Source organism: Ruminococcus sp. AM42-11, assembly GCF_003480145.1.
Classification (GTDB): Bacteria; Bacillota; Clostridia; order Lachnospirales; family Lachnospiraceae; genus Blautia_A; species Blautia_A faecis.
In genome coordinates this window covers 57,672-106,467 of sequence record NZ_QUIO01000014.1, presented here as the reverse complement: position 1 = coordinate 106,467, position 48,796 = coordinate 57,672, and the positions used below count along the sequence as shown (strand labels likewise).

General features: G+C 43.7%; 34 protein-coding genes and 5 pseudogenes (1 of these 39 running past the window's edge). 9 read left to right on the top strand and 30 right to left on the bottom strand.

Annotated features, from left to right (window positions below; genetic code table 11):
- Positions 1-575 precede the first annotated feature (575 nt).
- The 3 genes and pseudogenes from DW904_RS10180 to DW904_RS25455 form a co-directional block, all read right to left on the bottom strand.
- On the bottom strand, positions 576-803 hold the full coding sequence (locus tag DW904_RS10180) for an HPr family phosphocarrier protein (protein ID WP_118580104.1): 228 nt from the start codon (positions 801-803) through the stop codon (positions 576-578).
- Between the two features lie 262 nt (positions 804-1,065).
- Positions 1,066-2,490 carry an amidophosphoribosyltransferase gene (gene purF, locus DW904_RS10175; protein ID WP_118580101.1) on the bottom strand — a complete coding sequence of 475 codons (1,425 nt, stop codon included), beginning with the start codon at positions 2,488-2,490 and terminating at the stop codon, positions 1,066-1,068.
- A 96-nt stretch (positions 2,491-2,586) separates the two neighbouring features.
- Positions 2,587-2,712: pseudogene (locus DW904_RS25455) on the bottom strand (DUF6783 domain-containing protein); the annotation flags it as partial.
- Here DW904_RS25455 and DW904_RS25450 point away from each other — a divergent pair.
- From DW904_RS25450 to DW904_RS24515, 3 pseudogenes are all read left to right on the top strand, one after another.
- A pseudogene (locus DW904_RS25450) lies at positions 2,662-2,805 on the top strand (DUF6783 domain-containing protein). The pseudogenes DW904_RS25455 and DW904_RS25450 sit on opposite strands and share 51 nt — an antisense overlap.
- Before the next feature lie 254 nt (positions 2,806-3,059).
- Positions 3,060-5,158 (top strand): annotated as a pseudogene (locus DW904_RS10165) (glutamine synthetase III).
- Between the two features lie 505 nt (positions 5,159-5,663).
- Positions 5,664-7,390 (top strand): annotated as a pseudogene (locus DW904_RS24515) (ammonium transporter).
- Positions 7,391-7,526: 136 nt separating this feature from the next.
- On the opposite strand, the gene DW904_RS10155 reads toward DW904_RS24515, so the two are convergent.
- The 6 genes from DW904_RS10155 to DW904_RS10130 form a co-directional block, all read right to left on the bottom strand.
- The gene (locus DW904_RS10155) at positions 7,527-9,359 is read right to left on the bottom strand and encodes an ABC-F family ATP-binding cassette domain-containing protein (protein WP_118580095.1); all 1,833 of its coding nucleotides are present in this window, start codon (positions 9,357-9,359) and stop codon (positions 7,527-7,529) included.
- Positions 9,360-9,383: 24 nt separating this feature from the next.
- A complete protein-coding gene (locus DW904_RS10150; RefSeq protein ID WP_118580092.1) occupies positions 9,384-10,022 on the bottom strand; it encodes a TRIC cation channel family protein in 639 nt (212 codons plus the stop codon).
- 317 nt (positions 10,023-10,339) lie between these two features.
- A complete protein-coding gene (locus DW904_RS10145; RefSeq protein ID WP_237963471.1) occupies positions 10,340-11,212 on the bottom strand; it encodes a carbohydrate ABC transporter permease in 873 nt (290 codons plus the stop codon).
- Positions 11,209-12,291, bottom strand: a complete 1,083-nt coding sequence (locus tag DW904_RS10140) for a sugar ABC transporter permease (RefSeq protein WP_243110368.1) — start codon at positions 12,289-12,291, stop codon at positions 11,209-11,211. Before DW904_RS10140 ends, DW904_RS10145 begins: the two co-directional genes overlap by 4 nt.
- Positions 12,292-12,422: 131 nt before the next feature.
- Positions 12,423-13,724 carry a hypothetical protein gene (locus DW904_RS10135; protein WP_147422310.1) on the bottom strand — a complete coding sequence of 434 codons (1,302 nt, stop codon included), beginning with the start codon at positions 13,722-13,724 and terminating at the stop codon, positions 12,423-12,425.
- Positions 13,725-13,816: 92 nt separating this feature from the next.
- Entirely contained in the window at positions 13,817-14,845 is a 1,029-nt protein-coding gene (locus tag DW904_RS10130) for a LacI family DNA-binding transcriptional regulator (protein ID WP_118580086.1), read from the bottom strand.
- 567 nt (positions 14,846-15,412) lie between these two features.
- On the opposite strand from DW904_RS10130, the gene DW904_RS10125 reads away from it, so the two are divergent.
- On the top strand, positions 15,413-17,848 hold the full coding sequence (locus DW904_RS10125; RefSeq protein ID WP_118580083.1) for a glycosyl transferase: 2,436 nt from the start codon (positions 15,413-15,415) through the stop codon (positions 17,846-17,848).
- A gap of 72 nt (positions 17,849-17,920) precedes the next feature.
- Here DW904_RS10125 and DW904_RS10120 read toward each other — a convergent pair whose 3' ends face one another.
- Both DW904_RS10120 and DW904_RS25445 read right to left on the bottom strand, forming a co-directional pair.
- Positions 17,921-19,258 (bottom strand): MATE family efflux transporter, encoded by a 1,338-nt coding sequence (locus DW904_RS10120; RefSeq protein WP_118580128.1) that lies wholly within the window; start codon positions 19,256-19,258, stop codon positions 17,921-17,923.
- Between the two features lie 56 nt (positions 19,259-19,314).
- Positions 19,315-19,476 carry a DUF6783 domain-containing protein gene (locus tag DW904_RS25445; RefSeq protein ID WP_334297714.1) on the bottom strand — a complete coding sequence of 54 codons (162 nt, stop codon included), beginning with the start codon at positions 19,474-19,476 and terminating at the stop codon, positions 19,315-19,317.
- On the opposite strand from DW904_RS25445, the gene DW904_RS25440 reads away from it, so the two are divergent.
- Both DW904_RS25440 and DW904_RS10110 read left to right on the top strand, forming a co-directional pair.
- Entirely contained in the window at positions 19,411-19,578 is a 168-nt protein-coding gene (locus DW904_RS25440; protein ID WP_334285109.1) for a DUF6783 domain-containing protein, read from the top strand. The genes DW904_RS25445 and DW904_RS25440 overlap by 66 nt on opposite strands.
- A 329-nt stretch (positions 19,579-19,907) precedes the next feature.
- On the top strand, positions 19,908-20,561 hold the full coding sequence (locus DW904_RS10110) for an L-rhamnose mutarotase (protein WP_118580077.1): 654 nt from the start codon (positions 19,908-19,910) through the stop codon (positions 20,559-20,561).
- 38 nt (positions 20,562-20,599) lie between these two features.
- Here DW904_RS10110 and selA read toward each other — a convergent pair.
- The 3 genes and pseudogenes from selA to DW904_RS10090 all read right to left on the bottom strand — a co-directional run bounded on the left by selA (position 20,600) and on the right by DW904_RS10090 (position 25,459).
- Positions 20,600-22,179: pseudogene (gene selA / locus DW904_RS23835) on the bottom strand (L-seryl-tRNA(Sec) selenium transferase).
- Positions 22,172-24,037, bottom strand: a complete 1,866-nt coding sequence (locus DW904_RS10095; RefSeq protein ID WP_118580125.1) for an ABC-F family ATP-binding cassette domain-containing protein — start codon at positions 24,035-24,037, stop codon at positions 22,172-22,174. The pseudogene selA and the gene DW904_RS10095 overlap by 8 nt, the downstream one beginning before the upstream one ends.
- Positions 24,038-24,097: 60 nt before the next feature.
- Positions 24,098-25,459, bottom strand: coding sequence for an MATE family efflux transporter (locus tag DW904_RS10090; RefSeq protein WP_118580068.1), 1,362 nt, complete (start codon positions 25,457-25,459; stop codon positions 24,098-24,100).
- 356 nt (positions 25,460-25,815) lie between these two features.
- Here DW904_RS10090 and DW904_RS10085 point away from each other — a divergent pair, with 356 nt between their 5' ends.
- Positions 25,816-27,774, top strand: coding sequence for a sugar-binding domain-containing protein (locus DW904_RS10085; RefSeq protein ID WP_243110367.1), 1,959 nt, complete (start codon positions 25,816-25,818; stop codon positions 27,772-27,774).
- Between the two features lie 197 nt (positions 27,775-27,971).
- Here the strand turns inward: DW904_RS10085 and DW904_RS10080 are convergent, their stop codons facing one another.
- The gene (locus DW904_RS10080) at positions 27,972-28,550 is read right to left on the bottom strand and encodes a hypothetical protein (RefSeq protein WP_118580065.1); all 579 of its coding nucleotides are present in this window, start codon (positions 28,548-28,550) and stop codon (positions 27,972-27,974) included.
- A 241-nt stretch (positions 28,551-28,791) separates the two neighbouring features.
- Here DW904_RS10080 and DW904_RS10075 point away from each other — a divergent pair, with 241 nt between their 5' ends.
- Positions 28,792-29,496: a LytTR family DNA-binding domain-containing protein gene (locus DW904_RS10075; protein WP_118580062.1), complete on the top strand. Its 705-nt coding sequence runs from the start codon at positions 28,792-28,794 to the stop codon at positions 29,494-29,496.
- A gap of 72 nt (positions 29,497-29,568) precedes the next feature.
- Here DW904_RS10075 and DW904_RS10070 read toward each other — a convergent pair whose 3' ends face one another.
- The 7 genes from DW904_RS10070 to pta all read right to left on the bottom strand — a co-directional run bounded on the left by DW904_RS10070 (position 29,569) and on the right by pta (position 38,101).
- Positions 29,569-31,518, bottom strand: coding sequence for a GHKL domain-containing protein (locus DW904_RS10070; protein WP_118580059.1), 1,950 nt, complete (start codon positions 31,516-31,518; stop codon positions 29,569-29,571).
- Entirely contained in the window at positions 31,496-33,577 is a 2,082-nt protein-coding gene (locus tag DW904_RS10065) for a hypothetical protein (protein ID WP_118580056.1), read from the bottom strand. Before DW904_RS10065 ends, DW904_RS10070 begins: the two co-directional genes overlap by 23 nt.
- A gap of 342 nt (positions 33,578-33,919) precedes the next feature.
- Positions 33,920-34,648, bottom strand: a complete 729-nt coding sequence (locus tag DW904_RS10060) for an alpha/beta hydrolase (RefSeq protein ID WP_243110366.1) — start codon at positions 34,646-34,648, stop codon at positions 33,920-33,922.
- A gap of 135 nt (positions 34,649-34,783) precedes the next feature.
- A complete protein-coding gene (gene rpmF, locus DW904_RS10055) occupies positions 34,784-34,966 on the bottom strand; it encodes a 50S ribosomal protein L32 (RefSeq protein WP_077610953.1) in 183 nt (60 codons plus the stop codon).
- Between the two features lie 5 nt (positions 34,967-34,971).
- A complete protein-coding gene (locus tag DW904_RS10050; RefSeq protein WP_118580053.1) occupies positions 34,972-35,499 on the bottom strand; it encodes a DUF177 domain-containing protein in 528 nt (175 codons plus the stop codon).
- Positions 35,500-35,781: 282 nt separating this feature from the next.
- Entirely contained in the window at positions 35,782-36,972 is a 1,191-nt protein-coding gene (locus tag DW904_RS10045) for an acetate kinase (protein ID WP_118580050.1), read from the bottom strand.
- Positions 36,973-37,096: 124 nt separating this feature from the next.
- On the bottom strand, positions 37,097-38,101 hold the full coding sequence (gene pta / locus DW904_RS10040) for a phosphate acetyltransferase (RefSeq protein WP_118580048.1): 1,005 nt from the start codon (positions 38,099-38,101) through the stop codon (positions 37,097-37,099).
- 165 nt (positions 38,102-38,266) lie between these two features.
- Here pta and DW904_RS10035 point away from each other — a divergent pair, with 165 nt between their 5' ends.
- On the top strand, positions 38,267-39,580 hold the full coding sequence (locus tag DW904_RS10035) for a nucleotidyltransferase family protein (RefSeq protein ID WP_118580045.1): 1,314 nt from the start codon (positions 38,267-38,269) through the stop codon (positions 39,578-39,580).
- Between the two features lie 76 nt (positions 39,581-39,656).
- On the opposite strand, the gene DW904_RS10030 is transcribed toward DW904_RS10035, so the two are convergent.
- The 8 genes from DW904_RS10030 to polA form a co-directional block, all read right to left on the bottom strand.
- Positions 39,657-40,448, bottom strand: coding sequence for an ATP-binding cassette domain-containing protein (locus DW904_RS10030; RefSeq protein ID WP_118580042.1), 792 nt, complete (start codon positions 40,446-40,448; stop codon positions 39,657-39,659).
- Between the two features lie 3 nt (positions 40,449-40,451).
- Positions 40,452-41,384 (bottom strand): ABC transporter permease, encoded by a 933-nt coding sequence (locus DW904_RS10025; protein ID WP_118580039.1) that lies wholly within the window; start codon positions 41,382-41,384, stop codon positions 40,452-40,454.
- Between the two features lie 16 nt (positions 41,385-41,400).
- Positions 41,401-42,426 (bottom strand): ABC transporter substrate-binding protein, encoded by a 1,026-nt coding sequence (locus tag DW904_RS10020; protein ID WP_118580036.1) that lies wholly within the window; start codon positions 42,424-42,426, stop codon positions 41,401-41,403.
- A 544-nt stretch (positions 42,427-42,970) separates the two neighbouring features.
- A complete protein-coding gene (locus tag DW904_RS10015; RefSeq protein ID WP_118580033.1) occupies positions 42,971-44,335 on the bottom strand; it encodes a PFL family protein in 1,365 nt (454 codons plus the stop codon).
- A gap of 83 nt (positions 44,336-44,418) precedes the next feature.
- Positions 44,419-44,691 carry an ACT domain-containing protein gene (locus tag DW904_RS10010; protein WP_021925040.1) on the bottom strand — a complete coding sequence of 91 codons (273 nt, stop codon included), beginning with the start codon at positions 44,689-44,691 and terminating at the stop codon, positions 44,419-44,421.
- Positions 44,692-44,832: 141 nt separating this feature from the next.
- Positions 44,833-45,630: an MBL fold metallo-hydrolase gene (locus DW904_RS10005; RefSeq protein ID WP_118580030.1), complete on the bottom strand. Its 798-nt coding sequence runs from the start codon at positions 45,628-45,630 to the stop codon at positions 44,833-44,835.
- Positions 45,617-46,216, bottom strand: a complete 600-nt coding sequence (gene coaE / locus DW904_RS10000) for a dephospho-CoA kinase (protein WP_118580027.1) — start codon at positions 46,214-46,216, stop codon at positions 45,617-45,619. The genes DW904_RS10005 and coaE overlap by 14 nt, the downstream gene beginning before the upstream one ends.
- A 92-nt stretch (positions 46,217-46,308) precedes the next feature.
- Positions 46,309-48,796, bottom strand: the 3' portion of a protein-coding gene (polA, locus tag DW904_RS09995) for a DNA polymerase I (protein WP_118580024.1). The gene runs 152 nt beyond the window's last position; the window shows 2,488 of its 2,640 coding nt (coding positions 153-2,640); its start codon lies off the right edge, out of view — the gene reads right to left on this strand; its stop codon occupies positions 46,309-46,311.

The following is a 48,796-nucleotide window of genomic DNA, read 5'->3' as shown; positions in this document are numbered from 1 at the left end:
AGCGGCTTTTATAATTTCTATGAAGTATTTGCACATTCTTAGGGCTGTTTTGCAAACAAAGAACTTGACATATTATTTTATGTGTCTTCGATACCCCATTTAGATGGTTGATACTTCGCAGCTTTATTGGTTTTACCTAATCTATCATTGGCAAGAAAGTATCGGGAAACCAATCACTCCCCCTCCCCTCGTTAAAAGTTCCTAAATAACCTCAGTTCTAGCCGACACACAGCATTTGGGCAATGTGTATTACTCCAGCGAGCCATTTTAGGCGCGTTCTTAGCGCAGATGAAATCCAGCGCTTACGAAGACTTATGCGTGAGGGCTCTCCCGAACGCATTAGTCGCAGTTAGCGATTAGTTCATCGGAGCGTTGCGCCGGCGAGTGAGTAATACACATTGTCCAAATGCGTCCGCATTGAAGAACTTTTAATCAACTAAATAGCAATTTGGGTTATAAAAAAAACAGATGCTGTCGGGATGCCATGCTGTCTCATATTTCAAGTCGTTCCCGGCAATATCTGTTTTTTACGATTTTATGGACACCTTAAAAGGTGCCAGTTTGCAACTACTTAATCAGGCAACTGCAAACTTCTGTAATGTACGGTTAAATTCCTTGCTCTCGCCATGGCACTGTACAGTAAGAACCCTTGTAAGATCCATGCTCAGAACTCCCAGAATGGATTTTGCATCAATGATGATTCTGTTATAGAAAACATCTATGTCAAAATCACATTTACCTGCTGCCCTTACGAATTCCTGAACATCTTCCTTCGCATTCAGCTTAATCTGCTTCTGACACATCGTTATCACCCTTTCTGTTTTACAGGAATTATAGTTTCCTTTTCTATCAAAATCAAAGGCTCTTGAAAACGTTTTCCCTTGATTGAGGCAAATTATGCACCAAGTCTCGATATTTGTCAAGTTTTTTCTTTCACACTTTTTTGTAACATTTCAGAAATAAATATACCGATTGCACAAATATGCAACCGGTATATTGGTAGTTATGCACTATTTTATTATTGTGGAAGTTCTGAGACAACCTGCACAGGCAAAATTATTTCTCTTATATCTTATGAATTTCAAAATCATTTTGTAAATTATTCTCATCTGGAATTACCATCGGATACTTTCCGTCAAAGCATGCCTTACAAATAGGAAGTCCACCTGCCATGCCCTCCAAATAATCAATCTCCATATAACCAAGTGAATCTGCCCCAATCATCTTACAGATCTCTTCTGTAGAGTGCTGCGCCGCGATCAGCTGGTCATTACTTGGCACATCGGTTCCGAAATAGCATGGATGTAAAAATGGCGGAGAACTGATCCTTACGTGTACTTCAAGAGCGCCTGCTTCTTTCAACATGCGAATCAGGTTTGCTATGGTGGTTCCACGGACAATAGAGTCGTCCACAAGCACAATACGTTTTCCTTTTACAACAGCATCCAACACACTCAGCTTCAGATGAACACTGGATTCTCTCTCTTTCTGAGTAGGTTTGATAAAAGTTCTTCCGATATAAGAGTTCTTATAAAATGCAAATCCGAATGGAATACCAGATTCTTCAGAAAATCCTTTGGCAGCAGGAAGACCGGATTCCGGAACGCCGGTGACAAGATCTGCCTCCACAGGATAAGATTTTGCAAGGGATTTACCGCCACGTATACGTGCGTCATAAACCTTTACACCGTCCATGGTACTGTCCAGTCTTGCAAAATAGATATATTCAAAAACACAGTGAGCACGTTTTTTCACAGTATCTGCAAGAGTCCTGTCTGACTTCACGCCCTTGCGGCTGATCGTAATCATCTCACCAGGTTCGATATCACGGATAAACTCGGCACCTACAGAAGTAAGTGCACAGCTCTCAGAAGCCAGCACGTAAGCATTGTCCCTTTTTCCAAGGCAGAGAGGCTTTAAGCCATAGGGGTCACGGACTCCGATCAGCTTACGGGGACTCATGATCACAAGACCGTATGCGCCTTGCAGCTTCCTGGCTGTATTCAGAACTGCCTCCTCTACACAGCTGGTATGTACCCGCTCTCTGGCTACATGAAATGCGATCACTTCTGAGTCAGTGGTGGTATGAAAAACTGCTCCGCTCTGGATCAGTTCCCATTTCAGTGTCCCAGTGTTAACAAGGTTTCCATTGTGTGCCAGTGCCAGACTTCCTTTTACATAAGATAAAACCAAAGGCTGTGCGTTCTCTGCAACGGATGCTCCTGTTGTGGAATAGCGTACATGTCCGATTCCGATATCACCACTCATCTTATGGAGTGTATCCTCGCGAAGCACCTCGCTTACCAGTCCAAGATCTTTGTGAAACTTAACATTTCCAATAGGTCCCTTAGTATCCGATACTGCCAGGCCACAGGCTTCCTGACCACGGTGCTGCAAAGAAGTCAGACCATAGTAAATTGAAGACGTCACATCATTTCCATCCAGGTCATAGATTCCGAAGACACCACACTCTTCTTTAATCTCTGCCATTTGTTTTCCTCCTCGGTACTGAGTTTTATTTTAATGATCAAATCCAATCTCAGAAATGCATCCCATTTCGTCGATTTGGCGTATTGCCAAATAAATTTACACCCAGGGACGTATCGTTATGCAGGCTCTAGAGCGTGTTTGAAAAAGGCTTTCTGCAAGATGTGCGTCACAATTTGTGGGAGATTTTGTCCGGATGAAGGCGCCGTAGCGGGCTACGGCAACTGAATTCGAGCAAAATATACCGCAAAGTGGGGCGTGCAGATTGCGGGAATGATTTTTCAAACAGGCTCTAGCTGTAAATTTGCTTGGCTCTGAACAAAAATTATAATGGAAGAAACCTATTTGTCAAGTATGCCTATCCTAATTTGAGCAAGAACTTTTTTCAGTCAACCGCAAAATCTTTTTGGAATTTTTTTCAAAAAAACTATTGACATCTGTTTTTTTTTGAGTATACTACAGAACATAAAGCAAAGGCGCTTTGGAATACAGAAATGTATCCAAGGCGCCTTTTTCTTTTATCAAAAATAAGGATGAAGAAAGACATGAAAAGTGAAAGGAGCGTATCCGTTATGACACAGAATATTCCCGAAATCTATGGAAGTCTTGTTTTCAACGACAGGATTATGCGCAGTAAATTACCTAAGGACATGTACAAAGCACTGAAAAAGACCATCGAAAATGGTACTCACCTGGAGCTTGATGTTGCAAACTCCGTTGCAGTAGCCATGAAAGAATGGGCAATCGAAAATGGTGCTACTCATTATACACACTGGTTCCAGCCTATGACAAATGTAACAGCCGAGAAACACGACAGCTTCATTTCCCCAACAGGCGATGGACAGGTGATCATGGATTTCTCCGGAAAAGAACTTGTAAAAGGTGAACCGGATGCTTCCAGTTTTCCATCCGGCGGTCTTCGTGCCACTTTTGAAGCAAGAGGATACACAGCATGGGATCCAACATCACCGGCCTTCATTAAAGACGGAACCCTTTACATTCCTACAGCATTCTGTTCCTACAGCGGTGAGGCACTTGACAAAAAGACTCCTCTCCTTCGCTCTATGGATACCTTAAATAAAGCAGCCGTAAACATGCTTCACGTTCTTGGAAACAAGGGAATTAAACATGTTTCCACAACAGTAGGACCTGAGCAGGAATACTTCCTGGTTCCAAAGGAACTTTATAAAGAAAGAAAAGACCTTGTATTCTGCGGACGTACCTTACTTAGCGCTCCTGCTCCTAAGGGACAGGAAATGGAAGATCACTACTTTGGAACTCTGAAGCCAAAGGTTGCAGCTTACATGCATGATCTTGATGTAGAACTCTGGAAGCTTGGCATTCCTGCAAAAACAAAACATAACGAGGTTGCTCCTGCACAGCATGAGCTGGCTCCTGTATTTGATACCACAAATGTAGCCGTTGACCACAACCAGCTGACAATGGAAATCATGAAAAAGGTTGCTGACAAACATGATCTGGTTTGCCTGCTTCACGAAAAACCATTTGAGGGAATCAATGGAAGTGGTAAGCACAACAACTGGTCCATGATCACAGATGATGGCGTAAATCTTCTGGATCCTGGAAAAACACCATCTGAAAACATTCAGTTTCTTGTCTTCTTAATGGCAGTTATTAAAGCAGTTGATGAATATGCTGATCTTCTTCGTATCTCCGTTGCAAGTGCAGGAAATGATCACAGACTTGGTGCCAACGAGCTCCGCCCGCAGTTGTATCTATTTTCCTTGGTGATGAACTTACAGAAGTTCTGAAGTCTATCGAAAATGATACTTACTTTACTTCTCACGGCGCTGTACAGATGGATATCGGAGCAACTGTTCTGCCACACTTTGTAAAAGACAATACTGACAGAAACCGTACTTCACCATTTGCATTTACCGGAAACAAATTCGAGTTCCGTATGCTTGGTTCTGCTGCTTCTGTTGCAAACCCGAATATTGTATTGAATACAGCTGTTGCGGAAGCTCTTGACCAGTTTGCCAAAGAGCTTGATGGTGTAGCTCCGGAAGATATGGAACATGCAGTTCATGAACTGATTAAGAGAGCCATTAAGAAACACAAACGTGTGATCTTCAACGGTAACGGTTATACAGATGAGTGGATTGAGGAGGCTGAAAAACGTGGTCTTTACAACCTGAAGTCTACCCCGGATGCTCTCCCAATGTGGATTGCCCAGAAGAATATCGACCTGTTCACAAAGCACAGCATTTTCACCAGCGAAGAGCTGCACTCTCGTTATGAAATCTGGCTTGAGAACTACTCCAAGACCATCAACATCGAATCTAACACAATGGTTGAAATGGTTCAGAAAGACCTTCTTCCATCGGTTATGTCTTATATTGAAGAAATTGCAAGCACAGCAAGTCTGAAAGCATCTGTTGTTCCTGGAATCACCTGTGAGAGTGAAACTGCTCTTATCACCAAGCTGTCCGGACTTCAGGATGCTATGACAAAAGGTCTTGAGAAGCTGAAAGCTGATACAGCAAAAGCAAAAGCAACTGATGATGTTCTGGAAAATGCAAAACTGTATCAGGCTGAAGTACTTGAGGACATGGCAGAACTGAGAAAATCTGCTGATGAAGCTGAAACTCTCATTCCGGATGATCTGCTTCCATATCCTACATATGGAAAACTTCTCTTCTATATCTGATCAGATTTACAGAGGAGAATTCTAAATGAAAGAAACTGTTCCTGTTTTTGGAATTTGTTTCTCACACAGGTAAATACAGGGGATATCTATTATGAAACTCTACTTCATAATTCATTATCGATTTCCTCATCCATTAATCACACGATACGGATATCCCCTGTTTTACATATTAATTTTACAACTGAATATTTCGTTACTGTTCACTGGTAACATTCCGTGAGGTGTTTTTTGTAAACAAAGTTCACAGAAAACCCGAGAATTAAGTTTGCGCAGCAAACGCTACTTCTTGTGCCTGTCACAAGAAGGTTCGTCTTTCTGTGCATCACGAAGCGTGTTACTGGTCACAGAGTGAACAGTAACAATATTTCTGCAGACGCAGATAATATACCAGGATCGTAAAGGCGCGAAAGAAAAAACAAATTTGTTTTCTCTTTCGCGCTTTTTGATATTAAAAACGTGTTTTTCGAAACATTTCGAAAAGTGCGAAAAGAGGGAGGAAATTATTATGGATTATTCAGCAGTAAACACGATCTGGGTACTTGTTGGTGCCGCGCTGGTCTTCTTTATGCAGGCCGGATTTGCTATGGTGGAGACAGGTTTCACCAGAGCCAAAAATGCAGGTAACATTATTATGAAAAACCTGATGGATTTCTGTATCGGTACTCCGGCTTTCTGGCTGGTTGGCTTTGGAATCATGTTCGGTGCAGGAAACGGCTTCTTCGGAAGATCGGTGGTATCGCTTCAGAAGCAAATTATGGCAGTGCAATGCTTCCTGACGGAGTTCCGTTCTGGGCATTTCTGATTTTCCAGACAGTCTTCTGTGCTACTTCCGCTACAATTGTTTCCGGTGCTATGGCTGAGAGAACCAAATTCTCATCGTATTGTGTATACAGTCTTATGATCAGCCTTGTAGTATATCCGATTTCCGGTCACTGGATCTGGGGCGGCGGTTTCATCAGTCAGATGGGCTTCCATGATTTCGCAGGTTCCTGTGCAGTACATATGGTAGGTGGTGTGGCCGCCTTTATCGGTGCCGTCATTCTTGGACCACGTATCGGAAAATATTCCAAAAGTGGAAAATCAAAAGCAATTCCAGGTCATAACCTGACAGTCGGTGCACTTGGTGTATTTATCCTCTGGTTCTGTTGGTTTGGTTTCAACGGTGCTTCCACTGTATCCATGGAAGGCGATGCAATTGTAAGTGCAGGAAAAATCTTCGTTACCACAAACCTTGCTGCTGCAGTTGCAACTGTAACGGTTATGATGATCACATGGATCCGCTATAAAAAACCAGATGTATCCATGTCACTGAACGGATCTCTTGCAGGTCTTGTTGCAATTACTGCAGGATGTGATACTGTATCTCCTGCATCTGCTGCTATTATCGGTATTGCAGCTGGTTTTGTCGTAGTATTTGGTATTGAATTTATTGATAAAGTATTAAAAGTGGATGATCCGGTTGGTGCTGTTGGTGTCCATGGCTTAAACGGTGCATTTGGTACTCTCGCCGTTGGTCTTTTCTCCGATGGAGCTGGTACAGGCTGGAAAGGTCTTCTTGTTGGCGGCGGTTTCCACGGATTTGGTGTACAGCTTGCCGGAATGCTTATCACAATTGCATGGGTTGCAGTTACAATGACAATTATTTTCCAGGTTATCAAACATACTATGGGTCTTCGAGTATCTGCTGAAGAGGAGATTCAGGGTCTTGATATAAAAGAACATGGTCTTGCAAGTGCTTATGATGGATTTGCTATTCGCGATGCTGTTGCTTCTGTTCCTGTTCCTATGGGGACTTCCAGAGAATTCACCGCAACTCCCAGACCTTCTGCTCCAGCTGAATTTATCCCGGAAATCCCGGCAGACGGCGTTCATAAGCTTACAAAGGTTGTTATCATTACCCGTCAGAACAAGCTGGAAGAGTTTATGCAGGCTATGAATGAAATCGGCGTAACCGGAATTACCATTACAAATGTTCTTGGCTGTGGTGTCCAGAAAGGGGCTCCGGCTTACTATCGTGGCGTTGAGATGGATATGAACCTGCTTCCGAAAGTCAAGATTGAAATTGTTGTCAGCCTTGTTCCTGTTCAGAAGGTTATTGAAACCGCTAAGAAAGTTCTTCATACTGGTCAGATCGGTGATGGAAAAGTTTTCGTATACGACATCGAAAACGTTGTCAAGATCAGAACCGGCGAGGAAGGTTACCTGGCATTGCAGGATACTCACGAAGAGTAATAAATTATTTTGACATCTTACTATATTTTTGTTTCCCTTATTTAAAAACAGCTCCTGGAATTTTTCCGGGGGCTGTTTTTCTTATACGTTTCCGGCACATATGTCCGTCACTGCTGCTTCCTATACAAATATTTTGTTATCCATTATATTTCCGCAAAAGTTTTTCCAGTTCTTGTGAAATTTTTTTCGCATCCTCATACTTGCCAGCCTGAAGTGCGAAAGCTATTCGATTCTCCAGTTCTTTTTTCTTCTGCTCATATTCCAGGTAATCCTTATCAAAGTGATCGGCGTAAATCATCTTTCGGAATTTTCGCATACTTACCTTGCGAAGGCCCTTATTCTCTGTGAGAAGCACATAATCCATGCAGTTGGCTACGGTATAAAAATCATGGGAAACCATGAGAACTGTCCCATTGTATTTCTCTACCGCCTGCTCCAGTGCCAGTTGGGAATATGTGTCCAGATGACTGGTTGGCTCATCCAGTAGCAGCAGACCTGCACCTGTTCTGGAAATCTTCGCAAGCTGGAGAAGATTCTTTTCTCCACCAGACAGATCACATACCGAACTGTAGATCAGTTCTTCCTCAAAACCATAGGTTTTCAGGTAAGCTATCACCTGATCATCGGTATCAAAGCCTGCATCCTCAAAATTTTTAAGAACAGTGGCCTTCTCATCAAATACCTCCCCATGCATCTGGGAAAGATATGCCATCTTAACATTTTCGCCAAGACGGATTGCCGGGTTTTCTCCTTTGATAACATCACGAAGAAGGGTCGTCTTTCCAGTACCGTTTGGTCCCACAATTGCAACCTTATCCCCTGCATGAAGAACAAAGGAAACATGTTCCATAATCTCACGGTCAAAGGTCACATTATAGTCTTCTACACTTAACACTATCTTCTCAGCTTCATTTTCTGCATTCGCATCTCCCAACTCGGATTTTCTTTCACTTTCCAAAGCTTCTTCCGGATTTTCACCAGAAACTTCCGCATCAAAAACCTCATCTGCATGAAATACGATCTCCGGCTGCTTAATATCCACAAATGGAGACTTTGTCTTTCTCGCTTCCAGACGTTCCAAAAGGGAAACTCGCGCATGCAGGCTTCTTCCCCTTGTTGCACTGTCAATGGCAGTAGCGCTGTTTCGAAGACGCTCTACAATCTTGCGGTTACGCTCGATTTCCTCCATATCTGCCGCAGCCAGCTCCTGCTGCTCAATTTTCATCTGCAAAAGTGCAAAATTATAATCCACATAATTGCCATCAAATTCCTGCATCTCCGTATTTTCCAGATGGAGGATCTTGTTGAAGCAATGATTCAGAAGATAGCGGTTGTGGGTGATCACAAGCAATGTTCCCTTATGGGAATTGATCAGATTCCGAAGTGCATTTAAGTGCTGAAAATCCAGGAACACATCTGGCTCATCCATAATAATAAATTTCGGGCTGATCATCATCTCCCGGATGGCCTGCACCAGTTTGAACTCTCCACCGCTTAAATTTGTAAGAAGCTGATCTTCATACCCAGCCAGACCCGCTGTTTTCAGCTGCTTGCGAATATTACTTTCGTAAAAGTCACCGTCAATGGCATTAAATTCATCTAAAGTCTGCTGATATTCCTCCATCAGCTCCTCCAGATGATCTGTAACTGCCATATCCTCGCAGATCTGGTTGATCTTATTCTGAAGCCTTACAAATTCTTCACTGATGTAATCAAATACCGTAACCTCTTTTTCTCTCTCAATGGTGTAAAACTGACTGACATATCCAATCCTTCCAGGTACATCCACGATCAGCTTTCCATCGTATAAATATTTATCCGGATGAAGGATCATGTTCACCAGTGTACTCTTACCGGTTCCATTGGTTCCGATAAAGGCACAATGCACATCATCCTCCAGGGTAAATGAAATTTTATTATATAACTCTTTATGTGGAAAAGAATAGGATAAATTCTCTGCTTTAATCATAAGTACTCCTCTAATAGTTGCCTTTTATTTTAATTTCGGCAGGTTCCACCTGTAATGTGCAGCCAGATACCGCATCAGGATCACCGCTGCAGATCCAAAGATCAAGGAGAACACCACTCCAAACCAGCGGTACGTATACACACAAACAATAGCTCCCACAATGGATGCACATGCATAAATATGCTTTACAAAAATATAAGGCGGCACCTCTGCCATCATATCACGGAGCAATCCTCCGCCAACACCGGTGATGGTTCCCACAAATACCAGCAGGAAAGTGTTGTCTGCAAACCCCTGACGGATTCCAGTATTTACGCCAACCACAGTAAATATCCCAAGTCCTACAGAGTCCATCACCAGCATTACTTTGTCATAAGTAACATTTCCTTTCAGCATCTCCCTTTTAAAATAAAGAAGAAAAAACACCAGCACTGAAGTAAGCACTGCTACAGCCGCATATACTGGCTTCTGAAAAACTCCCGGAGGGATAATTCCAAGCGTCACATCACGAATCATACCCCCGCCAACTGCAGTGATCACCCCAAGAACCGAAACTCCGAAAATATCCATCTTCTGCTCCGATCCCACCAGTGCACCTGACGCTGCAAATGCAATAGTTCCAATCATCTCCAAAATAAATGTGATTGTTTCCTGATACCCCATAAAACAATAACCTCGCCCAATTTTATCCTAAAGCATGTTTAAAAAGACTTTCTGCAAGATTACGAGAATGATTTTTCAAACAGGCTCTATGCCATTCTCAAAAAACATGCTGCTTTTTCCTATAAATGACACCAAATCAGTATAACATATAATTCTCTGTTTGCCACCTGAAAATACCAAAATTCTTAATAAATTTCAGTGATGCTAAATTATTTTTCAAAAAAAGTGCAAAAATACAGCCAGAAGATTTCTCCCCTGACTGTACATGTTATTCTCTTTTAATATTTTTCTTAATCAAATGCTTTTCATACACGCCATCAACCCTTAACACCGCCAAGTGCAACACCTGCGACGATGTACTTGGAAAGTACCAGGTATACAACAACCAGAGGGATAATGGTAACAAACAGTCCTACATAAACTACACCATAGTCCGTACGGAACTGGTTGGAGCTCAGCAGCTGTACAAACATAGGAAGTGTTTTCTTGGAATCTGTTGTCAGCAAAATGGTAGGTGTAAACAGGTTGTTCCACTGTGCAATAAACTGGAAGATTGCCTGTGTGGCAACTGCCGGTTTCATAATCGGCAGGATAATTTTGTTAAAGGTATTCCACTCTTTTGAACCGTCGATTCTGGCTGCCTCGATCATCTCCAGAGAAAGTGTACTTTCCATATACTGTTTCATAAAGAAAACAACAGTTGGAGCTGCAATGGCAGGAATGATCAGCGGAACGTATGTATCGATCAGCTTCAGATCCAGCATGAAACGGTAGAAACCGATGATGGAAATCTGACTTGGCACCATCATAACTGCCATAATAAATGCCCATGCAAATTTTTTGAATTTGAAATCATATACATGGATACCATAAGCTGTCAGAGATGAAAAGTAAACTGACAGGAAGGTTCCAGGGATTGTAATGGTTGCAGAGTTAATGATTGCTTTCTGCAAAGTGATCTGCATACCGTTCTGCTTGATCATCAGGTTTTTCCAGTTCTCTATCAGGTGTGTGGACGGAATCAGGGAAACACCAGCCTTGATAGACTCAGAATCTCTTGTTGCGTTCATAACCAGAAGAACAAATGGCAAAAGTGCAATGATACAGAATAAAATACAAATAATGGTACGGAAGACTTTCTGATGCAGCATATTCTTGCTGTAGCTGTCTGCTGTTGCGGCTTTACTCATGATCTTCCACCTGCCTTTCTACGCTGTTTCTGCTCTTTTTTCATACGTCTGTCTTCGCTGTCGCTCATAGTTGCGAACAGGATCAGACTGACAACCAACGTGATAATAAACAGTACTACGGAAACGGCTGCTGCCTTTCCAACATCGCTGTTATACAGACGCATAATATACATGGCCATTGTGGTAGTCTTATCATCTGGCAGACCAACAAGTCCGGTCTCCGGAACGTTGAACAATGCCGGGATATCATACATCTGAAGACCACCGATTGCGGAGGTAACCAGTGTGTACAACATAATTGGTTTCAAAAGCGGTAAAGTGATGTAGCGGAATTTTTTCCAGCCTGTTGCACCATCAATATCAGCAGCCTCGAAAAGTCCCGGGTCAATGCCAAGAACGCCTGAAATCAGAAGCAAGGTCGTATTACCAAACCACATCCACCACAGAATTGTGGAGATCAGCCCACGGCTTCCTGCTACGCTGGACATAAAATCGAAGTTCTTGCCAAGAACGCCCCAGTCCTTCAAAGTCTGGGTGATTGGTCCGTACTGGGAAAACAAAGATTTAAACAATACAGAAACAGAAGCTGCAGTGATAACACTTGGAAGATAAACGATAACCTTCATCGCACCGGTTCCTTTTACCTTAACCTTCTCATCCGTCAGCCATACAGCCAGAAGAAGGGAAACCAGAATCTGAGGAACAAAGTTGCAGCCCCACATTACAAGGGTATTTTTCAGATAGCTGAGTACATAACCTCTCTCTCCTGCAGCCATACCAAGGATATTTACAAAATTCTGAAGTCCTGCAAACTCCATGAATTCACGCCCGTTACGTTTGTAGTAGGATAAGGTACTATAATAGAAAGTATTGATCAGTGGCCACAGCTGGAACACCAGATAAGTGATAAAAAACGGTGCAATAAAGAAGTAGCCATACCTTCCATAATCGATCATTTTTTTCTTTTTCTTATTCATAACAGCCTCCTGTCTGAAGTTGCCTGCTTTTCCCAGGCAGAATGCCTGACACTGGCGGGAGTACCTGCCCCTCCGGGCTTCTGCGCCATCCTCCTCTGCCACTGGCAGTCATTCTGCTTTTTTATAGCAAAAGCAGCTGCTCGCTTATATAAGAATGTGCTGCTCCTTCTTTTGGGAAGAAGCAGCACATTCACTACTTACTTATAATTGACTCTGCAAACTCTTAAGCCACATTATTCTGCGCTCAGGTAAGAGAATGTATCATGGATAGATGCAGTCAGATCTGCAAGTGCAGTATCAAGGTCTTTTTCGCCTGTAGCATAAGCCTTGGTCTGAGTATCCATAAGGGAAAGGATCTGCTGATCTTCTGCTGTTACCATAGAAGCGTCAAGTCCGTCTGCTAATGGAAGGAAGAACTCCATGAAGTTCTGTCCAGCGTCTGGATACAGATAGCCGTTTCCATCTGCGGATGTACCAGCCTCGATGATCTTGCTGACAGCTGCTGTATTGTTTACATAGTCAGAGTTCAGAGCGTTGATTGCAACCATTCCATCTTCATCACATGTGAAGAATTTCATGATCTTAGCTGCAAGCTCGGTATCTGCACAATCTGTTGTAGCTGCAAGTCCTGTGCCGCCCCAATAGCATTTTGTCTGGGTAGGAACAAGGATTGTGTTGCCTTTCCAAGCATCACTTAAGCTCCAGTATACGAACCATGGGCATCCCATATAAGCAAGTGCTGCGTTAGAATCAACGCCATCACCACTCATGTTTGCACTCCAGTCAGCGCTCCACTGATCGGTATTGAAGGTAAGGTCTTCATCATAAAGAGTCTTAGCTGTTTCCATATATGTCTTGATGTTGTCATCAATTGTAATCTTATCGTTCTCATCATAGAAGCCCTGAGTTCTGGAACCGGTCAGGCTACGTTTGATCTCATCATAGCCAGAGAACAGTTTGCATTTTCCGCCGGAAGCATCGTTAACCTCTTTAGCTGTAGCAACGATGGTATCCAGATCTTTGAATTTCTCAGCTAATGCTGCAGGATCTGTTGTTCCAAGATATTTCTCAGCCAGATCTGCACGAACTGCGTAGCATCCAGGAGTTGCCTGCCAGAACAGTGCTCTTACGTTTCCATCAACATCGGATCCAAGATCCAGATTGTACTGATAGCTGTTTGCATAGTCATCAGCTGTGATTCCAAGATCTGCTACATTCTGTACCCAGTCGCTGTTTACATATTTCTGAACATAGTCAACTTCCAGGCCCATCATATCAGGATATAACTCATTTGAAGGATCATCAAGTACAGGATCCAGTTTGCTCTGATAATAATCAGATCCACCTGTGTTTACGAAAACGATTCTTTCGTAATCATCTGGATAAGCCTCTTTGAATGGTCCATCAAGGATCTTCTTGATATCATCGTTCCATCCCCATACTACAAAGGAATCATCTGCGGAAGCGTCACCGGTAACTTCGTTTTCCGGTGTTTCTGCATCTTCTGCCATAACCGGGACTGCACATAATGTCATTCCTGCCAGCATAGAGCTGTTAATAATACGCTCACCATTTTTTTCTTCATGTTACTTCCTCCTTTAATTATATCTTTTAATTTTTTTAATAGCTACTTGAAATTTTTTGATGGATACAAAGTTTTCACGGAAGCTCCTTTAAAAAGGGTTCCATCCACTGTGTATTTCTCAATAACTGTTGTCTTCGGGTGCTCAATCAGCTCAATCAGCCTTTCTGCCGCTATCCTTCCGATTGCCGCTGTGTCCTGGCAAAGGGTTGTCAGCTTGGGTTCAAGAACCTGGGCGATATTGATTCCATCGTACCCGGCTACTGAAATGTCTTCCGGTATCCGAAGTCCTCTTTCCCGTATCTCGTTTATCCCTCCCATCGCTGCATAATCGTCAGGATAGAGAATACAGGTTGGCGGATCTTTCAAATCCAAAAGTTCACCGGTTCTCTCACCTGCCAGATCAGCATCTCTGTAAAAAGACGGTTTTACATATTCATCCGGTTCTTCAATCCCCAGTCTTTGTAAGGTCCGGTAAAAGCTTCCAAGACGATTCTTGGTAACCGATGTGTCATCTCCATGAATGTAAGCGATCTTGCGGTGTCCCTTCTTATATATATAGGTAACAAGTTCTTCCATTCCCTGGATGTTGTTGGATACTACCGATATCCTTCCATCACAGATATGATCGATGGTCACCACCGGAATGTCTGAAAGGAGAAGCTCCTGAACCTCTTCTGCAGTGAAATCCACACAGGCCATTACCACTCCGTCCACGCCCCGGTATCTGCAGTGCTCCAGGTAGGTCATCCTTTTACCGGAAACATTTCCGCTTGTAAAAGTAATGTCATAACCTTTCGCTTCTGCGGTGCTTTTAAAGCTTTCCAGTACTCTGTTGAAGTAATCATGTGTGAGACCGCTTCGGGCCTCGTCCACAAATAAAACTCCCAGATTAAAGGTTCGCTTCGTCTTCAAAGCTCTTGCCGATGAGTTGGGAAGATATCCCATCTCTGAAGCCGTTCTTAATATGTAATTTTTTGTTTCTTCTCCGATATCGGAGTAACCATTTAATGCTTTACTGACAGTGGCGACTGAGACATTACATTGTTTTGCGATTTCTTTCATGGAAACCATATGCCTGCCTCACTCTTTCCTGTTTTTCTTTCCTGTCATCTCTAAATCGTTTTCGTGAGCTTATAGTACCCCCTAGTGCACAAAAAATCAAGTGGTTTCTTGCATTTTTTGTGCGTTTTCACGTCATTCTACCTATTGCACAATTTAGATATTTGTGTTTTTAGCAATTTAATTGTGAATAAGAGCTCTTTCCGAAATGTTTCGCGAAAAGTTTCGTGTTTTAAATCTCTGATTTGTAATATATAATAGATTTCATTATTACAGTAATTTTTATGTTGCTTTTAATCAGTCTTTCTATTATACTAAGAGCAAATATATACCATTATTCTTTACTTTTATTTCTAATTGCCTTTACTTATTCGTTTTCGTATGTTAATTATCTCACAATTCAATCCAATTGATTTTTTCGAAACTACTCATTGCATTTGCAAAACATTATTACTATATAAGCGTAGATCACTGTGCAGCTCGAAAAATAAATTAATGCACCCTGATGTAAATCACGAATAGCAATCAACCAATTAGAAAGAATTCAGCAAGAATAAAATTTATCAAAGGAGATCCACTATGAATTTCGGACATTTTGATGACGCCAATAAAGAATATGTCATTACAACACCAGATACCCCGTTGCCATGGATCAACTACCTTGGCTCCCAGGATTTCTTCACACTGATTTCCAACACCTGCGGCGGCTACAGCTTCTATAAAGATGCAAAGCTGCTCCGTATCACTCGTTACCGCTACAATAACATCCCGGTAGATTCCAACGGAAAATACTACTATATCAAAGATGGGGATACCGTATGGAATCCAGGTGCAATGCCAACCCGCACTCCTCTTGATGTTTATGAGTGCCGCCATGGACTTGGCTACAGCCGTTTCCACGGTGAGAAAAACGGCCTGGCAGCTGATCTTCTTGCATTCGTCCCTGTTGACACAGCCTGCGAGATCAACAAACTGACTCTGCGAAACAATTCAGATAAAGTGAAAGAGATTTCGTTATTTTCATATGTAGAATTCTGCCTCTGGAATGCTGTGGACGACATGACCAACTACCAGCGAAACTTAAGCACCGGTGAAGTTGAGATCATCGGCAGCACCATTTACCATAAGACCGAATACCGCGAACGACGCAATCACTACAGCTTTTTCACTGTAAATACTCCTGTGGACGGTTTTGACACCAGCCGTGATGAGTTCTTAGGACTTGGCCGCGGCAACAATGCTCCAATCGTTGTAGAGGAAGGCAAGAGCCACAATTCTGTTGCCAGCGGATGGTATCCCATTGCCAGCCAGCAGATCAATGTTTCTCTGGCACCTGGTGAAGAAAAAGAATATGTTTTCCTTCTCGGCTATTGTGAAAACCCAAAAGACGACAAATGGGAAGCTTTAAACGTGATCAAAAAAGAGCCTGCTAAGAAGATCATGGAGAAATTCGAAACTTCCGAACAGGTAAATGAAGCTTTCGCCATCCTGAATACTTACTGGGATGATCTTCTCTCCCGCTATCATGTAGAGAGTAAGGATCCTCACGTAAACCGTATGGCAAATATCTGGAACCAGTACCAGTGTATGGTAACCTTCAACATGTCCCGTTCCGCTTCTTACTATGAATCCGGAACCGGCCGTGGAATGGGCTTCCGTGATTCCTGCCAGGATCTTCTTGGATTTGTACATCTGATCCCGGAGCGTGCAAGAGAACGAATCCTTGACATTGCTGCAACCCAGTTCGAAGATGGAAGTGCTTATCATCAGTACCAGCCGCTTACCAAGCAGGGCAACCTGGATATCGGAAGCGGATTTAACGATGATCCGCTGTGGCTGATTGCCGCTGTGGCCGCTTACTTAAAGGAAACTGGAGATTATTCCATTCTGGATGAAATGGTTGCTTTTGACTGCCATATGGAAAAAGCAGCTCCTCTTTTTGAGCATCTCCGCCGTTCCTTCGAATACAGCCGCACCCATCTTGGACCACACAAGCTTCCTCTCATCGGACGTGCTGACTGGAACGACTGTCTGAACCTGAACTGCTTTTCCAATGAGCCTGGTGAATCCTTCCAGACCACAGGACCATCTGAGGGACCAGTTGCAGAATCTGTATTTATTGCAGGTATGTATGTAAAATATGGAAATGAGTTTGCAGAGATCTGCAGACGTGTTGGAAAAGAGGAGGACGCTGCTATCGCGCAGAAAGCTGTTGAAGAAATGTACCAGGCAGTCCTTGACGCTGGCTGGGATGGAGAATGGTTTCTTCGTGCTTATGACGCCACCTCTCAGAAGGTTGGTTCCCACGAATGCGAAGAGGGACAGATTTTCATTGAACCGCAGGGCTTCTGTATCATTGCCGGCATTGGCGTGAAAGAAGGTCTGGCAAAAAAAGCTCTTGATTCTGTAAAAGAGCGCCTGGATACCAAATATGGTATTATGCTTCACCAGCCGGCTTACACCAGATATTACCTGAACCTTGGTGAAATTTCTTCCTACCCGCCAGGATACAAAGAAAATGCCGGAATCTTCTGCCATAACAATCCATGGATTTCCATTGCCGAAACTGTTATCGGAAGAGGAAACCGTGCATTTGAAATTTATAAAAAGACCTGCCCATCTTATATTGAAAACATCAGCGAAATCCATCGTACAGAGCCTTATGTTTATTCCCAGATGATCGCAGGACGTGACGCAGCCCGCCACGGTGAGGCAAAGAACAGCTGGCTTACCGGAACAGCCGCATGGACTTTCGTGAACCTCTCCCAGGCAATCCTGGGTGTGCAGCCATCCTATGACGGACTTTCCATCGATCCGTGTATTCCGGAGGGCTTCGGTGACTTCACCCTCACCCGCCGCTTCCGCGGTGCCACCTATTCCTTCGACGTTAAGAATCCGAATAATGTGGAAAAGGGTGTAGCTTACCTGGAGGTTGATGGCAAGCATGTGAATGGAAATGTGGTACCTGTTGAGGACGGAAAGACAGAGTATCATGTAACGGTGCATATGGAATAAAAATAAATATTACGAATTTTAGCAAGAGCCCCCGGGACCGAAATTCCGAGAGCTCTTGTTTTCCTATCTATTTTATTTCTCGTAAAGCGGATGAATTTCTTTCTTATACGCATATCGTATAAACACAAAGCAGATCACTCCTGAGAACACCTCTGCAATGGGAAAGGACCACCAGCAGGCTCCAAGGCCACCTACTTTTGACAGGATAAATGCAGCCGGGAGCAGTACTACCAGCTGACGCAGCACAGACACTGCAAGGCTTAAAAAGCCATGTCCAAGCGCCTGAAACACAGAAGATGCAACTACAGAAAATCCTGCGATCAGAAAGCTGAGGCTAATGGTACGAAGTGCCGGGATACCGATTGCCATCATATCGTCAGAGGCACTGAAAATTCCCAGAAGACTTCCCGGAAACAGCTGGAATACAGCGAAACCAGCAAGCATAATACATACTCCGTAAATAATACTCAGCTTAATTGCTTTCGTAATACGTTTCGGTTTTCTGGCACCATAGTTGTAAGCAACAATGGGAACCATTCCATTATTCAGTCCAAACACTGGCATAAAAATAAAGCTCTGCAGCTTGAAATACACGCCAAATACCGCCGTTGCAGTAGAAGTAAAGCCCATCAGGATCTTATTCATTCCGAATGTCATAACAGAACCAACAGACGCCATAATAATAGATGGAAAGCCTACGCTGTAAATGCTGCGGATCACATCACCGGAAATCTTATATTTCACAAGAGAAATATGAAGCTCTTTATTCAGCTTCATATTCACGATCACACCTGCAATTGCTGCAATGATCTGTCCTGTAACAGTGGCAAGGGCTGCTCCTGTTACTTCCATTCTTGGAAAGCCGAATAAACCAAAAATCATGATTGGATCCAGAATAATATTGATAATAGCGCCAAGAAGCTGTGTTGCCATGGAATACACCGTCTTCCCTGTAGACTGCAGAAGCTTCTCGCAGGTCAGCTGGATAAACAGGCCGAAGGACATAATTCCGATCACTCTGACATAATCCACACCATATTCCATGATCTGTGGATCCGTAGTCTGCACCCTGAAAAAAGCAGGTGCAAAAAATCCACAAACAATTGCAAATCCAATAAAGCTGAAAATTGCAAGATAAATACCGTTATTTGCAGCACTGTTGGCATACTCCTGCTTTTTCTCCCCAAGAGAGCGCGACACCAGCGCATTGATACCAACACCAGTACCGGTTCCCACTGCGATCATCAGGTTCTGCACCGGAAACGCAAGTGAAACTGCAGTAAGTGCACTCTCACTTAATTTCGCCACAAACATACTGTCCACAATATTATAAAGTGCCTGGACAAGCATGGAAATCATCATCGGTACAGACATGGTGAGCAGAAGCTTTGCCACTGGCATCACACCCATTTTATTTTCCTGAACTTTTACTTCTTTTTCCAAAAACAATCCCCTCTCTTCTGTAATTAAACCTTTTCGTTTACGGTTCGCCCCGTGACCAGTAACCCTTTTTTTCTGTCGCCCTCTTTTTTAGAGCGTGTTTGAAAAAAACTTTCTGCAAGATGTGCATCACAATTTGCAGGAAATTTTGCCCGGATAGGGGCGTCGCAGCGGGCTACGCAGACCAAATTCAGGCAAAATATACTGCAAAGCAGGGCGTGCAGATTGCGGGAATGATTTTTCAAACATGCTCCAGGCCAGTCCTCTTATTGTATATAAGTACATGCTGAATGTCAATATAAGGGTGGATTTATCTGAGAAATTATGCTATCCTTATTACTGGTTACTGTTCACTCCGTTCACAGTAACGCGCTTCGCGATGCACAGAAATCATGCAAAGCATGATTTCGCGCCGCAATTCTCGGGTTTTCTGTGAACTTTGTTCACAAAAAACACCTCGCGGAACATTACCAGTGAACAGTAACTATTACTGTTCACTGGTAACATTCCGTGAGAAGTAAACTTGACTTTTTCTTAGATTAATATTTTTTACAAGGTTCAAAACAGAAAAACCAGATATACACAATATCTTATTTTTATAAAACGGAGGATTTTTCTTATGGAAAGACACAGCTTTGCTATGGAAATCAAAAAAGGGAAAAAAAATGAATACCGCCAGATATTAGGAGAGATCTGGCCAGATCTGACTGCATTTCTGGATCAGGAAAAGGTACATAATTTCAGCATCTGGAACTGTGATTCCCTGATTTTCGGATATTACGAAACAGACGAAAATAACGAATTTTCAGAAGAGAAAAAAGCCAGCATCCAGGCTCTCACTTCCAGAATTGACCACACCTTCACCTGGATCTCCACCCCCGGCGAAAACATGCGTCTGATGTACCACAATTTCGGTGTTGTCCGCGAAAACAAAGAGCTGATCCGCCACAGAATGTTCATGACCAGACTGAAACCTGATTGCGAGGAAGAATATAAGGCAAGACATGACGGACTGGTTGCCGCGAGAGAGGGCAGAATTGACCCGGGTCCTGACAGCAACTTCAGCATCTGGAGCGCAGGCGGATATATTTTCGGCTACGACGAGATTGACACCACTATGGAGACTGAAGAAACACCGGAAGCCCATGAAGCTACCGTTGCCTGGGAAACCCGCCAGCTTGGCATCATGGACTGGATCACCAATGACTGCGACTGGCTCACAGGAACAGTCCACTCTGCAAGTGTAAGACTAGCATGGCATATAGGGAAATAAAATCATAATATGCCAAAACCCTCAATGATTTTCAAAGGTCATTGAGGGTTTTTCTTGCACAGATCATATTTCAGTTCTTTTTTGAGAATCTCCAGTTCTTCGTCAGTCCTTATAGTCCTCATTTCCAAATAAACCCAGTCGTCTACAATATGACCAATAACCGGAGTATCCATTTTCCGTAAGCAGTCACTGATTTCCTGCGCGGAAAGGCCCTTTCCATTCAGGCTTCTTATCTGCAATGCAGCTCCAGGCAGTGTTTTTCCAGGTGTAGTACCACCGCCAACAGGATTTCGTGTAGAGGTTACTGCAAATTCATATTCAGAAGCATCGGCCAACAGTTCACCCATAAGCCATAATGCATTCCGCTTAAGTTCTTCTGCACTTCGACTCATCATATCATAAACCGGAATCTCTTTCTCCAGCTGACTCTCATCCAGATAAATACTTACTGTCTTATCCAGCGCGGCAGCTGTAAACTTATCGATTCGCAGTGCCCGCATGAGAGGATGCCTGGAAATCTTTTCGATCAAATCTTTACGTCCTGCCAGTATTCCTGCCTGTGGTCCGCCCAGAAGTTTATCTCCACTAAAAGATACAATATCTGCACCTTTCTTCAAAAGCTCCTGTACGGTCTTTTCAGGCTCGATTCCATAAAAGGCAATGTCCACAAGGCTCCCACTTCCAAAGTCCACCAAAAGGGGAATTCCGCGGTTATGTGCCGCTTCTGCAAGCTCTACAAACTCTGCTTCATGGGTAAAACCGGTAATCTGATAGTTGCTGGTGTGCACTTTCAGAAAGGCAGCGGTATTCTCTGTCACTGCATTTTCGTAATCCTCCAGATAAGTCCGGTTGGTAGTCCCCACTTCCACAAGCATCGTTCCACTCTGACTGCATACATCCGGAATCCGGAACTTCCCGCCAATCTCCACAAGCTCTCCTCGGGAAACTACGGTTTCCCCTCCGGAGGCCAGCGCTGTCAGCATGAGCAGCACTGCTGCCGCGTTGTTATCACTGCAATGGCAGCCTCAGCCCCTGTCAGCTTGCAGAGATTTTCAGCAAAATGATCATATCTGCTTCCCCTCTTCCCATCTTCCAGATTCAATTCCAGATTGGTATATCCGGTCATCAAAGGTACAAGCTCAGACACAAGTCTGTCCCCTAAAGGCGCTCTTCCCAGATTTGTGTGGAGGATCACACCGGTAGCATTGATCACCCGCTGCATCTGCCTCTGGCTTCTGTGCGCAAGCAGTCTCTTCATTTCCTGCAAAACATACTCTGTATAATCTAATGTTGTCTCAGGCAAAGCCTTCAGATCAGACAGCTTTACCGGTAAGCCATCCTTCTGTCCTGATAGTCCGGATGTATCCAGGAACACAGCTGGCTTTTCTTCCACCAAAATCTGCTGACGCATGGCATCCCGCAGCTGCTCTTCCACCTTTCTGGCAGCCTCCAGCACTGCACGATACCCATACTGTTCCGTCAGTTCTTTCGTCAGTTCCCTTCCCATAAGCCTGTCAATTTTTGGTAGTCTGCGAAATAATTCCTTTCTCCTGTTCAGAAAGCTTTCCTCTTCTTTATGGGCTTTCGAAGCATGCAGCTTCCTGTCACCTTTATCCATTATTTTTCTGTGCCTCAATCTGCTCCGCCAGATCATTCAGATACACCCAGCGATCCATTTTTTCTTCCAGCTGCTTCTCCGCCGCCTCTTTATCTGCCATGATCTCACGAAGCTTCACGGAATTGGTGGCATTTGCCATCATATCATTCTCCAGCCTGGCAATTTTCTCTTCAAGTCTGGCTATATCCTCATCAATAACAGCATATTCCCGTTCTTCTTTATAAGTAAATTTCAGTTTTTCAGACTTCTGTCCCTGCTTCCAGTCTTTTCTGGTAGGTTTTTTCCCTTCATCCTCTGTACTGTTATTTCCGGAAGCTGCTTTATCCGACAAACTGCTGCCGGTCCCGGCACCAATTTCACTGCTTCCAGCCCCATATTTCCGCGCTTTCGCCTCCGCATAATCTGTATAACCACCCTCATACTTGGTCAGTTTTCCATTCCCTTCAAAGGCAAAAATGCGGTCCACCACATCATCCAGGAAATAGCGGTCGTGAGATACCGTGATCACAATTCCCGAAAATGTAGAAAGATAATCTTCGAGAATTGTCAGTGTAGGAATGTCCAGATCATTACTTGGCTCATCCAGAAGAAGTACATTTGGCGCCTCCATCAGTACCTTCAGGAGATACAGACGTCTCTTCTCTCCTCCTGACAGCTTGGCTACCGGTGTATACTGCATTGCAGAATCAAAAAGAAAACGCTCCAGCATCATAGATGCACTGATCTTTCCATCACGGGTAGGAATAAACTCTGCCACATCACGGATATAATCAATCACACGCTGGTTTCCATCCATGTCCGGCACTTCCTGGGCAAAGTAACCGATCCTGATCGTTTCCCCGATCTCCACGGTACCGGAATCCGGTTCCACCATTCCATCAATAATACGGATCAAAGTAGATTTTCCGCATCCATTTGGTCCGATAATTCCAAGTCTCTGGTTTCTCAGCACAATATAGTCAAAATCATCCAGAATCACCTTATCGCCATAGCTTTTGGAAATGTGATGAAGCTCTACTGTCTTTTTCCCCATTCTGGTCTCCACAGAGTCCATCTGCACATCTGTCTCCTGAACAGGCGCCTTGCCATTTTTTAACGCTTCCAGACGCTCCAGACGGGCCCGCTGCTTGGTGCTTCTTGCACGGCAGCCACGCTTCGCCCATTCCAGCTCCATACGGAGAATGCTCTGTCTCTTCCTCTCAGAAGCCAGCTCCATCTCTTCTCTTTGGGCTTTTAATTCCAGAAATCCTGAATAATTGGCATCATAGGAATATACTTTTCCATGACTGATTTCCAGAATTTTATTGGTAACTTTGTCAAGAAAATAACGGTCATGCGTAACCATGATCACAACGCCTTTAAACCGGTTCAGGTAATCCTCCAGCCAGGTTACCATCTCATTATCCAGATGGTTGGTAGGCTCATCCAGAATCAGCACATCAGAAGGGTTTACCAGAGTTCTGGCCAGAGCTACACGCTTCTTCTGTCCACCAGAAAGCTGCTCCACAGGGACATCATGTTCTGTAATCCCCAGCTTATTCAAAATATTTCTGGCCTCACTTTCCGTGCTCCAGTCCTTCTGCCATTTCCCATCAGCCACATAGTCCTGTACAATGGCACCTTTTGGAAAATCTGGCATCTGAGGCAGATAGGTGATACGAAGGCCATTCTGGGAAATCACCTGTCCCTCATCTGTCTCCTCTTCCCCTGCAATGATTTTCAGCAGAGTACTTTTTCCAGTTCCATTGATTCCAATGATTCCGATTTTATCCCCATCATGGATTCCATAGGAAATATCATCAAAAATCTTTTTATCTCCAAAAATCTTGCTTACATGTTCAATGTTCAGTACATTCATAAAAACCATAACTCCTTTTTCACCATCCACTGGCATTTATTTCAGTATTTTCCGCCTCTGTCAGTTTCTTTTTTTCTCAAAACCATGGATCCAGTCTGATTTCAGATAAAAAATCAAAAACAGAATGGAGCTTAATGACCAGGTCAGCGGATACGCCCAGAATACAGTCTGGATCACCGGATGCAGCTTCACAGCGATGGTTATATAAGTCACACGGATCACGCACCAGCAGCCCAGCATAACAAACATGGGCACCGTAGCTCTTCCAGCTCCACGCATAAGTCCTGCAATGCAATGGGAAAAGGCAAGCAGAAAATAGAACAGAGTAATGATATGTGCTTCTTTCACTCCAAAAGCAATCACTTTCGGATCATTGTTAAAAGCGGCAATAAATACCGGACTTGCAAAATACACAATAATTCCCACGATCTCTGCCATCGAAATACTGCAGAGGATACCAATACGGGCTCCTTTTTTTGCCCTGTCATATTTCTTTGCGCCCAGATTCTGACTGATAAATGTGGTCAGTCCCATAGAAAAACAGGTAATAGGCAGAAAACCAAATCCCTCAACCTTGGAATATGCCCCGCATCCAGCAACAGCCAGCTTGCCGAAGCTGTTGATATTAGACTGCACTACCACGTTTGCAATGGCGATCACGGAATTCTGGATGCCAGCAGGAAGACCGTTGGATACGATCTGTTTCAGCATATAGGAGTCCAGGCGAACATCCCTAAGGGAAACCGTATACTCCTCCGGGCTTTTTTTCATCAGACGGTACAGACACAAAAATGCGCTCATAAACTGGGAAATGATAGTGGCAAGAGCTGCGCCCTCCACACCCATTCCAAATCCACCTACAAAAACCATGTCCAGAGCCACATTCAAAAGTGATGAAAAAATCAGGTAATACAATGGATGGCGGCTGTCTCCCACTGCCTGCATAATGCCTACAAAATTGTTATAAAGAACCAGCCCCAGGGATCCCATGGCATATACCTGGAAATACAGGGTGGATTTCGGCAAAATATCTGCTGGTGTTTTCATAAGGATCAGAATCTTTGGTGCAAGCATAACACCGCCAGCTGTAAGAAGTATACCGCACAGAATACCAAAAGCCACCGTGGTATGAATCGCCCTGTGAAGCTCCTTCTTCTGCCTTGCGCCAAAATATCTCGCTATGATAACGCCTGCTCCCATAGCAAGACCCTGAAAAAATCCTACCAGCAGAAATGTAAGACTGCCGGATGAACTTACCGCAGCCAGTGCATCACTTCCCAGAAAGTTTCCCACGATCAGAGAATCTGCTGTATTGTACAGCTGCTGGAACAGGTTTCCCAGAAAAAGCGGGAACGCAAATCCCATCAGTTTCTTCCAGATAGACCCCTCTGTCAGCAGATTTTTGTTTTGTGAATTATTCATCTTTTTCCCCTCCATCAATCCTTTTTATCGTAACATACCGCACCTGCTTTTTCAATCGTAAGTTGCGATATGCTGTCCACTCCACCCCCTGCAAGCGTGTTTCTCTTCGCTCCATTCATAGCAACACGTTTCGCGTTACACAAAACTCATGCATCCGCAAGATTTCACGCTCAGATTCTCGTTTTTTCTGTGAACTTTGTTCGCAAAAACACCTCGCGGAACATTACCAGAGAACAGTAATGTTGCGGAACGGGTTTTCACAAATCCAATTGCAAACGTCCATATTTCGTGTATAATAAGACATATCATTATAATTATTTTTTCATACTTTTCGTAAATTTAAGGAGGACATATATTTGAAAAATCTGGAAACCATTTGGAGCAAAGCGGCTGCCCGGGGACAGACTCTGAAAGAATATCCTCGTCCAGGTATGGTACGCCGTCACTGGATCAATCTGAACGGGATGTGGGACTACCTGATCACTGACAGCCGCATTCTTCCATGGCAATTTTATAAAAGCGAATATTTCCCCTTTGACGGAGAGATTTTGGTGCCCTTTTCACCTGAAGCGCCTCTTTCCCAGGTAAAGCGCCAGCTTTTGCCAGATGAAACCTTATGGTATTCCCGTACCATCCAGTTGCCAGAGAACTGCCTGGATACAGAAAGTCAGCGGCTTCTTCTGCATTTTGGAGCTGTAGATCAGATCTGCAGCGTGTACATTAACGGAAAGTTCGTCAGCTATCACAAGGGCGGCTACCTTCCATTTACCACAGATATTACAGACTTTATCACAGAAGATCTCACAGTCTCTATCCTCATAAGTGTCCACGACTTCAGTGACACCTCCTATCATGCCAGAGGCAAACAGCAGCTGAAACGCGGCGGTATGTTCTATACTGCCCAGAGCGGGATATGGCAGACTGTATGGATGGAGATCGTACCGAACGAATACATAAGAGATGTGCGTGTTACCCCGGATTGGGACAATGGTCTGGTCCGGATGCGCATCCGCGTATCCTCCCCATCCTTGACTGAAAATGTATCTCCTGCCCATATAAGTCACACGGCAGCGGATCAGACAGATTCTCAGGAAACCGTTTTGGCTTTTTCACCTGACAGGCAGAATTCATCCAATGTGATCTGTAAGGTTTACCCACCTGTTTTTCTCGAAGCAGACGGACTTAACGATACATTATGCCAGGATGAAATAACTACCGCCGCAATCCGTCCCGGAAAAGGAGCCACCCTCTCCATCCCGGAAAATATGCAGAAGTCCTGGACTCCCAAAGAGCCGTGGCTTTACCCCTATTCCCTGGAATATGGCAAAGACCGGGTTCTTGGATATTTCGCACTCCGCAAATGTGACGTACAGATAGCTGACGATGGCTATCCACGCTTTTTCCTGAACGATCAGCCATATTTTCAGAGCGGCGTGCTGGATCAGGGCTACTGGCCAGACGGGCTTTATACAGCACCTTCCGACGAAGCTTTCATCTACGATATTCGTGCAATGAAAGATCTTGGCTTTAACATGCTCCGCAAGCATGGCAAAATCGAAGCAGACCGCTGGTATTTCCACTGTGACCGCATGGGAATGCTGGTATGGCAGGATATGCCTAACGGCGGTTCTTCCTACCATCACTGGTTTGTTACCTATCTGGCCACATTATTAAACTGGATGCGCATTCCAGTAAAAGACCTCCACGCCCGCCTGCTCTCCCGCACAGATGAATTCGGCCGTCAGGAATACATTGACGATATCCGGGATATGGTCAGGACACTGTATAATCATCCTTCCATTGTCACATGGGTACCTTTCAACGAAGGATGGGGACAATTTTCCACCAAAAAAGTCACAGATTTTATTCACCGTCTGGATCCTTCCCGCCTGGTAGATTCTGCCAGTGGATGGTTTGATCAGGGCTGTGGTGATATTAACAGTCTCCATTATTATTTTCTTGGACTTCCAGTACCAGAATCAGACCGTGTACTTGCTTTATCTGAATTTGGAGGTTACTCTCTTCGCCTGCCAGAGCACAGTGCCTGTAGAAACATTTACGGATATAAGAAATTTACCACCAGCGAGGCGCTTACCGACAGCTTCTCCAGGTTGATGGAAAACACTATCGTACCTTCTGTAAAAAATGGATACTCTGCAACTGTTTTCACGCAGCTTTCTGATATTGAAGAAGAAACCAACGGACTGATCACTTACGATCGTAAAAAGATTAAAATGAATCCGTTGATTGTACAGAAATGGAATACGAAGCTGAAGAAATCTTTACACAACCAACTGTTAAATGCATATTTATGATATTAGTGTCAAAAGACCTTTTGACACTAATACCATATTTATCTGATGAAACAAAAAACAGAAGCCATGCAGTCTTTTTCCATATACTGCATAGCTTCTGTTTTGTTTTCTTAAGCGCCAGCTTCAAAATTTATTTCCAACTGACATTCACGTTTCGCATTTAAATTAGTTATTACTGCTGATTCCATTTATAGCAATTAGTTTGCTGCTTCCTCGTCAGCTGCCGCATCGGTCTCAGCCTCTGCATTTTCCTCATTGTCTTCTGTCTTGATCAGAGAAACGAAAAGGGTCTCAGCGATAGGCTGAATGTCGTCAGATTTCGGTCCGATCTGTACATTGTACATCATTCCCTCAGCATCCTCCAGGAAAGCGATTCCGTATGTACTTTCAGTCTCGAAGGAAACTGCATAGAGTCCGTTAATGCAAACCTTCTCAACATCTTCATACTCTGTAGCCAACTCATCAGCCATAGAATACAGATCATACTCTGTTCCAACATCTGTAGCAGTCACTACCATGTTCACGCCTTCTTCAGAATCCGGATCCTGTGCCTGGAACATAACACCGTCTGCAGCATCTTCATCTGAAATTTCCAGAACATCCCAGTTGCTTGGTACATAGAGATCGAAGCCTGGCTCAAAAGATAACCATGTTCCTTCATATGCAGCTTCATCAAGCATGTCCATTGTTAATTCTGTAATCTCATCATCTGCAGCCTCAGTATCTTCTGCTGCATCTGCCTCTGCCCACACAGGAGCAGAAAATCCGGTTACCATGCTGCGGCACATAACATAGCCATAACTTTTTTCCAGTTTTTCATTTTTCTACCTCACTTTTATCATATTTTGTGATATTATATAGAGGACCTTAAAAGCTTACAATACTTTCTAACGCCTCATCACCTTGAGATTACTATATCCGATTTATTTAAAAAAAACAATATACATGGGATGAAATGACACTTTCAGTGATATTTTGATTTACTGCAGGTTTTCATTCTTTTGGAGGATTTCAGCATTGAACATTGCAATAATTGATGATGTGCAGCAGGATCTTGATGCACTTGCAGAAGCTACCCGGGAACATTATGACCAAAGACAGATATCTATCCAATTACATACCTTCTCTTCACTTGAAGACTTCTGGAACAGCTATTCTCCCGGCAGTTATGACCTGATTTTTCTTGATATCTACATAAAGCAGGCCAATGGTATGGACTTGGCCGCCCAGCTTCGGGAAAAAGGCGACTCCTGCGCTCTTATTTTTGTTACCAGCAGCGATGCTTTTGCGGTTGCCAGTTACGACGTGCAGGCAGCTTATTATCTTCTGAAGCCTCTTGATACAAACAAGCTCACAAAGGTATTGGACTCCATTCAGATCAAGCGTGTACAGGATACACGATATATAGAGGTGATCTGCGATCGTACCCTTCTGCGTGTTCCTGTAAAAACCATTTTATATGCAGACACCTTTCACAATGCTGTCCAGCTTCACACAGACGCAGGAGTTCTGCGCACATACCTGACTTTCCAGAAATTCGAGGAACTGATTCACGATCTCCCCTGTTTTCTCTCCTGCTACCGCGGCTGTCTTGTGAATATGGACCGCATTCACAAAACCCTGGAGGAGGGCTTTCTTCTGGACAACCAGGAAACCGTCCAGATCCGTAAACGGGGAGCTAACGCAATCAAGAAGGAATATCTGAATTATCTTTTCTCGTAATACAAAAGTCTGCACAACTGGTTGCGCAGACTTTTTATGTGGAAGAAAGACCCGGCAAAATTTCTCAGCCTGTCAGCCGGCTTTGTCCGAAAGCCGTAAATCCATATCTTCCAGTGGAATAAACACATTCGCCCGGAATATACCGTTTCTGGCAGAAAAGTCGGCATATCCACCATATTTCTCTGCTGTTTTGGAAACAGAAGCAATTCCAATTCCCTGCCCGCTGTGACTTGTGGAATAAAAAGCTGCCCCATTTCTCTGCACTTCTCCTGCATAGATGTTTTCAATATTGATCAGAAGTTTTCCCATTTTTACTTTGCAGATGCAATTTACATAAGCCTCATCCGCGTTCTCTTCTTTTTGCACTGCTCTCACCGCATTTTCCATCAGATTACCAAAAATCCTGCAGATATCCAGATCAGAAATTTTCATTTTCTCTGGAACCTCTACTGAATATCTGTACTTTATACCTTTTTGCTCCAGCTGTGACGCATAGTAATGTAAGATTGCATCCACAGACATGTTCTTGCAATAGCATACTGGTGTCTGCATTTTTTCGGTGCTCTCCTGTGCAAACTGATGAAAATACGCTTTCAGTTCTTCATAATGTTCCTGTTCCAGCAGAATGGAAGCAGTACGGATATACTGTCTGAAGTCATGTCTTGTACGGCTTGCCTCTTCCAGTGCATCAGTTAACTTCTCATAATGCTCCTTTTGCATAAGCAGACGCAATTCCATCTGTCTGGACTGTTCTTCATAGATCAGCCGCATCCGATAGCCTTCTGTCAGTTCTCTCCAGAGAAACATTCCAAATATACCTGTCAAAATGATGCCGCCCCATTCCGGAAACCAGCCGCCAATAATCGGATCATACAAAGACCATATGCGGTCTGCTGCCAGAGATACTGCGTAAATTACGGTTCCTGCAAGAAGAGAAATGCCCTGCATCCCTTCCGTATAGAAAAACGCAGTTAAAACAAGGCATACAGCGGTAAACCATTTCAGCACCTCTGTTGCCGCTGAAATACCATAAGAAAGAGCTGCGGTCTCCATTCCCCCTGCAAAAATCCCTGCAAGTGTAACCCCAAGACCTGCCACAGCTGTAGCAAGAACCCCCCATACCATCCACTTATACTTTTGCCCGGTGATCTCATATTCCAGCAAAAGCATTGCCGGAAAAGCGAGAAAATAGAACAGCATTTCAACAGAGAACCAGGGCTGTACTCTTAGCGCCAGGTATGTATGCAAAAGGGGATAGCAGGTATACCCGAGCACACAAAGGCATACTCCTGCAAAAAGTACATTTGCCCTGCATCTGGTTTTAAAAAATGCCCATACGGAAAACGCCAGAACCAGAATGATCAAGGTAAATACAGAGGAATTGATAAACACCGAAATTCCCCTTATGGTGTTTATTTTTAAAGGATTTCCAAAAACAGGTACACTCTGGATTCCCGGCGAAGCAGAGCTTTTATCTGTCACTGCAATCAGAATTTCTAATGAAATATTGGCCTTGAAGGTAAACATTCTGTTCTGAGTCCGTTCCACATAATGTTCCGGGTCCGGATTTCCCATCTGTCCGACCAGAACACCATCCACATACAAACTATATGCTGAAAAAATTTCCGGCAGATACAAACCATATGTATGCTGCTCAGCGGGAAGCATGATTTTTAACCGATATGTACCACTTCCATACGGACTTCTCCCACTGTTTCCAAGTTCCATTCCACCATATTCCCCAATAGAAATATAACGAAAATAATATTTATCCAGATCATCCTCCGGCGTAAGAAGTGCATCCGGATAATATTCCCATTCTCTGGACAAATAATAGACAGGAAAGCTCTCATAGGAGCCATCTGCATACAAAAGTCCGTGTATGGCTTTTTCCTCTCTTGTCATATATTTGTTATTTGAACAATACAACACGTAAAAAAACATAAAGGATAGAATCATGGTTATGATTACAGTTCCCCACAGCAGCTTCCTTCCTTTTTTATTTGCTTTGTTCTCCTTCACCCCGTTCCCCCTTTCGGAGCTTTTTGCCGCGTCTCATTGGTATATTCCATAACAATATTAACAAAATTACAATTATTATAACAATTGAAGCCGTTTTTTTATGTTGACTGTTAAGATTCTCATCTGAATTCGCTTTCTGGTTTTTGACATCTTCCGAAAGAAGTTCCTCAACCTGTTCTGACAGCTTTTCTTCCCCTGAGTCCGCCGCATTTTCCAGACTGTCTCCTTCCGGATCATCCTCTTCTGTGTTTCCACCATTCTCTGTCTGATTTTGTGGTTGCTCTTCCACTGTATAATCTCCGGTTTTATCAATGGGAATCACCTCAGCGTTCTGTGCATCATTTACCGAACCTGTATAGGAGTTACCTTCTTCGTCTGTCAGCATAGTCTGAGAGTCACGGTTCGCATACGGAATCTCCACGGTAGCTCCTGGAATATCTGTAACAGCTTCTCCGTTTTTGGAAATTTTTACAGAAACATCACTTCCCACCCAGGAAATGTCTGTCTCAATCTGATCCTCCGCTTTTATATTCCAGTCTTTTACCACTTCCACAGGAACCCTTACCAGCACTCCGTCTCCTTCAAAAGGAATCAGCTTTACACCATTCTTCATAAGATCCAGCAGCCTGTTTCCTACAAGGATGGCGGAAGTATCCGTTACCCGCTCCGTTTCATTGTCAATATCCGGAAGCTCTTTGCCATCCCTGTCTGCATAGTTGCGCTTGTACCAGTGCTCATTAGAAATCAGCTCCCCACCATACACAAAAGTATATACCCCGGTACTTCCACCTGGATAGGTTACGTAAATTCCATATTCCCAGCCAGCTTTAAGAACACTTTTTTTCAGATACAGACCCTTTCTGTCAAAATAGAAATTACTTTTGCTTATTTCTTTATCTCCCTTATTTTCCTGCAGATATACCTGCAGATTGTCCAGCTGTTCATCTGTAAAACGGTCTAATATCATAGGAAAAAACAGAGTATCCACGCCAACCACACAGCACGTCTGTACTTCCGGCTGATCCGGGCGCTGAACGGTAATATAAGCAGACGCCCCCGGAACAGTAAGCTCCTGATCCACCGTGCAGCCTTCTGGAGCTGCAAAAGTTCCCGTCACTTTATAAACGCCAGGAGCATTCACATCAACCTGACTGAAATCCCATACCGAAGGCATGATAACAGCCGGATGGGCCGCAGTATCCTCATATTCTTCACAGGTGCTCCCAAAAATATAAAAAGTCTCCTCCAGCTCGGTCCGTACTTCTGCCAGACTCTGCCCCGCCCGCACCGCATATACCATACAGCGCTGCAGGCTCTTTTCGTCAATCTCCTCGCAGGAACGGATAACAGTATCTTTTGATACTGTCCCGCCAATTGTTCCAGGCTGATAACTGAGAATCTCCAATCTTCCATCTGACTGATAGCGGTATTTAAGATTTCTGGTTTTCCCTTCATTATAAACAACTGTCAGTGTATATATATTTTCAGCTATCATACTCTGGCAGGAAAGATACATCCCATCGGTATCCGCAAATCCATATCCTTCCTCGCTTACATTTACCCAGTCCTCTCCTTCTTTTTGAAGCCATATTGCCATCTTATCCGGATTCTGCTCTGTGATCCATGGAAAATAGTAAATACCTGCTGAAATCATTCGGGAATACACCTGAATCTCCGGCTGTCCCGGATTCTGTACAGAAATCCATGCTGTCCATTCCGGAAGACCGACATTGCTTGTATATCCTTCCGGAAGTCTCACTGTCCCTGTAATCTTATAGGCTCCCACAGTCTGAATATCAATTCCGGAATAGTCCCAGATTGCATCCAGATAAAGCTCTTCCCCATCTTCTGTATATGCAATGCAGCTCATGCCGTCATAAATTTCCTGCAGTTTCTGCAGGCTTCCGCCTTTCAAAACTACTCCGGCAGGTATGTAGAAAATTCTGGAAAAATCCCTTATTACATTCTCCGCTGCCCTTACTTCCTGCACGCTTTTCCAGGCAAATATGCAAAGCAAAAAGAAAAAAACACTTATCAGACCTTTTAACCTTTTTTTCATTGATTTTCTCCCTTGTCCCAAGCATATAAGATTTCATCATATAATACAAGAAACCTGTGGCGAACCGCAGGTTTCCGTGAAAAATGGGTGTTACTGTTTACTTTATCACAACAACAAGAGCGTGTTTGAAACAGGCTCTAACTTTGCATTGTACCGTAATATGTTTTACATGAATGTCTTACTATCAGAAACAAAACTCCCTGAAAAAATCACATTCTGCATCATTGCACTGGGCAGCATCAATTGTTTTTACATCGCAGTGGAACACGTGACCAAGTTTATTAATCTTATCTCCAAACACACGATATACAAAGGGCACATTGTTCTCCATCAGTTTCTGGACTAATGCAGGTGCCTGTGCTTTCTGATGATCTGCACGGAAGTCATGCAAAATACAGGAGGATAAACATCTGTAATGCCGTTCAGCACATCAATGCTCTCCAGTTCTTCCTCTGTACCACCTTCCGGGAGAAGTTCCTTCATGATCAGCATAGTCATATTGTCTGCCCCTTCCCTTGGGATCCTGTACACACCGCAATTTAAAGCAATTGCAGTAAGGGCAAAGCCCTCTGGTACAGCAAAATCATATTTGGCAGCATATGCCGGATTCGTGCAGATTGCTGCATAAAGTCCCAGAAGATGAGCTCCTGCAGAATCTCCTACTGCAAAAATACGTTCTGTATCAAAATGGAATCTTCCTGCACGCTTCATCACCCACTTGCATACCAGATTCACATCCTCTAACTGTGCTGGAAATTTGCTCTCAGGAGCCAGACGATATGTAAAGTTTACAACTGCAAATCCTCGCTGCGCAAGACTCATACAATAGTACTGGTATCTTTCTTTATCTCCATACATCCAGGCTCCTCCATGAACGCTGATAATGACCGGAAGGTCTTCTCCCTGTGCCTGCTTCGGTCTGTATACATCCAGCCTCTGCATCTCCCTGTCATCATGTCCATATACAATATTATCCCAACGTTCGATATCTTCCGGGGTATTCATAAGAGCATCGCGCTCATCATCTGCCTTTTTAAATTCTGATCTGATCTTATCACTTAATTCAGACATTGTAGTTCCTCCAGGTAATGTATTTTCTGTGAATATTATAAATGAATTATATAGAAAAAACAACAGGAAAGAATCCTGCTTGCTGCATAAAAAAAGAACACCCAATCAACTCAGGTGTTCTTTAAAGATTCGCTATTAGTCTTCAACTTTAACGATCTCTTTTTTGTTATAGCTTCCGCAAGCCTTGCAAACTCTGTGTGGCATCATAAGTGCGCCGCATTTGCTGCATTTTACAAGGTTCGGAGCGCTCATTTTCCAGTTTGCTCTTCTCTTATCGCGTCTTGCTTTGGAAGATTTATTCTTTGGGCAGATGGACATTTCGGTTACACCTCCTTAAATTTACTGAATATATCACTGATAGCTGCCATACGGGGATCCTTAGGCTCCTCGGCACATCCGCAGGGACCATCATTCAGGTTCTTCCCGCATCTGCTGCAAATCCCTTTGCAGTCTTCTTTACATAAGACTTTCAAAGGCCAGCTCATCAGTACCTCAAGATAGACCAAACGGTCCACATCCAGGTCATAGCCGGTGAGATAGCTGCTCTCATCCAGATCATTCACACGTTCTTCATCCGTAAGCTTCATGTCAAGTTTCCTCTTGAATTCAAAAGGAATCCTGGTCCTAACCTCTTCCAGACATCTGTCACATGGAATTCCAACAGTCACAAGACCGCTTCCCTCCAGTTCCAGAACTCTGTCGCCGGTATTCGTAATCGTAAGCTCTACAGGTTCCTTAGCCAGTACTGGAAAGGTTCCCTGCTGGAAGGTGATGGTATCCATCTCAAAAGCAACACTGTAGTGCTGGCTCTTACCCTCGCTGGATGAAATGTCTGATAAATGTATCTGCATAATCGTCTCCCTATTCACACTTAATCAATTATACATACCCTGTCATTATTTGTCAACTTGAATTTTCCCTTATATACAATAATTTTTCAAAAAAATAACAAAAGCTGACGAAATTTCAGGTGGAATATTAAATCAATTTCCTGTTGCATATAAAATCCTGCCAGAGTGTATGATTCTCTGACAGGATTTATGCATTTTTATAAAGTAATACAGTATTACCGCAAAGCAGCCTGCCTCTCAGCAACTGACTTTGCCATGTACTGCTGATCACACTGCAGCTAATTATTTTACAAGTGCTACCGTATCACGGCAGATTGCAAGCTCCTCGTTAGTCGGGATAACTGCAACCTTTACCTTGGAGTCAGCACCGGAAATAACAACTTCCTCTCCCATAGCCTCATTAGCCTTAGCATCAATTGTAACACCAAGGAATCCAAGATAAGAGCAGACTTTCTCACGAATCATGCCAACATTCTCGCCGATACCAGCTGTAAACACGATTGCATCAACACCGTTCATAGCAGCTACATATCCACCTACATATTTCGCAATGCCATAGCAGAGAACTTCGATTGCATTCTTAGCATCCTCGTTGCCCTCAGCGGCTGCGGCTCTAAGATCACGCATATCACTGGAAACACCGGACATACCCTGAAGACCAGATTTCTTATTGAGAACATTCATAACACCTGCAAGATCCAGATTCTCTTTCTTTGCAATGTACTCAACGATAGCCGGATCAATGCTTCCGGAACGTGTACCCATTACAACGCCTTCAAGAGGAGTAAGACCCATTGTGGTATCTACACATTTGCCATTCTGAACAGCGCTGATGGAAGAACCATTTCCAAGGTGGCAAACGATAACTTTAGAGTTGTCTTTGTCAAGGCCAAGGAACTCAACAGCACGTTTGGATACGAAGCTGTGGGAGGTTCCGTGGAAACCGTATCTTCTTACCTTGTAGTTCTTATAGTATTCAATTGGAAGTCCGTACAGATAAGCTTTTGCAGGCATTGTCTGATGGAAAGCAGTATCAAATACACCTACCTGAGGTACATTTGGCATAAGCTCGGAGCATACACGGATACCGATCAGGTTAGCCGGATTGTGAAGTGGTGCAAGGTCATTGCACTCTTCTACTGCTTTGATCATCTCATCTGTAATGATTGCAGAAGAAGCAAATTTCTCGCCGCCATGTACGATACGATGACCAATTGCATTAACCTCTGCAAGACTCTTGATCGCACCTGTTTTCTCATTGGTAAGAGCTTCCAGAACCATCTGGATTGCTTCTTTATGAGTCGGCATGGAAGCTTCTGTGATCTCTTTGTCATTTCCGGCTTTCTGGTATACCAGTCTTCCGTCAATTCCGATTCTCTCGCAAAGTCCCTTCGCAAGAACTGCCTCTGTGTCAGAATCGATCAGCTGGTATTTTAAAGAAGAACTACCGCAGTTAATTACCAATACATTCATTTTTTTACTCTCCTGTTTACATGATTATGTATTACCCGATGCCGGACATTTTATTCTTGGCATCTCTTCAAGGGCATGTGCCCTTAATCACAATACGATTCAGCCTTTGGAAACTAATCTGAAATTAGTCCTGAGCCTGGCACTGTACGGATGTGATAGCTACAACACCAACGATATCGTCAGCGGAGCATCCACGGGACAGGTCATTTACAGGTTTTGCGATACCCTGAGTGATAGGTCCGTAAGCTTCTGCTTTTGCAAGACGCTGAGCCAGCTTGTATCCGATATTTCCTGCATCAAGGTCTGGGAAGATAAGAACGTTAGCCTTACCTGCAACCGGGCTTCCCGGAGCTTTAGAAGCACCTACGCTTGGAACGATAGCCGCATCCAGCTGGAACTCTCCGTCAAGTGCAAGGTCCGGATTCTGCTCTTTCGCAATCCTGGTAGCCTCAACAACTTTATCAACATCTGCATGTTTCGCACTTCCCTTTGTAGAATGGGAAAGCATAGCTACTACAGGCTCTTCCTGTACAAGAAGCTTGAAAGATTCAGCAGAAGAAGCTGCGATTGCTGCAAGCTCTTCTGGATTCGGGTTCTGGTTCAGACCGGAATCACCAAATACAAAAGCTCCGTTAGCGCCATACTCGCAATCTGGAACAATGATCAGGAAGAATGCGGAAACAAGTTTGGTACCTGGTTTTGTCTTCAGGATCTGAAGGCATGGTCTTAAAGTATCAGCTGTGGAGTGGCAGGCTCCGGAAACCATTCCGTCTGCGTCGCCCATCTTAACCATCATAACACCATAATACAGATACTGGTTCAGAAGAATCTCCTTAGCCTGCTCTGGTGTCATACCTTTCTTCTGTCTTAACTCTACTAATTTGTCAATATATCCCTGAGTTTTCTCAGATGTTGCAGGATCTACGATCTGTGCACCGGAAATGTCGAAGCCGCCTTCAGCTGCGCTCTTCTTAACTGCCTCCTCATTACCTACAAGTACAAGCTTAGCAATTCCTTCTTTTAAAATCTTGTCTGCTGCTTCAAGAGTTCTCATGTCCTCTGTCTCTGGCAGTACGATTGTCTTAATGCTGGATTTTGCTCTTTCTTTGATTACATCAATAAATCCCATGATTAAATGGCTCCTTTCATTTGTTACAGTAATCCTCTGGGAACTGGCATAAGTATCCATTCCCCATTCAGTAACTTAACTTCATTATACGCCACCCCGCCTTGTATTTCAAGCTTTTCAATGTTAGAATATGGAAGAACAACGTATTTTTTGAGGTGCAATTTTATGAAAACAGCCGGAATTATTGCAGAATATAATCCATTCCATACAGGACATGAATATCAGATAAACTATATAAAAGAAAAACTAAGGACAGACTATGTAGTTATCGCCATGAGTGGTGATTTCGTACAAAGAGGGACCCCTGCTCTTTTTTCCAAATATGTACGTGCAGAAATGGCTCTTCAAAGCGGCGCAGACCTAGTTCTGGAGCTGCCGGTTTCCATTTCTTCTGCCAGTGCAGAGTTATTTGCCAGAGGAGGCGTACAGCTTCTGGATGGACTTGGGGTTACAGATATACTTTGTTTCGGAAGTGAATGCGGTGATACGGATGCGCTTATGGAGCTGGCCAAAATCCTGGCAGATGAGCCGGAAGATTTTCAGACCGCCCTTCGCCGGAATCTGAAAAACGGAATGACTTTTCCAAAGGCCAGAAGCATGGCTCTCTCTGCAGTTTTTCCCGAATCAGAAAAATACCAGCAATTGCTCTTTTCCCCCAATAATATTCTGGGAATTGAATACTGTAAAGCTATTCTACGGGAAAACAGCTCTATTTCACCGGTTTCCATTAAACGGGAAGGAAATGATTATCATGAAAATACTCTGTCTGAAAATCACTTTCCTTCTGCTTCTGCTATTCGAAATGCCATTTTGAATTTCAATGCTCCATCCATAGGGGACTCGTCCGATACCAAGCATTCCCACTGCTTTTTATCTGAATCATCAGAAACCTCAATACAGAATTTTGCGTTTCTTGCTGATATGGCAAAAAAATTTTTACCAGCAAATTCCCTGGAACTATTTTTACAGGCAATTTCCGGAAATCGTTTTCTTCTGGAAAACGATCTGGACACGCTTTATCGTTACTGTCTTCTTCAGGAAACAGAAGAAAGCCTGTGCACATACCTGGACATGTCCCACGCTCTTGCCAGAAGGATTCTCTCCTGCCGGGATCAGTATGAAACCTTTTCCCAGTTTGCCAGCCTTCTGAAAACCAAAGAGATCACACAAGCCAGGATCCAGAGAGCACTGCTTCACATGCTTCTTCATATTCAGAGTGTGCCAGCGCAGATTCCCTACGCCCGGGTTCTGGGATTTCGAAAAAACAGTTCTGCGCTTCTGGGCAAAATAAAAAAATGTGGCAGCATTCCCCTGCTTACCAAACTGCCGGATGCTTCCGCAGTGCTTGAAAACGCACCGCAAGCTATGGATTTACTAAATAAAACAACTTTCGCATCCAATCTTTACGAAAGCATTCTGGCACAAAAAAACAGCGCTTCTTATGTTCATGAGTACAGACAACAGATTATTATTGTATAATATTCTCAACCGCATAAAGAGCCCCGGCTACTGCAGTTCCGTGCAATAGCCAGGGCTCACTTTTATCCATTTCGTCTTACTCATTAGAAAGAAGAATGCGGTCATTATCCAGTTTCTTTCCTGCTCCAACTTTAAACTTGTCAAGCAGCCCTTCCACAGTAAGACCTTTTTTCTCCTCTTCCTTGATATCCAGAACAATATCACCGGAATCCATCATCAGAATACGATTTCCAAGTTCCAGTGCAGACTGCATATTGTGGGTGATCATCAGACAGGTCAGATGATGTTCTTCCACGATCCTGCTGGTCAGGTTCAGCACCTTCTCGGCTGTTCCCGGATCAAGAGCTGCTGTATGCTCATCCAGAAGAAGCAGCTTCGGTGGATTCATAGTTGCCATCAAAAGAGTAAGTGCCTGTCTCTGACCTCCTGAAAGAAGTCCAACCGGATGGTTCATGCGGTCTTCAAGGCCAATATCCAGAAGTGCAAGCTGTTCACGAAAACGCTGTTTATCACTTTTGGAAATACGGGAAAGCCAGCCTCCCTGACCTGCAGCAAGCGCAAGGTTCTCCAGAATCGTCATTCCAGGAGCAGTTCCCCGCATCGGATCCTGATACAGTCTTCCAATATTTTTTGCTCTGGCATGCTGTGGCAGAAATGTAATATCCTCTCCATCCAGAACAACAGATCCGGAATCTGTGAGAAAATCTCCACAGATGGCATTAAACATAGTAGATTTACCAGCTCCGTTGGAACCGATAATTGTTGCAAAATCGCCTTTTTCAAGATGCAGAGACAGATCTCTGATTGCCACTTTTTCATTTACTGTTCCCGGATTAAAGGTTTTGGAAATATGTGAAAGCTTTAACATGGATCAGATTCCTCCCTTCTTGTGCGTCATTCTTCTTTTCAGCTGCGGCCACTGTCGTTTCAGATAAGGGCCGGAAATTGCCAGAATAACAATCACAGAAGATACCAGTTTCAGCATAAACGCTGGCATATTAAATCTTAAAGCCACCGTATAAACCAGTCGGAAAACAAAAGAACCCAATACCATTCCCACAGCTCTTACAAAAATTCCGCCTTTTCCAAGAATTGTTCCTCCGATCAGAAGGGATGCAAGCGCAATGGTAACCATTCCCTGACCGATGTTAATGTCCACAGATTTCTGGGACTGGGAAAGAAGGCATCCGGACAGTGCTGTAAAAGAGTTTGCAATACAAAGTCCGATAATCGTTGTAAATACCGGGTTGATAGACGACGACTTCACCATATCTGCATTATTTCCTGTAGCACGGATTGCAAGGCCAAGTCGTGTCTTTAAAAATACCACCAGAAAAGCAACCACTGCTGCTACTGCGATCAGCGCAACAATTATATCTGTTCTTCCCTTCAGAGGGGTATCTGCCAGAACATCCTTCATCATGGAAAACACCGTATCTGTACGGTTCATGTTGATCAGGGAAGAGCCTCCCATCACTGCTATGTTAATCGAATACAATCCTGTATTCACAATAATTCCCGCAAGCAGACTGTCTACTCCCATTTTTGTCTGCAAAAATCCGGTTACAAAACCAGAACAGATTCCGGCAAGCATTGCTGCTATTATTGATAAAAAAGGATGTCCGCTGACCGCCACGGCGGCTCCTACAGCGGCTCCTAATGTAAAGCAGCCGTCTGTAGAAAGGTCGCAGACATTCAGCATGGAATAACTTAAAAACAATGCAAGGACAGTCAGGGAACAGATCAGTCCAAGTTTCAGGGCAGTTTCTCCTAAGGAGAGTGCAGTAGCCAGTGTCACAATCATTTCCTCCGGTTAATCGTTAATTTGCTTCCAGTTCGTCAAAGCTCTCTGCTGTCACGATCTCATTTACCTGTGTACAGAGCGGCTCCATAGCAGCTTTGACAGTTTCAAAATCAAGACCGAGAGCTTCGCATGTTTCTGTGTTTACAGTAGCAGTACCATTATCAAAGGTTTCTACAGGAGTGGTTGCCGGATCAGCACCATTCAGAAGAATATCGGCAACCATATCTGCTGTTTTTGCTCCAAGATTTGCGTAATCAACACCATACCCTGCGAAAGCACCATTTAACGCAAAGGAATCAGCTCCTGTGTAATGCGGAATTCCTGCATCAATAAATTTCTCATAAATGGAAAGCTCTGCTGTCATAATGGTATTATCAGTTGGGGTAAACACTGCGTCAACACCATCTGCAACCAGTGCATCTGCTGCAAGCTGAACTTCATCAGTAGTGGTTCCGGTACGCTCAACATATTCGATTCCGTTCTCATCCATGTAAGCTTTTGCTGCCTCGATGGCTGCTGTAGAGGAATCCTGTCCGATATCATATAAAAGTCCGATCTTCTTGGCATCCGGATTAACAGCTTCGATCAGTTTCATAATGGAAGCGGTATCCAGATAATCGCTTGTTCCGGTAAGGTTTGCGCCAGGTGCCTCCAGGGATTCTACAAGACCTGAACCAACCGGATCCGATACTGCGGAAAATACAACCGGCGTGTCGGTTCCTTCTGTGCTTGCCTGCATACGCATAGCTACCGGTGTTGCAACACCAACCATAAGGTCTACACCGTCTGCCTGGAAATCAGAAATAATCTGCTCCATAACATTGGCATCTGCATTACAGTTGTCATAGGAAATATCGAAGTTTACACCCTTCTCGTCGCCGATTTCTTTCAGGCGGCTTTCCAGATTGTCTACGATCTGGTTCAGAGATGCGTCATCTACATAATTGCAGATACCGATCTTGTAGTCCTCTGCAAGAACAGGTGTTGCCATCATCATAGTTGCCATTGTTGCTGCTGCGATTGCGATCATTCTTTTTTTCATAGTGTTTTTCCTCTCTCTCTTAAAATTGGCGGGAGCATGTTAAAAAAGGCTTTCCGCATAATATGTGTCACACTTTACGGAAATGATTTTCAAACAGGCTCCAGAAGATAACTAAGCCGATCTTCTACATCTTGTCTGCGAGAAAGAATGAGTGGTAAAATGGATATCAAAAAACCGTCTTCAAAAAACAACATTCCCTGTTGCTCTTTGAGACGGTAATAAAATCCTATTATCGCGGTGCCACTCAAATTGACAAATCGTCCACTTTCTCATGTACAAACATACACTCCTGATTGGTAACGGGTTCGGTTCCCGTCGGCGCCTACTCTCCTGAAATATAATTTCGGACCGCCCTCGAAAGTCCATTCCATCAGCCGCTTCATACGAAGATCACACCATCCTCCGCTCTCTGGTAAGTCATTATTCAGTCCATTCATAATGACTAAATGTCACATCTGATTTACTACTCTTTCTCATCGGTTTAACTGATTTATACTTTAGCACAGTGATGTAAGAATGTCAAGTGCAAATTCATCCAGTAACCTTAATTTTTAAAGCTATGGATCGGAGCCGGAATTCTTCCGCCTCTTGCCACAAACGCATCACAGGAGAAATTGTTTACCGGCATGATTGGTGCATAGCCAAGAAGACCGCCGAATTCTACTGTCTCTCCTACTCCTTTTCCGATAACAGGGATCAGACGGACTGCTGTTGTCTTCTGATTCACCATTCCAATTGCTGCTTCATCTGCAATAATGCCGGAAATGGTGGATGCCTTCGTATCACCTGGTACTGCGATCATATCAAGTCCCACAGAGCATACGCAGGTCATAGCCTCTAATTTCTCAATGGTAAGTGCACCTGCTGTTACCGCATCGATCATTCCCTGATCCTCGCTGACCGGAATAAATGCACCACTCAAGCCTCCAACTGCTGTGGAAGCCATTACACCACCTTTTTTCACCTGGTCATTTAGCAGGGCAAGAGCTGCTGTAGTTCCAGGTGCGCCGGCTCTTTCAAGACCGATTTCCTCCAGGATCTCAGCCACACTGTCACCGATTGCAGGAGTAGGCGCAAGGGAAAGATCCACAATTCCAAATGGAACGCCAAGCATCTTGGAAGCCTCCCGGGCAACCAGCTGACCTACACGTGTTACCTTAAATGCAGTTCGTTTGATCATCTCGCAGAGAGTTTCGAAATCCTCTCCTCTTACTTTCTCCAGAGCGGTTTTTACAACACCTGGGCCGCTGACGCCAACATTAATAATACTGTCAGCTTCTGTAACACCGTGGAAAGCACCTGCCATAAAGGGGTTGTCATCCGGTGCATTGCAGAATACTACCAGCTTGGCACAGCCAAGGGAATCCTGTTCTTTGGTTGCCTGAGCTGTTTCCAGAATAATCTCTCCCATAAGCTTCACGGCATCCATATTGATTCCAGTCTTTGTGGAACCAACATTCACAGAACTGCATACCCGCTCTGTACTGGCAAGCGCCTGCGGAATAGAACGGATCAGAAGCTCCTCTGCCGGTGTCATTCCCTTACTTACAAGAGCTGTATATCCACCGATAAAGTTCACCCCCACCTGCTTGGCAGCTTTGTCCAGAGTCCTGGCTATTGTTACAAAATCATCTGTAGTTTTACATGCAGCACCTCCAACCAGACCGATTGGTGTAACAGAAATTCGTTTGTTTACAATCGGAATTCCGTACTGTGCTGATATTTTCTCACCAGTTGCCACCAAATCTTTGGCATATGTGGTAATTTTGTTATAAATTTTTTCGTTTAATTTCTCAAGATCGCTGTCAATACAATCCAGCAGGCTGATTCCAAGAGTAATGGTACGTACATCCAGATTCTCCTGCTCGATCATTTTGTTGGTCTCATTTACCTCAAATATATTAATCATAGCATTCGTATTCCTTTCTATGGATATATCACCTACAGGCGACATTTTTGTTAAATGAAAGTCCGATGGAAGGGACTTTCATTTCAAATTCGATGCATTACGTTGAAAATATCCTCATGCTGGCAATGGATCACTACGCCGATCTCATCCCCGAGAGCAGCCAGTTCTTTGGAAAGAGTTGCAATTTCCTTGTCTGAAGCGCTGGTATCTGCGACCATCATCATGTTAAAATATCCCTGTACAATCGTCTGGGAGATATCCAGAATGTTAACCTGATTCTGGGCAAGATAAGTACATACCTTTGCAATAATACCAACGGTGTCATTTCCTACTACTGTGATAATTGTTTTTTTCATGATACTCCTCCTGTATTTGGGTCTGCTGCCCATTTTGACTGTCCCAGGGAAAATACAGCTTTAAGTTTTCCCTGAACTGTATATAAAAACTGAACCTGTATTTCAAATATAGTTTTGTTTCTTTACTGTAAATTATCTCTTCTACAATACAACCACATCTGAAATACTGTCCCGTTTCGCAACCTGAATCTGAAAATCTTTTGATCTATATGGATTATCTCCAAGGGTTACCTCTGAGCACACGGTCTCATAGGCAAGAGCCTCATAGTTGTTTTCTTTGCTTAAATGTCCAAGAAAAACAGCTTTCATGTCATCATGCAAAAGCCTGCAAAGCAGCTTTCCTGCATTTTCATTGGAAAGATGTCCCCTGTCGCCTAAGATACGCTGTTTCAGATAATAGGGATAACTTCCCACCTGAAGCATACGGATATCATGATTTGCCTCCAGCAAAAGAGCATCCAGATTTTGTAAATTATCTACTATGTAATCGTTATATTTCCCAAGATCTGTGGCGATTCCAACTGCCTTATCTTCACACTCAACCCGGTATCCTACCGGCTGTGCCGCGTCATGTGGAATGGAAAAAGGATGAATGGTCAGATCCCTGATATGAAAATCCTGATCCTCCACAATCTCATGAAAAGTGTCTTCCGGAAGATTCTTCATATTCTTCATTCTGCTGATCGCATCTGCAGTTCCACCTGTAGTATAAACCGGAATGTGGTATCTGCGTGCCATCACCCCCAGACCGCTGATATGATCAGAATGCTCATGCGTGACCAGAATCGCATCAATGTCCCTGCCAGTAAGCTCCAGCTGGTTCAGTCCCTGCTCGATCCTTTTGCCGCTTATTCCTGTATCTACAAGAACATGGGTCTCTTCTGATCCCACATAAATACAGTTTCCGCTGCTTCCACTGGCAATGCTACAAAGTCTCATTTCTTCTTACTCCTTCATCTATCTGCTTCCAGGTTTTTTCCACATTTCCGTTATTTTCTACAACGAAATCTGTATGGGCTCGAAAATAATCTTCGCTGGCCTGATTTCCGATAATTCCAAGAGATTTCTCCCTGGTATAGCCTCGGTTTTTCATCAGGCGCTGAATGCGGATTTCCTCATCTGTATGAATATACCATACTTCATCACAAAACTCCTGGTAATGTTCTTCCAGAAAAAGTGCGGCTTCCACAACGCATAGCTTCCGTCCCTCCTTCTTCTGTTCCTCCAGGCTTTTCAGGATATATCTTTTTACAGCCGGATGAATTATCCCATTTAGACGGCTCAAAAAATCCGGTTGCTCAAATACTACATCGGAAACCCTCTTCCGGTCAATAGTTTTATCGTTTTTTATCACATCTTTCCCAAACAGATCGATCACTGGCTGATAACATTCCTGTCCCGGAGCCATCACAATATGTCCCACTTCGTCAGCCTGTATAACAAAAGCATTATATTTTTCCTCAAGATAAGCAAGCACCGTGCTTTTTCCGGCACCAACTCCTCCTGTAATACCAATTGTCTTCATTTTTCCTATTCCTTACTGCTTCGATTTCACCTGGTAATTATGAGGTACAAACTATTTTCTTCCTAAATCTTATTCCAGACATAGTTCTGCTTCTACTTTGCCTCGTACCAGTTATTCCCCTGATGCATATCTACTTCCAGCTCCACTGCCAGATTGGCTGCACCCTTCATTTCCTCTTCCAGAATTCTTGATACTTGAGGGATTTCATCTTTCCAGGTCTCGATCAGCAATTCATCGTGGACCTGAAGCACCAGTCTGGATCTCAGTTTCTCATCCAAAAGACGTTTATACACACGATTCATGGCAATTTTGATTATATCTGCAGCAGTTCCCTGAATTGGCGAGTTCATGGCAACACGCTCGCCAAAGGATCTCTGCATAAAATTGCTGGATTTCAGTTCCGGAACCGGCCTTTTTCTGCCAAACATAGTGGAAACATAGCCTTTTTCTTTTCCCTGCTCCACAAGTCCATCCAGAAATCCCTTTATGCTTGGATAGGTCTCAAAATATTTCTGGATATAAGCGGCAGCCTCTTTTCTTGTAATGCTAAGATCCTGGCTAAGACCAAAAGAGCTGATACCATATACAATACCAAAATTCACCGCCTTGGCATTTCGTCTTTGCAGAGGAGTGACCTCCTCAAGCGGAATATGAAAGACCTGAGACGCTGTCAGTCGGTGAATATCTTCCGCCTCCCTGTAAGCCTTGATCAGCTTCTCATCCCCGGACATGTGAGCAAGAACACGCAGCTCAATCTGTGAGTAATCAGCATCCAGGAATACAAATCCAGCTTCCGGTACAAACACTTTGCGGATCAGTCTTCCAAGTTCCATGCGGACCGGAATATTCTGAAGGTTTGGCTCTGTACTGCTGATTCTGCCAGTGGCAGTTATGGTCTGGTTAAAAGTGGAATGGATCCTTCCATCCTTCTCGATCACGGCTCCAAGGCCGTCTGCATAAGTGGATTTCAACTTTGTAAGCTGACGATATTCCAAAATATCATTTACGATTGGATTCTCTGATGCCAGTTTCTCTAATATATCTGCGGATGTAGAGTAGCCGGTCTTCGTTTTCTTTCCTCCTGGAATCGCCATTTTTTCAAAAAGGATCACACCCAGCTGTTTCGGAGAATTGATATTAAATTCTTCTCCTGCCTGCTGCCAGATCAGTTTTTCCAGTTCATGAATGCGGACAGTCAGCTTTTCGCCATAATTTTTCAATTCTTCTCCTTTTACTTCGATTCCCCATTTTTCCATGGAATCTAATGTAAATACAAGAGGAAGTTCAATCTCTGTATATACCTTCCACATACCTGTTTCCTGAAGCTTCGCTTTCAGGGGGGCTCTGGTGGCAAAAGCGGTATACGCCATATAGCATGCCAGATGTTCCAGTTCCGGCATATCCTCCTCCCAGGCCTTTTTCAGGGATATTTTTCCCAGAAGTTCTTCTTTTCCCGGAAGAAGCTTCCCATCCAGATAATCTCTTGCAAGCTCTTCATAAGTGTAAGTACTTTTCAAAGGATTCAGAAGATAAGCTGCAATGCCACAGTCAAATACGTTTGCATCGGGTGTTAGATCAGCACGCTTGAGCATGGTTTTTACGTCCATGGAGCAAACTGTGGTATGCTTCCCCAGCCTCCCGATTTTATCACTTAAATAAGCTGCTGTTACCATTCCCTCCACAGGAACGTAATACATTTCATCTTCCCCTAATGCCAGACCAGCTCCATAGACGCCTTCTTTATCCCAGAGAAGCGCTATTCCCACAGCTTCTGCCTGTCCCGCTTTTTCAAAAAGTGCCTCACAGCCCTCCAGATCATTGCAGGTGAAAAAATCCTGTTCCATTGTATTTTCATTCACTTCAGCCGGATCAAATTTCAGCAGAAAATTCCGGAAATCCAGTTTTCTGCACAGCTCGTAGGATTCCTTTGTAAAAACATTTCCTAACTGGAATTTCTCCTGTTCAAATTCTATTGGGCTGTTTGTACAAATGGTTGCAAGCTCCTTACTCAGCTGAGCCATCTGGTAATTTTCCCTCAAAGATTCTCTGGCCCGCTTTTGTGAAATTTCTTCCACATGGGAAAAAGCATTTTCTATGGAGCCATATTCTACAAGCAGCCTAATAGCTGTCTTCTCTCCGACACCTGGAATTCCAGGAATATTGTCGGCAGGATCACCCATAAGAGCCTTCAATTCTATGATCTGGGCAGGAGAAACCAGATAACGTTCCTGCACCTGGTCTTCCTTATAGTCTTCTATAACAGTCTGCCCTTTTGCAGTCCTGGGCAGACGGATCATAGTTTTTTTAGTCGCCAGCTGTAAAAGATCACGGTCACCGGAAAGAATGATTACATCCAGGCCTTTTTCTTCACCCTTTTTCGCCAGCGTACCAAGAATATCGTCTGCTTCGAAACCAGCAAGGGAAACTGTGGCGATTCCCATCTTTTCAAGCATCTCTTTCAAAAGCGGGATCTGTTCCTTTAGTTCCTGCGGCATGGGCTTACGTGTACCTTTGTATTCCGGATATTTCGCATGGCGAAAAGTCGGCTCACTTCTGTCAAATGCCACTGCCAGATATTCC

Coding starts and splice junctions, on each gene's coding strand:
- DW904_RS10180 (WP_118580104.1), bottom strand. CDS start 803: ATGTGTCAGAAGCAGATTAAGCTGAATGCGAAGGAAGATGTTCAGGAA.
- purF (WP_118580101.1), bottom strand. CDS start 2,490: ATGGCAGAGATTAAAGAAGAGTGTGGTGTCTTCGGAATCTATGACCTG.
- DW904_RS10155 (WP_118580095.1), bottom strand. CDS start 9,359: ATGATTAAAGCAGAGAATTTATCCTATTCTTTTCCACATAAAGAGTTA.
- DW904_RS10150 (WP_118580092.1), bottom strand. CDS start 10,022: ATGGGGTATCAGGAAACAATCACATTTATTTTGGAGATGATTGGAACT.
- DW904_RS10145 (WP_237963471.1), bottom strand. CDS start 11,212: ATGAGTAAAGCCGCAACAGCAGACAGCTACAGCAAGAATATGCTGCAT.
- DW904_RS10135 (WP_147422310.1), bottom strand. CDS start 13,724: ATGACATTATGTGCAGTCCCGGTTATGGCAGAAGATGCAGAAACACCG.
- DW904_RS10130 (WP_118580086.1), bottom strand. CDS start 14,845: ATGGTTTCCATGAAAGAAATCGCAAAACAATGTAATGTCTCAGTCGCC.
- DW904_RS10125 (WP_118580083.1), top strand. CDS start 15,413: ATGAATTTCGGACATTTTGATGACGCCAATAAAGAATATGTCATTACA.
- DW904_RS10120 (WP_118580128.1), bottom strand. CDS start 19,258: ATGGGTGTGATGCCAGTGGCAAAGCTTCTGCTCACCATGTCTGTACCG.
- DW904_RS25440 (WP_334285109.1), top strand. CDS start 19,411: ATGTGCATCACAATTTGCAGGAAATTTTGCCCGGATAGGGGCGTCGCA.
- DW904_RS10110 (WP_118580077.1), top strand. CDS start 19,908: ATGGAAAGACACAGCTTTGCTATGGAAATCAAAAAAGGGAAAAAAAAT.
- DW904_RS10095 (WP_118580125.1), bottom strand. CDS start 24,037: ATGAATGTACTGAACATTGAACATGTAAGCAAGATTTTTGGAGATAAA.
- DW904_RS10090 (WP_118580068.1), bottom strand. CDS start 25,459: ATGAATAATTCACAAAACAAAAATCTGCTGACAGAGGGGTCTATCTGG.
- DW904_RS10080 (WP_118580065.1), bottom strand. CDS start 28,550: ATGGTAACCGGATTTTCTGCTCCTGTGTGGGCAGAGGCAGATGCAGCA.
- DW904_RS10065 (WP_118580056.1), bottom strand. CDS start 33,577: ATGAAAAAAAGGTTAAAAGGTCTGATAAGTGTTTTTTTCTTTTTGCTT.
- DW904_RS10060 (WP_243110366.1), bottom strand. CDS start 34,648: ATGTCTGAATTAAGTGATAAGATCAGATCAGAATTTAAAAAGGCAGAT.
- rpmF (WP_077610953.1), bottom strand. CDS start 34,966: ATGTCCATCTGCCCAAAGAATAAATCTTCCAAAGCAAGACGCGATAAG.
- DW904_RS10050 (WP_118580053.1), bottom strand. CDS start 35,499: ATGCAGATACATTTATCAGACATTTCATCCAGCGAGGGTAAGAGCCAG.
- DW904_RS10045 (WP_118580050.1), bottom strand. CDS start 36,972: ATGAATGTATTGGTAATTAACTGCGGTAGTTCTTCTTTAAAATACCAG.
- pta (WP_118580048.1), bottom strand. CDS start 38,101: ATGGGATTTATTGATGTAATCAAAGAAAGAGCAAAATCCAGCATTAAG.
- DW904_RS10035 (WP_118580045.1), top strand. CDS start 38,267: ATGAAAACAGCCGGAATTATTGCAGAATATAATCCATTCCATACAGGA.
- DW904_RS10030 (WP_118580042.1), bottom strand. CDS start 40,448: ATGTTAAAGCTTTCACATATTTCCAAAACCTTTAATCCGGGAACAGTA.
- DW904_RS10025 (WP_118580039.1), bottom strand. CDS start 41,384: ATGATTGTGACACTGGCTACTGCACTCTCCTTAGGAGAAACTGCCCTG.
- DW904_RS10020 (WP_118580036.1), bottom strand. CDS start 42,426: ATGAAAAAAAGAATGATCGCAATCGCAGCAGCAACAATGGCAACTATG.
- DW904_RS10015 (WP_118580033.1), bottom strand. CDS start 44,335: ATGATTAATATATTTGAGGTAAATGAGACCAACAAAATGATCGAGCAG.
- DW904_RS10010 (WP_021925040.1), bottom strand. CDS start 44,691: ATGAAAAAAACAATTATCACAGTAGTAGGAAATGACACCGTTGGTATT.
- DW904_RS10005 (WP_118580030.1), bottom strand. CDS start 45,630: ATGAGACTTTGTAGCATTGCCAGTGGAAGCAGCGGAAACTGTATTTAT.
- coaE (WP_118580027.1), bottom strand. CDS start 46,216: ATGAAGACAATTGGTATTACAGGAGGAGTTGGTGCCGGAAAAAGCACG.